This is a genomic window from Marivirga aurantiaca (assembly GCF_016679925.1).
GTDB lineage: Bacteria > Bacteroidota > Bacteroidia > Cytophagales > Cyclobacteriaceae > Marivirga > Marivirga aurantiaca.
Genome location: NZ_JAEQBW010000003.1, coordinates 346,030 through 403,700, shown reverse-complemented (window position 1 = coordinate 403,700; position 57,671 = coordinate 346,030). Strand labels below are relative to the sequence as shown.

Genomic DNA, 57,671 nt, shown 5'->3' with positions numbered 1-57,671 from the left:
GCTTCCAAAAATATTCAATTTGTACCGGATACCAGCCCTAAAGCCAACATCTCCCATATAATCATCTTTTTCAAATGAATAGATTGACAACCAGGGGCTTTTGATACTTTCCCCACCTAACTGTTGAAGCCCCAATGATGGAGTAAGCATCAACTGAAAATTCGATGGCAAATCAACCAAAAAGTTCAGCATAAATTGATTGATAGTGACAGCTTCACCTGAGAAATTCCGTATTGTTTGAATTTCCGGGTGCAATTCCCATCCTCTAAATTTTTTACCAAAGCCCATCCCAAAAGCATAGGCAAGCGAACTCTCCACTCTGGGATCGTAGTACATTGAAAAACTAGAATAAAATCTTCTCATTCCTAATTTAAAACTGGATTGCAGAGGATAAAACTCTGAAATACCAATATCAATAGCAGTATATCCTCCCTTTCTCACAATAGGAATTAAGGCAACAGATAAACTGTTTGAACTGGTGTCTGCCCAGTTAATCAAACCAATTTGTAAAGCGTTTTCGGCAGAAGATGCTTTGTTGAATAAACCAAATTGTATGCCTGTCATTTTTTTCCCCACACTATTAAGCATCCCGAGCTGTATGCCCTGATGGTTTCCACCAGTAGTATTTAAGGCGCCAAATTGGCCACCATTGGAATTCATTAAAGTGGTATTTACAAAAGCAAATCGGAGGCCGTTACTTTGGCTGCCTGCATAATTGAGAAAACCAGCCTGTAAGCCACGAAAAGATTTTAAGGCGATGTTGGCTGCTCCAAACTGTAATCCGCTAAAATGTCCGGTATTGGTATTGACTACACCAGCCTGTACATGGCGCTGATCTCCATTGGCAGTATTAACCAATCCAATAAGAGGAAAACCAAAGTTAGGCGGGACTATGTTATGCACCACCGTATAATGTATGCGGTTACTGTCTCTCAATACCTGCGGTTCCTGAAGCTGTAAAGCCTGAACCTGATTGCTTAGACAAATAAAAAATATAAAAAAGCAAAGTGGATACTTGGGGAAATACATGTTAATTGACATCTCGATAAAATTTATGTGTTGTAAATATTATTTAGGTAAGGAATTGGTTTACATTAAATGTAGCTGGTGTTTTCAAGAAGTTTTCGGGCTGGATATAAAAAACTTGTCCAATAGGAACCATGTAACAAAGGAAGTAACGGCTATTCCTATTTTGTAATTCATAGGAACCGTATTCAGCACATTTGAGAAAGTGATAGTGTTCACTAAAAAATGTAGGAATACAGCAGGATAAATAGATTGCTTTTTCTCTACTACTGTGCCAAGTGCAAAACTTGCCAGAATAAAAATTACCAGGTACTGAATTTCCTGAATCATGTTAAATGTTCCGGATGAAAGAAAAGACAGATGCCATAGATACCAAATCACACCAATGATTAAATAGCGTAATGATTTGTTCAGCTTACTCAATTCTTTGTGAAAATAACTTCTCCAGGCCATTTCCTCTATGAAACAATAACCCATGATGGAAGCAGCAACTATCAGCCCATCCATATGTGAATTACCACCTCTACTATTTTCAACTCCTATAAAAGCATATAATACAATCGGTACTGCTAACAGTAAAACATCCTTTAGCTGGGGCTTATCCCAATATTGAGAAATTGATTGCTTAAAAAATAACCATACGGCAAGAAAAGCCAGTATAATACCCGAACCTTCCAATAGCGACCGAATAGCTATTTCTATACTCCACGGTAAGCTCAGTAGTTGATTGATTTCCAGGATATCGAACCTGAATAGATTGGAGATCAGAACAGCAATCAGATAAAAGAGTAATATTGGAATATACTTCATAGCTATATAATTTAGGTTTTTTCTTAGTAAGTTAGAAAGTTAAAAATAGACAATAGCGCTGTCTGTTACAGATTAAACTTACTCAAGTGTAAGGATTGAATGATCAAGTGACAGCTTTTATAACTGAAGCGTTTTGATGGCAGTTATGTGGATTAGTATTGAATGCCATCTACAATTTTCCTGACATTTAATAATGAGCTTTAAGAGAAAAGATGAAGAATAAGGTTCATAAAGCTTGACCTTATTCTTCATCGGAAGATTTTTCATCATTGATAAATATCATCAGTTCGCAGCTCACAATAATAATATCTTTCCAATATGTTACCCCTTCTCCAATCACAAAAGTAGGTTTTTCAGTTTTTACAATTATCTCTGTAATGATTGTCTCCCCTACCGGCACCAGAGAATAAACCTTAAGTTTCTTAATCATTGCAACATATCCTACCTGAGGAGCCAGTCCTCTGGATATATTCTGAAATCCTGCTTTGACAGCAAAAGTTTGAGCAATGTTTTCAACCAGCCCTCCTTCATTGAGTTCTTGTCGGTCCAACATCAAATTGTTTTCAGAAATTTTGAAAGAGGATACAGCTTTATTTTGTTCAACTGAAAGCATTTCATCAATCATCACAAAAGGTTCTGCGTGCGGCAAATAATTATATATTTCCCTTTTAGAAATAATAGGCACTTATCAAATGGGTTAAGTTAGAAAAAATTAAAAGGAAAAGCTGATTAAATAATCATGCTTTTTTAATGAGGATAAATCAGAAAGGAGATCAGGATTATCCATTGACAATCTATCGAAATTATTGGGACACTTGCTGTTTTCTGTAATAAGTAAATGCATCAGGATGGACTACGCGTCTGATAGTAGCCTCTTTTTGATAAGGATATACTCCATCTTTCAGGATCAAGAACATGTTTTGGCGGTACCACCATTCTACCTCTTCATTATCCCAAAACAAAGGCCTTATTAAGTCATGAAACCCAAATCCTTTCTTCTCAAATTTCTCCTGCCAATAGTCCGCCCATTGCTCATTAATGTGGTTAAGCCCACCTTGCAACGGAATTGCTGCAGAAAATAAAATGGCATCCCCCAGTTCAGTCAAACTTGTCACAAAATCATCAGCGGCCTCTTCGGAAAGATGTTCGGCAACTTCCAGGCACACCACCAAATCAAATTTCTCTTCAAGCTCTATCGGTTTTTCCAGATCCATCAAATGGATAAGTTTTTGATCCACCAAAAGATCACGCATTCGCAAGTGTTCTCCTTCTATACCTTGAATATTTTCTACTCCAAGGTGGTTAAAGACCTGCAACCAGGATCCCAGCCCACAACCAACATCAATAACACTTTCAGGCTTTACTAATTCCATAACCTTTGGGGCTATGATTTCAGCTGCCCTTGTATTGTGCATGATTTGTGTGTGGTGATATTTCTCAAACATTTTCTTGAACTCTGGCCTGTTTTGGTATTGTTCAATGATGCGAAGTGTATTTTCAGTTATCATATTTTTAAATTTTATTGTAGCCTCCATTTACTTCCAATCGGGTGCCATTCACCCACTCTCCATTTTCACTTATAAGGAAAGAAACTACTTTGGCAATATCATTCGGCTGACCAATGCGGTTAAGCGCAGTTTTTCTACCTATAAATTTTTTTGCCATTTCGTTGGAAAATTCCTTTACCATAGCTGTTTCAGTTGGCCCCGGTGCAATAGCATTTACGGTTACACCTATTTTGCCGTATTCAGCAGTTAAAGCAAGGGTCAAATTGTCAATTACTGATTTGCTTAGCCCATATAGCAAACTTTTTGAATCCGCTTGAACTGAGGCTCCTGATGAAATATTGATGATCCTTCCTCCACTGTTTATTCTGCTAAATGCTTGTTTCATCAACAAAAGGACAGATTTAGCATTCACATTAAAGATGAAATCAAATTCGTCTGCTGTTACACTGTGAATATCTCCCTCTTTAAAAACACCTGCATTATTTACCAGGATGTCAAAATGGGTATCTTCCTTATTGATCTCTTTGGTGATGGGGTCAATCTTTTCCTCAAAAAAGTTTTCAGCTTCTTCCGGCTTTGAAAAATCTGCCTGAACAAGGTAGGCGATCCCACCGGCTGCCTGTATGTTGTGCAGGGTGTCTGTGGCCTGATCCTTATCTTTGCAATACTGGATGATCACCAGAGTCCCCTCTGAAGCAAGTTGCAAAGCAATGGATTTCCCTATGCCTTTACTCCCTCCGGTGACAATGGCAATTTTAGGTTTTGAATTCACTGCTTGTCAGTTTAAATTGTTGATTATTTATCATTTCCAATGGTTGGGTAATAAATAATGAATACCTTAATTCATTGTCTTTGACATCAATTATCTTATCCGCAGAGGCATGCCATAATAGCTGAAAGTCTTCTGTTTCAATTATTTTCATCCAATGAGGATCATTTACATTTCCGAATACCTTATCAAGCTTAAGGCAATTTTTAATTGCCCCTTTTTCAGTTATGCCAATTTTCCTGTTGTAGTAAGGATTGTATTGTTGCGATTCACAAAAGAAGGAGAGGTTCACGATGTACTTATTTTCATAAGGCCCGGAATTGCTATTTTCTGTTAATATCTCCGCCATGGAGCTGCTTATCCATTTTACCCTCTTTTGTTCGGTTAGTGGTTTATCCACCAAACCGTACAGCATTACATTCTCAATCTTAGCACTGGCATTTACCAGGTCATCTATCAACTTTGTGGTTAAAGGGAAACCAATATCCAGATGAAGTTCTACTGTTCGGAAGCATTTATGATTAAGATTACCTAAATCTTTAATGAATTTGTGAAATTTAGATGAATCACTTAAATCCGCTCTAATTTCAATATGGCGGCAAAGTAATTCATTTAATTGTTCCATTAATAAAGGGAAATTATAATATGTGGTACTCCACTCAAGCTGCACATTTTGAATATGGGCCGGGCAATACCAGTTAAGATCCAACTCCTGAACACGCTCTTTATGTTCGCCCCATCTGCCCCATTTCTTTACCTTAATATAATAGAAGAATTTGTTAAGCAATTCACTATTATCACTTCCGTATTCTAATTCAATGGATTTTGAAGAGTGGTGCTTAAGGTCTTGCATGATTTCAAAAAGTACCAAAGGAATCTTATGGCAAACTTCATGTTTGAAATCATAAATAGCAGCCGCATCCTTCCCCTCTACAGTAACAATATGAGGGAACTGAGTGAAATAATTTTCCATAATCAAACCCAAATAAAAGATCGTTTAACAAGTCTTCCGATCCTTTTAGTAGTAACAAAAAGGAACATTGCATTCAGAGCCAGGGAGAATAATGCTTTGGCGATACTTGAAATAAGTTCGAAAGAGCTTTCCGGCTTAGGATTGGTGAAAAAATCTTTCACCAGGAAGTAATTCTTATAGGTTAGCAAACACAAAGCGGTAATTAAAACGGCAAAAAGAAGATAGGTAAGCAAAGAGTATAGTGCCAATGGAATCTCTTTTAGCGAGAAAAAGTTAAAGATTTTCCCTGCCTTTAATCTGTTAAACAAAACCATGGGGTACTTGCTTGCTTTTTCACTTAGGTTATTAATACCAAATAAATCACTGTAAATCCAATACCCATCGTTTCTGAAAAATGGATTAATAGAAATCATTAACATCACATTGTTAATAATAAAGACAGATTTCACGAGTACCACTAATTCAATGCTCTTGGGCATCAAAAAGAAAATGATAATCAGTATCACATTGACAAAAAGCTGAATATAAATACCTCCCATATTAATGAGGGCACGGGTTTTCTTAGGTAAGCTCCAGATAGCGGTTAGATTTGTAAAAAGAACCGGAAATACTAAATAGAACCCAAAACCTATTTCTTCAGAATCAATATTATGGCGTCTGGCGGCTATAGCATGTCCAAATTCATGTAACATGCCTATTACTATAATTAATACATAATAGACGATTAGATAGGCAGGATAATCTCCAATAGAGAAATAAGACTCCATTAAACCCTGACTATAAAGGTAATAGATAAAATATAAGCTGGTAAGTGAGAATAAAGTGAAAAGCGTAAGAAAGATGGATTTCTTAAAAAGAAAGGTGAAAAATGGGGTGATTTTTTTTATCAAATCTTTACCGATCAATTTTACCCTTCCATAAATATAAGAATTGGTATCCTTTTCTTTGGGAGCATCTACTTTCTCAAAAGTATCTGATATAATTTTTTCCAGCTCTTCCTCTTCAATACGCACCTCATGCTCATGATAAATTGTATCCAAAATATCCCTTAGAGGCTTATGACTCTGTAAGTGAAAAATTATTTTGTATAATATTTCACCTATATTATAATGCCGTGAATGATATTTTAATATATGGTTTTTGGAATCAATTTTCGTCAGCTGAATTTGTTCTAAAATTTGAGTATGGCTGGTAATCGACATAACGTCTTTCATAATTAATGGCTTTTTCTGATATCCTGAAACTTAATGTTTTTGCGTTTTAGCGGGATGCGTTGACGCTTCATAATATTTTCCAAATGTTCAACAATAACAAGTGGGGAAACCCTGATTTTCGACTTGATATAGGTTCTTATTTCGTCAATATTCAGGTCTGAAGGTTCTCTCATACCTGTCAGATATATTGTTAGTAAGTCAAGCCCGTATTCATTTGAGCTTAATTCAATAAAATAATCTTTAATAGTATCAAGGCTGTGGATGGCATCAATGACTGAAGCAGGGTAAATCTTGGTGCCTTTATACTTAATCATCTGGTTTTTTCTACCTAGTATTGGGCCTATCCTTGGACTTGTTCTTCCGCAGGAGCACCTATCATAATATACCCGGCACAAATCCCCTGTTTTATATCGTAACAAAGGCATTCCCTCCACGCCAAAAGTAGTAACAACCAATTCACCAATCTGGCCCGGCTCAACCTGCCTGTTTAATTCATCTACAGACTCAATATGAACCAGGTCTGTGGGAGCATGCCCTCCTTGCTGCGCACTACATTCTGTAAATGCAGTTGCTATTTCAGAAGCTCCATAGGAGGAAAATAAATCAACTCCCCAGTTTTTAACGATTTTCTTACCTAAATTATTAAATGAAAAATCATCATTCCTGATAGACTCCCCAATAGCAATAATTTTCTTAACACTACTTTTATTTAAATCTATATTTCTTTCTTGTGCATATTCAATAAGCCTCACCACATAACTCGGAACAGCTATTAATACAGTAGGCTTCAACCTCAGAAGATCATTTAGTTGGGAAGCTATGGGAGCAATACCTGTTCTGATCATGCTGGCTCCAATCTTTTTAACTCCAAGAAAGTATGCTACTCCTGCCATGAATCGTTGATCCATAGTGACCATAATCTGAATTTTATCCAGAGAGGAAACACCGGCACAAGTCAAGGCCATATATTCATTTACAGCCAGTCTTTCCAAATCGCTATCTGTCAATATAATGTCTACAGGTTCACCTGTGGTCCCTGACGTATTGACTATATCAACTACTTTTTCTTCAGGAACGCAGTAAAAACTTTCCCCAAGACAGAAATCATCTTTCTCTGTAAAAGGCAATTCCCTAATGTCACTTATCTCCCGGATTTGGTTCAAACCAATCCCTTTCTCCTCAAATATTTTTTTATAAAATGGGGAAAAGCTGTTCAGATAAACAAAGAGCTCCTGAAGCTTTCCCGTTTGTAAATTTTGATGAGGCTTTGAAACAAGTACCGGGTGATCGCTATATGTAAAGTAGTTTTTCATGTGTATATGCTTGTTTCTAATTGTCACCCCGATTAGTCGGGGCAGGCTATGGAATTCCCATAAATCTATTCATCCCTTGGTTGGTATATTAGGGATTATAGATTTATGCTCATTTCATAAGAATGCTTATTTATACTTCCGAGAAGCACTGCAAATAAGGTGCTGTCGGACTTAGCTTCTATTTTCACTTTATTTGTCTCGCTGTTTGAGACTATTTCCACCTCAAAGCTATCGTACAGAATTGGATTCAATACATTGACAAACTTCATTGTATCGCAGTTAAGCCGGCAGCTTTTAAATGCTTCAGAGCAATTCAATATTTTTCTGAAAAGAACCAGTAAACAGACCCCCGGAATAATAGGATTACCCGGAAAATGTCCCTCAAAAATAGGATGAGGTTTGTTAATGTGGATATTGACAGAATAACCTTTGCAGTTTTCTTGCCATCCGGACATCAGGAACAAGTCATTGTTTACCGCTGGAATCTCCCGTGCATTTTCATTGACTATCATGATTTTCGAATGAAATATTTATTAGGTGCTGAAAAACCTATAATCAGGCTTTTTTAACTTTAAGCAGGGTGGTGCTTAGTCCCAGGTCATTCCATTCATTTTCTATTTTCAATCCAGCCTTTTCGATGCACCTAAAAAACACTTTGCTATCATACATTTGGCTATTGCCATTGGCTATAGCTGTAAAATAAAGTGAAAGTTGTTGCAGACTGAAAGAAGCTACTTCCAAACGTTGCTTATCCCAAAATTCTTCTAAAATGTAAATAGTAGAATCCTCGCTCATGCCACTGGCTATTTTTTTAAGGATGGCCGTATTTTCCTCTTCTGAGAAACAGTCTAAAAACTGACTCATCCATATCACATCAAAACCACCTGGGATCACTGAACTTTCATCCAGCACATTCATTGCATGAAATGAAACGCGATCGCTTAGCCCTTCTCTTTTAATGTTTTCTTTGGCCATACCTATTTGGCCCGGCAGATCAACTATAGTAATGTTAACATCCGGATCCAGCGCGGCCAGTTTAATGGCGAATTTTCCTGTATTGCCACCTATATCCATTACTTTCTTAGGTTTCTCCTGTAAAATAATAGGAAGTGCAACCGGAAATGCATCATCGGAAAAGTAATGATCAAAATTAAACCAGCTTGTTTTTATCTGCTCAGGCAATTCTGAAAGTCCATCATAGATAGTATTCCATTCACCTAACTGTTTCAGACCTTCCGGTTTGCCATTTTGAATGCTTTCATCCAAATAAAACATCGATTTATAGCACACATCGTGCACAAAATCCATATTGATTTTTATGGCTTCCTGGTTAAGAATGAAAACCCCTGTTTTTCCAATCAGGTACCTATCATCATTCATGTAAATAAGTCCAGTGCCCAGGCTTGCTTCCAGCAGAACCCTTACACCATATAAAGACATGTTTTTTCCTTCCACGATTTCTTCAAGAGTAAGTCCCGTTTTCTTGCTATCACGGATTTCCGCCAAGATACCGGAGTCCACCATTATTCGGGTGACCTGGAAAACAATGGGGGCAAATGAAATGAGGTAAGCTTTACTTCTGGCGTCTACCGCCTTGATGTTATCATTGTTGTAAAAGTTCATACTTGTATAGGTTTTAAAGATTTATGGATAATTTCTTCGATATGATTTACAGTCGTTTTAATTCCTGTAGTATTTGATAAAAGTTGTTGCATGTCTCTGCATCTTGCCTGAATGTTCTGGTCTTCCAGCACTTCAGCTATAGTTTCCCGGATAAGCTCTTTATTGATATATTTGATATTGAGTACTTTACCTAAATGATGATATTTAATACGCTCTGCTGTACCTGGCTGATCAAAAGAGATAGGAACCGCTATTAAAGGAACTCCATTGCCCAGAGCATCAAGCACTGTATTTAGGCCTGCATGGGTTATGCATAGACTGGCATGCGATAATACTTCAAATTGAGGGGCATAAGGCACAATAATGGGATCGCCTGAAATTTGCTGTAACTCTTTATGATCCTCTAAAGGTGCCCCTAAGGCAAAAACCAATTGGACATCCAGATCTTTACAGGCATTTCCTATTTCAAGAAAAATTTCCGGTTTTAGATTAATAATGGTCCCCAGGGAAACATAAACCAAAGGTTTGCCATTTCTTTTCTCGTAAGGAAAGTCACAACTCTTTGTCATAACTCCTCTAAAAGGACCTGTGTAAAGAAAATTTTCTGCCAGTTGTTTCCTTGGAAAATCAAATTCTTTAATCATTTGACTTATTTGAGCCAAATCAGAGGTAGGAAAAACCTCAGATTCACTTTCAAAAAGAGGTAAATTCCATCGCTCTCTATAGTAATTAATAAGGTCAGTCAGCGGCTGAAAGTTTTCCTTGATCTTTTTCATGGCAATTGTATTCCGGGTCCTTCCTCCCTCACTGGCATTATAGCCCCAGGGTGTAAATACCGGGGGTAAATCCGGCTCCCAACTCATGTTGCAACCAATGGCCAATGTAACATAAGGAATACCCAAATGATCAGCTACCGACCCACCGGCACCATCGCTTTGATCAACCAATAAGAAATCAATCTTTTCTTTAACAATGGCTGTTGGAAGTGATATCAACATCAACTTAAGAAGTTTGATATAATCTTCCTGCCAGTACCTCATAGCTTCGGTCCCGCTTAAATCTGCCAATCTTTTCTGCAAACTTTTCACGGATCCGCGGGGCATAAGTCCTTTAGCTATTACATGAAAGTTGATTCCTTCGGACAATACTTTCTCCATGACATCTTCAATATTGAAAAATGTAACGTTATGCCCGTTGTTCATAAGCTCCTTCCCTATTAAAAGAAAAGGGTTTATATGCCCGGGTACCGGGGCTGTAATTATTCCAATATTTGCCATAATTTCACTATTTTATTAATTCAATGAGTACATAGCTAAGGTAGGTTTGGTCAAACTGATTGATGACCAAAATATGACTGACTTCAGGATCAATACTTACCGGAGTTTCTTCCCTGCTGGTCCCCAACCACATTCCGAAGCTGGTACTCGTAGGAAATTCACCACAATAATCTTTGTAGTAAATCAGCTGATTAATATCTTCTAATTGCTCCATAATAGGAGCGAAAAATTCTTTTGTTTCTTCATCCTCAGACTCACAGCCTAACAAAATACCTAAATTTGAAAGAGAGATATTTTCTTTGCTTAATGAGGCTTTAATTTCATTCTTGAGCATATCACTATCATTCTTCAGAAAAGACTTATGTGCTAAGATCTTACCCAATGAACCTGCATTACTCTGCGATGACAGATGAAAGAATGCTCCTCCCTCCCCTAGTTTGGGAATCTTAGTTTCAGGAGCAGTTAATGATTTGGAAATAGTATGACTATGAACCAGGTTATATTTTTGCTCAGATAAAATATCCACACCTCCAATGAGTACCTGATGATCAGGAGATTCATTCAGCAACAACATGCTATCTGTCAGAACATTTTCAAAAGCCGCTCCTTTGTTAATATGTGTGATGGTATAGCCATTACACTTCAAAGCTATTGCAATATGGCTGGTTAATGTCGAATGCAGGGATTGAATAAATAAAGAGGGAGATTTTGGTTTTTCCATCACAATGCTTTCCAGGAATTGATCCGATGAGTCTGCACCTCCAAAACCAGTTCCCAGCACTATCGCATCAAAATTAATATCACCGGAAGAGCGGTTACAGTTAAGTGCCCCAAATAGTCCGATTTTATTAATCTTGTTCATTCTTCTAATTTGATTTTCATTATAGAAGCTGGAAAAGTCCATACCCATTACCTGAAATGCCTGCGCATCGCTGGACCATTCGGTGTTGACAAGAAAAGCCTGTTGAATATACATTTTGAGCTTATTTAGAGTATAATAAAGATGAACAGTAACCGCCCATACCTGCTGCATTGGTTAATACATGATTGATTTCCTTGTCTTCGGGTGCGGAAACAGGCATCATCTGGTGTTCCGGCATTGTTTCCTCAAAATTGACATTTGGAATTAAAAAGCTATTGTTCATAGCCAGTATGGACAATATAGACTCAATCACTCCTGCCGCAGCCAATGTATGTCCTGTCATTGATTTCGTAGAACTAAATGAAAGTGGGTGATTATTAAATATTTTTTTGATTGCTATGCCTTCTGTAAGGTCGTTATTAGGTGTGGCTGTGCCGTGGGCATTCAGATAGCCAATATCTTCAGGGTTACAATTGGTCATTTCCATGGCCTTTTGCATTGCCAATTGAATTCCTTGCCCCTCAGGAGAGGAAGAAGAAATATGATGGAAATCATTTGTAAGGCCATATCCTGAAAGCTGACATAGTGCTTTTGATTGCCTTTTTTTAATTGCTGATTCTGACTCAAGACATATAAATCCTGCTCCTTCTCCCAGATTTATTCCTTTTCTATTTCTATCAAATGGTTTACATACTCCATCCGTCAGTAGGCAGAGCGAGTTAAATCCGTGGATGGTTGAATAACTTAATGCATCCGAGCCGCCAACAATAACCTGATCAAGCATCCCTCCTTTAATTAATCTTGCCCCATATGCAATGGCATGGGCAGAGGAAGAACATGCTGTGTTAATTGTTGAAATATTTTGTGTGATACCTAGTGCACTGCTAATAGCCATGGCATTGTAGGTAATGTCATTAGACTTAAAGAAATTAGGTGTGCTAGTTCCTGAAAGGTAATTTTTGTAATGTTTTTCTGTTAAGGATGCTCCTCCAACAGTTGTAGAGAATACAAGCCCAACTCTATTGTTCTTGTCAACCTCAATATTTGATTGTTTTAAAGCTTCCCGGGCCGCTATAATACCCAATGATAGGGTGCGATTGGAAAGTCCTTCATTAAATTCCGAGTTCTCTACTAATTCCTCAGTTGAAAATGGAACTTCTCCAAAGTGCTTTTCTGACCAAATACCTTCCTGATCGGATGACTTTGTTATGAAAGAACGATTCATCTTTAAAGATTTAATAGTCGCATCTTTCCCAACTCCCAATGCCGAAATAATACCCATGCCAGTTACATACACTTTCATTTTATGCTCATTTTAGTTTTAAAAAGAAAACTAAGGGCACCCAAAAAGTAGGTGCCCGTAGTAAAATTATTCAGCAACCTGAACTTCAACAGATCCGAAGTCACAAAGTAAGCTAGCAGCAGCTTCTTCAGACAACTGAAGTTGAACCATTTCTAGTCTTTCTTCTAATTCTACCATTGCTAGACCTTCTTGTAATTTTTCTGTGTTTCTTAAATTATTCATTGTATTAAAATTTATTTTTTTTGCCTACTCTGGTTTAGGTTTTCAGCTTTCCCTAACTAATTTAAATTGCATCGATGACTTTAAATTAATGTTTATGATCAAATCCTTTTACTAAGGTTTGATACTAATTTCTTATGAATCTTCAATTGATTTTTTCTATACATATTCTCCCCGGAGGCTTAGGATTTCTTCTGTTAACAGAAGGTCTACCTCCAGCGGATAGGCTATTGCCAAGGCATACTCATCTTCCATTATTATTCCCTGGCATTGAAACCTTGGGAAATGAACAAATTTGAAAAAGACTATGCCATCTTTAATTTGAATCGACTTTACCGTATAGATGGAAACATCTACTGTAAAACCAAGCCTGATTGCTTTGGATAAGGCCTCTTTGGTTGCCCATAAAAGTGTTTCCAAAGCGGGTTGATAAAATTTATCATGAGCCTGTATCAAGCTTCTTTCCCCATCAGTAAAATAACATTTGTAATCCCTGGGCTTAATTTTTTCAATATCCAGCCCAATGGGGATACATGCATTTGTTACTATTACACCGGTTATCGATGATGAATGGGAAACTGATGCCTGATAAGATGATTCACTTTCATGAATCAGCAACGGGTCTCCAAAAAAACCTTTCTCTACTCTAATTCCCTGTGCTTTGGGGGAAATCTGCTTCAACCCATAAGCTAAAAGTGCTTTGCTTTCTTGCATTTCATTGTAAGAAATACAGAGGATTGCAGAAAAGGAACTTCTATTGTGCCCGATTGAGATAGGGAAAGATTTCCTGGCTTGCATGCCCGTTTTTTAGCTTACCGCACTTACCTGGTTCTTTTCAATAAACTCTGCCAGTGTCCTAATTGACACAAAGTGATCAGAAAGATCTTCAGGGTTATTTACCAGGATTCCATAATGTTGTTCGAGAAGAACTACAATTTCCAATGCATCGATTGAGTCCAAACCCAGTCCCTCATTGAAAATAGGAGAATCGTTGTCGATACTTTCGGGAGTAAGACCCACTAAATTGATTTGGTCAATAATTTGTTGTTTCAGATTGTTAAGTAAATTTTCCATTTTTTTGTGATTTTTAGTGAAAGTATAATTGATTTATTTGCTCGCCTAATTGATGATTATTGAATGAATCAGGTGTTAAAAAGAAAAAGAAATTATTGATATTGTCAGGATTCACTTCGGCCCATCCGATCAAACAGCCTTCCAGCACACCGGTTTCAAATAAAAACCTTACCTCATCCAAAATGGGTTCGAGATCGAATTCTTCACTTATGAAGAAAAAATTTTCTCCCAGAAGTTTTTGTTTGATGCATATTTCCCCAATCAAAATATTGGGCAGTGTATATGTAAATAAAGAAGGTTTTGGTTGGTATATTTTTTCTCTAGTACAATAGTATTCCTTTGAATAGGGAAAGTCCGAAACAAGGCTTGATGAATTGTTTTGCACTATTAGCCCAAGTTTATCCGGATCATAATCCACTTCATAATTTTTAGGAAGGGAGAGCAATGCACTCAATACACCTGATTGACAGAGTTCATTCATCTTATAATACTTAGGATATTCCACCTTCATCTTTTCATAAAGACTTTGAAGAAAATTCGTATCAGCAGATGTAGTGCCATCCCAATTGAACTCCGGGTATTGGCTCGACTTTATCATTCCTGATTTTATTACTGAGTAATTGAATGTTTCCATTTTTTATGCCTCTGCTTTTTGAAATCGTATGACCGCATTGCAACCGCCAAAACCGGCTCCCATTTTAATAAATGATCTTAATTCTCGTTCCTCAGGCCGCCTGACCATGTTAAGATAGTCGTCTGTGCCAAGTTTGTTGAGTCCCAATGATGGGATTAATAGATTCTGCAACATTCCCTGAATGCAGATTATGCTTTCTACTATTCCACAGGCTCCTAAAGTATGTCCAAAATACCGTTTCAGGCTATGAATTGGAGTATTCTGGAGACCTGAGCGGGTGATTGCCCGCGCTTCCATGGCATCATTAAACTTTGTTCCTGTGCCATGGGCCGAAATAAAGTCTGAGGTAGATGCTCCGTGTTTTGAAACCAATTTCCTAAGGATGGTATGCAAACCCTCTCCATTTCTATGTGGAGCTGAGATGTGTGTACCATCATTTGAAGTAAATCCATCAGACAAAATAATTTGTTCCGGATAACTGCTTAGAGAAGCATCCGCTGAAATGATGATTGTGCCGGCCCCTTCTCCCAGATTAATTCCATCCCTGTCATTATCAAAAGGCTTGCAATAAGAACTACTGAGCGCCTTAAGAGATCTAAATCCTGATAAGGTAAAAGCTGATACAATATCTGCTCCCGTAACAATCACATGTTTGTACTTCCCGCACATTATCATTCTCATTCCGTGGATTAACCCCAGCAGGCTTGATGTACAGGCATTGCTGATAACTATAGGCTTATGAGGTATTCCAAAATATGTGGAGAGCTTGCTGGCCAGCCTGAACAAATACATTTCGTTTGATTGTTGTGAAAATGTTTTTTCCGGTTCCAGCAAGTCAATATTTCCTTTAGTAGTACATATTATGAAGCCTGTATCTTCAGTATCTAACTTCCTTGGCAGCTTAGCAATTGAATTTTTAATCGATTGCTTAGCCATTGCCTCCAGTCGGGAAGAACCCTCGTAAGACAAACTCGGATCATCCGAAAATTGAGAAACATAGGTTGTTTCAGGGAAATCAAATCGCTGCCCTTCCTTAATCGATGAAACACCATCTTTAACCTCCTTAAAAACTTGTTGGGTATCGCTTCCCAAGGGAATATACAGACCGTCCGAAACAGTAAATACCTGGTGCATTTTCATACGTTCTGATTTTCTTTCCATGCTTTAAAGAATGGTGGATCAATAATCTGGAGCTTATCATTCAAGTCTAAAAACACTTGTTCTGAGTATCCAGTACACATTAATTCCTGTTCCTGATTTTGTATTGTATAGTCAAAACACAATTTGGCTGCCTTGCTATATTTATAAAAGATGTTCACCGTCAGCAAATCACCATAACGAATGGCTTTTTTGTATTTTAGGTCTACTGTAATAATAGGCATCACATAACCTAAATCCCTCACCGAGAGGTAATCAAAGCCGAATTTTCTTCCAAACTCTTCCCTGACATCCTCAAAATACTTTAGATAGTTTCCGTGCCATACAATAGACAGTGAGTCAACTTCACTAAACCTTATTGGAACATCCAGGCTAACTTTTAGATTGTTTTTCATTGGTTAAGGAAAAATTAAATGTTAAGTCAGAAATGGGTTTGTAAAGGGTCTCTTTTTGAAATAAAGTCGCAAAATGTAGCGCACTTGTAGAAAACCGATCTGAACTCCTGAACTCCTTAATATCTTTTAAAGGGATTGCCTGAATAAATTTATACCCCAGAGGCAATTTTTCCATATCAAAATAAGCTGTCAAATCTGTATCTTCTTCCTGTTTCATGCTATTTTCATTTGACTACTCCTATCGTTTTGGACCAGCCAGTTGGCTATTTCCCGTTCGATGTAGTAATTACATTTTTTTGATTCGAAGAGATACTGTCCTACCGGATTAACTTCGAGGAAAAAAAACTCATCTCTTTCACATTTTGCCAGATCAATACAGCCGCTATTTAAATTAGCTAACCGCATAAATTCATTTACCATTTCAGCAACAGATTCCGGCAAAGTATAAGGACTATGAACCAATTTACTTTCATCCTGAGTCCGTCTATCATCACTGCTTTCTTCTTCTGAAGATTCTATTTTTGTGGCAAATAATTTACCGGCTAAAAAGAATACCCTTATTTCATAATCTATCTTAAGCTTATCCTGAATTAAGGACGGAAAAAAGAAATCCGGTAATTCATCCAGTATGTTGGCTTCTATCGTTTTTGCAAATTGGATAAAGGTTAAGTTGCCCGCTTGTAGCAAACGCCTTGCTCCTTCCGATATAGGCTTTGTAATTGAGCTTTTTTTTCGGAAATTCACTGTTTCTTTAATTACTTGCTTACTGTTAGTAACAGAGGTAGCAGGGACCCGAAAACCAGCCTGCTGAGCAAGGTTAAGATTCAATAATTTATTAGTGTAAAACCTTTCTGGAGGTGGTAGCCAAAGCTTGTCCTTTAATATGTGGCAGATATAGTCGAAAATGGTAGACAACTCTGCCTGGAGATTCAGTGAAAGGCTGTCTTTTAAATCCGCATGTTTAGCTTCTTTATAGCCTATCTTCCTATCATCTTTGAACCTTCGATACCAAACTACATTTACCTCTTTACCAAGGTCAATGCCTTTGTAATATATCTTAGAATTATTTACGTCAATATGAAATGATTCTTCCCGGAAAAACAGGCTATCCAGCGTTACCTTGATAAAGTTGGCTTTGTGAAATAAAAGCCAGTCAATTACCGGATCAGTACCTTGTTCAAAATTTTCATATCCAAGAATTAAAATCATATTCTTTTAATTGCAATTGGTTTTAATCAGAATGTCTGTCAGGTTAGCTCCCCACCTTGGGTCTATACCATCTTTAGAATTTTGCACTGCAAAAACATTTTTAGATTTTTCCAAATGAGCGCATGAAGTCTCTTTATCTCCCCCAAAAAATTCCGGAGTATAGTAGTAATACTGTGAATAAATCAAATGCGCCCTTGGATTCTTAGGATTAATAGCAAGTGCTTCATTCAAAAATTCTTTCGTCATGGTACTATATTTTGGTCCGCGGGTCATGGGATCCAAACTGGTTTTCATAAAGGCAATCCGCCCCATTATGGCAAGAATTTCCGAGTTACTTGTATAATCCTCTACCTCTTTACACAAACTCATTGCCTTGTCCAAATACTCATCAATTTTGTCCGGATCTTGAGAAAACGTGGAGAGTCTAATGTTGCAATAAGCAGCATAATACTTAGGTAACCATTCTTCCTTTTCCATTTCTGAAACTCTGTAGAAGCCATTCAGTAAGTCAACAAACATGGGTTGTTTATTAGCGGTATCTAAACCTTTGACTAAAGAGTTCATTTCAGTGTTGAATTTACTTTCTTGAGCGACACCCACCACAGGGAGTAATACGATTAATAAAATGATTAATTTTTTCATGGTTATGTTGTTTTGTTAATTGATAAAAATTTAGTTTCTATGACTGAAGGATCCATCACCGCCATCTACAATAAAGGTTTCACCTGTTATATAGGAAGCTTTGGGAGAACTCAGGAAATAGACAAGTGATGCAACTTCTTCAGGCTCTCCAAATCTTTTTACACTGATGTCATGCGTATAATTTTCTTCTTTTATTTGTTCTGTCATCTCGGTTCGAATAAAGCCTGGCACCACTACATTGGCTGTTATTCCTTTTTTGGCCACTTCCCTGGAAAGAGACTTTGAAGCACCTATGAGTGCAGCTTTAGAGGCTGCATAATTCCCCTGGCCCTCTTTGCCTTTAATTCCGGACATTGATGAAATGGTTACTATCCTTCCATATTTATTTAAAAGCATATTTTTCAAAACTTTTCTGGTTACATAGAAGAATCCATTCAGATTGGTGCTAATCACATCTTCCCACTCTTCATCACTCATGAAAATCATGAGCTTGTCCTTTCTTATTCCTGCATTATTTACAAGTATTTCAATAAAGTTTTCAGTGTTGCTTTCAATCCACCCTCCCAAAATATCATTCACTTCATTTTTATTGGAGATGTCAAACCTTAAGGCTACAGCCTCCTGGCCTTTCTCTCTTATTAGTTGGGCTACTTCTTCTGCTTCTTTCGCACTTTTGTTGTAATTGACGATAACATTATATCCTTCATCTGCCAATTCAAGTGCGATGGCTTTGCCAATCCCTTTAGATGCTCCTGTTACCAGGGCAAATCTCTTCTTCTTGTTCATAGTTGATTTCATTTTTAAATTCAGTATCAACCAACTCTCTATTGAGGTTCAATAAATACTCATTTACAATTTTCAAATGATCGCTTAATATTTGGTCTTCTGTAAAAACAGGAACTAAGCTTCTGATTTTTCTAAATATGGCATTTGATTTAGCCGACAGCTCATTTCGAATTTTCAAATAACTAATGCCTTGGGTGATAGCTAATGCGAGCACCGATACTACCTGATAGGTGTTTTCGATGACTTTCTTAGCGAGTAGTGCTGAGTTAAAACCCATACTTACTACATCCTGATTATCGTTATTAGATGGGATGTTGTGCAAGTACATCGGAAATGATAAGGTAAGATTCTCCGCTGTTGTAGAAGTAGCAACAAACTGGCTTCCCTGCATTCCTAAATTGAGCCCAAGTGTTCCCAGGTTTAGGAAAGGCGGCAATATCTGGTTTAACTTATCATTCATTAAGAAATTCAGTTGACGTTCACTAAGAACAGATAGCTTGGCTACAGCAATTTTAAGCTTGTCCATTTCAAAAGAAATGTAGTCACCATGGAAGTTACCTCCATGGAACACCTCATTCTGAGCATCATCCACTATAGGATTATCACTCACCGAGTTGATTTCATTATGGATAATTTCTTCTGCTTTTTCAATTGTTTCGTGAATGGGGCCTAAAATCTGGGGCACACATCGTATGGAATAATATTCCTGCACCTTGGTTTTAATATGTCGGGTGCCATTTTCTCCATGAAAAGCTTCAGTAGCCCTTTTTCTAATTAAGCTACTTCCTTCAAGATGGCTCCTTAGTTTGAAAGCGATATCATTCTGACCTTTATGGGGTTTTACTTTATTTAAACTTTCCGAATAATGATCATCAAATGACTCCACCATTTCCATGATCATAGCAGAAGAAGACAAGCTCCAGTTGAGAAGATTTTTGGCGTTCAATAAGTTAATTACACCAAGTCCTGTCATAGCAGAAGTTCCATTCAGAATAGCCAGCCCTTCTCTTGACTGAATTTGTATTGGGTTTAGGTTGTGCATAGTCATTACATCAATAATAGGATAGTCTTTGCCTTTATATCGGCATTTACCCTCACCTATTAAGCCTAAAGCCAAATGTGCAAGTTGTATCAAATCCCCGCTTGCACCTACTCCTCCATGGTCGTAGATGTGGGGATATATTTCAAGATTGATCAGTTCGGCTAAAAGCTGCACTGTCTCTGGTGAGATGCCAGAGTATCCCTGCGATAAAGATATGAGCCTGGCGAGCATTACGCTTCTGCTGGTTTGTTCATCAAGAACAGACCCCATACCTGTACTGTGGCTCCTTATTAAATTATATTGAAGGTCAACTTGCTCATTTTCATTTATTTTGAATTGTGCCATTGGACCCAATCCTGTATTAATTCCATAAATGACTTTCCCTTTGCTAAAAGATTTCAAGAATGAGAAGTTTTCGGTCATTCTGTTTATTGTGCTTTCGGCAATAAGAATAGGATCTTTAGTGAATATTACTTTATAAAAATCTTCGCTATTGTATTTCTTACCAGTTGAAATGATCATAATAATTTTATTTTGAGGATACAAAAACTCTTTTCTTCAATATTTTAGATAGAACATCTATCGGTAAAAGCTGCCTTAGGCGGCTTATATTGCTTTTCTCGTATTCCAGAGACTTTAAAACATTATAGGTGAGAGATGAAATTTTGAATCTGTCCATAGAGCTTTTCTGAATGACATAACAACTTGTTTCATCTTGATAAAATCCAAAGTCATCTTCATTAAAATGAAGAACGGAATTGACGGTCAATAACTTTTTAGGTTTGAACTTCTGTCTGAAGTAATTCCAATATTTTAAGTAAGGGTGCTCCTCTGCAGGGGCAAGTATTAAGTGCAAAACATCCCAAACTTCCCATTGTGCCGGATCCTTTTTAACAAAGGTTTCCAATTCTGAATAAATCCGGGAGACACAATTTTCAATTGCTTCTTCCTTCGGCAAATCCTTTTCCAGTCTGATCTGTGAGGAGAAAAATACATTTACGCTTTTGTCTTCTTCTCTTTTAGCTACTATCGGAATAATTGGAGTGTTCATTTTATAGGCTAATTCCAACACCCCGGTTCTCGTAAATATCTTTTCATTCAGGAAACTGATCTTTCTTAGCTTTTCAGTGTCATTAACTTTAGTTGTGCCGTTTCCTCCATCAATAAATACCAATATATTCTTTCCGCTTTTTAATGCCTGTAGCATTTGTAAAAGGACTTGAAAACCACTGGATTTAATAGTATCTGATTTCTGGGAGAAGTCTTTTGTCTTTACATCTCTTTTAAACTGCACTAAATCTTCAATCATATTCTCCTCTACAGCTACAGTTACAAATTCAATCCCCTTTTTCTTCAACATGAATGGAATTAAATTATAAGCACCGTAATGGAACCCGCAAAAAATAAATGGGCCTTGATTAGCGTCATTCGAAAAAGTAATGTCTCCGGATGCCTGTATATTTTCAAGGAGAATGTTAAATTCAGTCTTTTGATCTATTTCTCTCCATTTTTGATATAAAACAGTATCTTTATAAAATTCAACATCAGATGAATGATCTATGGATGAGAGAACTTTCTGTTTATTGATAGATGTAAAAAGAAATGCTTTTCTTTCTTTTTCAGAAATTATACTTTCGTCTATCCTGCTTTTAAGGGTCGATAAAGTATCCAGATATTCTTGTTTAGTTACTATCATTGCTGTCGAGATATAGCTTCGCTGAGGTCAGCCCCATCGCTGTCTTTTTAAACAATTTATATTTTCTCTCTTATCAGGAGCGGAAACCAAACTATGAAGTAAGGAAACAACTACTGATTAAAACCTTTAATTAAACTCACTGCCTGCTTATGCTTCGTGGACTGTTGATACAATCAAAAATCCCATCTTCATAACTGTAAAGAATTAATGATCAAAACTGATCCAATCGTTTCATTCTTTGTTAAATACAGCTTCGCTATCGTAAACCACATTCGGTCTATCTGCTAATTTTTATTATTACTCCTTATCAATTTCGTACTTGAAGTATGATTGATAATTTGTATGATTCAAATCTGGTGCTTTTTTATTTCCTATGAAATTTATTTATTCATACATACTGATTTCATATACATTCTATCAGATTGTCTATACAATCGGAAATTGCTAAATGATAAATATGGAGGAAAGTGCTTATCTCCGGAAGATGGAAATAAGAAAAGACGTGCTTTAAAGGGCAGGTTTTCAGCCATTTCCAAGGAGAGGATTGGGAAATAAATGAATTGAAACTACAGGTTCTCGCTTAGCTTCTATCGTAAAACTATTATATGAATTTCATCTTTTTCATTATGTAAAAGATATACCACAGCTGATACCGACTCCAGGTTGGAATCCAATGATCCTGAATTCGATTTTAAAAATTGAAGTAAAACTACATTAGGAGGTCATCTCGGATCTCATTAATATTTAGCATGAGATACCGGATAAATTAAGACTTTTTTGAAAATATAAGTCTTAATTTTCCGGCATAGCCTGCCCCGCTTTGCGGGGACGGCATTCTATAGCAATCGAAACTCAGGTTAATAAGTAATTATGGGAAAATGAGTGACCTACCCCCATGAACAGGCCAAATCATTTGATTGACTATAAGTTTAAAAACATTCTCACAGTACTTCTATCTTATTCCTGTGCTGTTCGATCTTTTCTTCTTTCTCCAGTTTTTTAAGAATGCGGGAAATTACCACCCTGGAGGTATTCAATTCATCGGCTATTTGCTGATGGGTTTTATGGATCTCAAAAGAACCTGAAGCTTGTTTCTTGTCCAGCAGGTAATTGTACAGTCGCTCATCCAGGTTCATAAACACCAGGCTGTCCACCGTATGTAACAACTCATCGAAACGTGCCTGGTAGGATCGGAAAACAAATCTTCGGAAAGAGGGATATTGTTGAATCCATGAGTCCAGGTAAGCTGTTGGGATCATCCACATAGAAGAATCCTCTTCTGCTACTACATGAAAAGTACTTTGTTGACCTTCCAGGCAACAAGTAATTGACATGGCACAAGTTTCCCCGGCTTCCAGATAATAAAGAAAAACCTCATTTCCTTTTTCATCATGGCGCATTACCCGCAAAAGCCCAGTGATAACGAAGGGCATTTCACTGGCTTCCTGGCTTGGTGAAATCACAGTTCTGCCGGCTTTTACATTCTTCATTCTACCCAGGCTGAGCATCTCTTTTCTTAAAGGCTCTTCGAGTATTGTTCTTTCTAAAATATTATTGATTGCTTCCAATTTGTCTTTATTATATAATCCCTGAATTATACGCTATCCCATGGGTTTGGATTAGCTACTTAATATAGGAAGAATTTAACCACTTTTTTCATATGAAATTATTTTAAATTATATACATTTATTTATAATTCCAACAGAACCTAATCAAATGAAAAAAACAATTCTATTCTTTACTTTATTATTTGTAACAAACATAAGCCTTCTTGCTCAAGAGGTGCAATTCTACAAAAATGAAACAGGAGATCAACACCTTTGTGGCCCTTTCCCTATTGATTACCTAAAGCAGGATACTACTTATGCAGGATGGTTTGCTGAAAATTATGATCAATTAACTATTGAAAAGAAAAACTACAACTGGGTAAAAGATTTAGAAGGTAAGGAAGTAGATATTTACCTGGGCACCTGGTGTGGGGACAGTAAAAAATGGGTGCCTCAATTTGTCAAGTTGTGGGATGAACTAGGACTAAAAAGGGAACAACTTAACTTTGTTGCTCTTTACGATACTGATTCATTATATAAGCAAGGCCCCAATGGAGAAGAAAAAGGTTTAAAAATCCACCGGGTACCCACTTTTATCTTTAAAGATAACGATAAGGAATTTGCCAGGATTGTGGAGTATCCTAATACTGATTTAGTGACCGACCTGGCACAAATAGCTCTGGGTTATCCTTCAGCCCCCAGTTATCGTGGAGCAAACCATTTGCTTGATTTATTTGAAGAAATGACGGTATCAGACATTTACAAAGAGGTCAATAAACATTACCTGGATGTTTATTATAAAATAGGTAAATACAATGAGCTTAACACACTGGGCAATGTATTAAAATACTCCGGCAGGAAGGAGGAAGCACTTTTGGTATTTACCTTTAACAGTTACTACTATAGAGGGAATTCGATAGTACACAAAAGTTTAGCTGAAGCTTCTGTTGAATCAGGAAATTATGCACAAGCTATTCTATCTTATGAACAACTAATAAAACTTGAGCCTGAGAATGAAGAAGCTCCAAAAGAAATTGAGAGACTCAAAAAGTTAGTGGAAACGAGTAAAAAAGAGGATTAAAGAAGATTTCTAATGATAATTCCTTCAAAAAAAGAATTGAAAAAAATTGACTTAAATAACTACAATAGAAAAGAACATTATGAATTCTTTAAAGATTTTCATGAGCCTTTTTTTGGAGTAGCTGTTGAAATAGACTGTACTGAAGCATATCAATATTGCCGATTAAATCACCTGTCATTCTATCAATTTTATACCTATCAAATTTTAAAAGCTGTAAATGAGGTGAAAGAGCTCCGCTATAGAATAATTGATCATGAAATTTATGATGTAGGGAAATTACACGTCTCTGCCACAGTATTAAGAACCGACAAAACCTTTGGTTTTTCAAGAATCCTTTATGAAGATGATTTTGGCTCCTTCTCCCGGGGCATGAAAGAGGAGATTGAAAAAGTGAAAAATACAGAAGGCCTTAATTTATATGCGGATCAATATGATGTAATCCATTTTTCTGCTACTCCCTGGCTTAGGTTTAGCTCACTTTCCCACTCTCGCCATTTTAAAACGGGAGACTCTATTCCGAAAGTGGCTGTTGGAAAAACGCTGGAGGAAAATGGCAGAATAACATTCCCTGTCTCCATTCATGTGAACCATGCTTTGGTAGATGGATATCACCTTAGCCTGGTATTTGAAAAATTAGAACAACTTTTAAATACACCAGCTCATTAAAATTTACCCTTTATAGAAATTTCTTAATCAGGTTGACGAGGATAGTAAGCAAAAGACTAGCTAGAATCATAGTCGTAATAGGGAAATAAAACCTGAAGTTTTCCTTTTCTATCCTGATATCTCCCGGCAAACGGCCGATCCAGTGTAGTTTATCATGGAAAAAATAAATTAATATCCCGATAAAGATTACCCCCACTCCTATTAAAATTATCCACTTACCGGTATCGCTGTTCATGAGGTTTTTTTCATTATAACGTTTATGAACAAATTGGTTCTGTTGAAGAGTTGCCAATCGTTATTAATTAACCTGAGTTCGATTGCTATGGAATGCTGTCATAATGATAAAGTTGAATACTTTCCTTAAAACTCTATGAATAACTTCACTTGCTCATCCAGTAATTGATTGTATAACTTATCAGTTACTATCTGTCCATTAAAGTTTTGTTCAATTCTGGCCAACTTCGGTTTCAAAGCCAATACATGCATCCCCAGATAATTAAAAATATCAGTCATATGACTTAAAGCCAATCCCCCGCCTTGCACTCCTGATGAAAGTCCAACCAGAGCGCACTTCTTATTCCTGAAGCTTGAGGGGTAATCCAGGCCGTCAATAAAGGCTTTCAACACACCGGGAAATGAGCCATTATACTCCGGGATGATAAAAACAAACTTGCTACTCCGCTTAATCTGTTCCCTGTAAGGATTAAATGCTTCATTCTTGCCCGCATTTTCATACAAGGCAGTTGCTATAAAATCTACGGGAAGTTCAGCCAAATCAATAATAGTTGATTCAACCTGATACTGAGTCAATAATTCTTTATATAAAATAGCTATTTCTGATGAAACTGAATTTTTCCTATTGGTACCTGCTACAATTGTAATCATCATCATATGAATATCTTAAAAACAAAAATAGGGACTTAAAGTCCCTATTCAATTATTAATCAATAAAACTATTATAAAGAAGAAAGGTTTACTGATAATTCGAAGTCATCATAAATCATTTTGTCTCCCAATCCATCAAAAAATGAGCCTGAACCGTAACGAACATTCCATTTTGTTCTGTCTAAAGCAAATGTGGCTTTTGCATTTACTTTATCACCATTTAAAGTAACATTCGCAGGGAAAGTAATTTTATTAGTAATTCCTTTAATAGTTAAGTCACCGGAAATAAAATGAGTAGCATCCTTTTGCTCGCTTTCATTCACTGAAGTAATCTTGAAAGTAGCTGTAGGATGTTTTTCCACGCTAAAGAAATCATCAGAACGCAAGTGGCCTTCTAATTTGCCTTTATATTCACCTTCCAAATCCAATACATTGATAGTAGTCATATCAATTGTGAATTCTCCTCCTTTAATTACTCCATTCTCAACCTCCAAAGCACCACCTTTTATGGCCACTGTACCATTGTGTTGACCTGTTACTTTTTTACCTACCCAGGCAATTTCACTTGTTTTAGTATCTACTTTCACTTCTTTTCCAACAAAAGTGAAGGCTGCTGCCACTACTAAGGCGGCCAATGCAATTGATAAAATTTTACTTTTCATTTGATTTAATGTTTTAGGTTTTAATAATTACATGTATCTACATGTATTTTCGTCTCTAACTTATTTTATTAGAAGAAGGTTTCGATTTTTCTTAAAATATTTTGATTATCTCTATACTTGCATCAATTTGGCTTAAAATTATTTTATGATCACAATAAAAGAAGTAGGGGAAGCTGTAGATTATCTGCAAAAGCAAACATTTTTCCAGCCTGAAGTAGGCATCATTTTAGGCACTGGGCTCGGTGCCCTGGTAGATGATATCGAGGTGGTAAAAACCATTTCATATAAAGACATCCCCCACTTTCCCGATTCCACAGTAGAAACACATTCAGGTAAGTTGATTTTTGGTAAATTAAGTGGCAAGAAAGTAGTAGCCATGCAAGGCAGGTTCCATTACTATGAAGGTTACTCAATGCAGCAAATCACTATGCCTGTGCGTGTCATGAAGCTTTTAGGTATAAAAATGCTGTTCATTTCTAATGCAGCAGGAGGACTTAACCATTCTTTAAAAATAAGTGATGTGATGGCCATTAATGACCACATCAATTTATTCCCCGAAAATCCTTTGCGCGGTATGAATATGGATGAATTGGGTGATCGCTTTCCTGATATGTATAATGCTTATGATGCTGACTTGCTCAAATTGGCTATGGTAGTAGCTGCAGAAAAAGGAATAGATCTTCGGGAAGGGGTGTATGCAGGTGTCCCGGGCCCTAACCTGGAAACTGCTGCAGAATACCGCTACCTGGAAATTATTGGTGCAGATGCGGTAGGGATGAGCACTATTCCTGAAAATATTGTAGCCCGACATATGAAATTACCTGTATTTGCAGTTTCGGTAATTACAGATTTATGCTACCCTGAACAATTAAAACCTGTTTCCATCCCGGAAATCATTAATGCTTCCATGGTAGCTCAACCTAAAATGACAGTTATTTTTAAAGGAATGCTGGAGAAAATGTAAATAACCCCCTATTAGGCATGCCATAAAAATTGATTTTGCAGTTCTCCAAAAGCCAGCCAACCCACCATCTCTGCCCTCGTTTTGTGTCCCCACAAACGAGCTGGATGCAGTTTGCCAATAATGCTGATTTCCTTCTAAAAAAGATGAAAAGCGGAAAGTGCTTGTGAAAATGCAATCGAGGCCAAGTTTTGTATGTGTGAGAAACACAACCGAACGCGGTTGCTGTGTTATAAAATACAATGCCCTTCTTTGAACAAAGATTATTTACCTCAATTTGATTATAAATTCAAACTATTTTTGCAATTGTTGAACAGGATAGCGACATAATGTCGCTCCTCTGGAGCTTTGGTTCGGCTGTAATTATTAGCTATTATGATCAGGCTCCTCTGGAGCTGTGGTGAATGCTTTACTACAATATGCCTTACATGTATAAATCTGAATTTCAGGCTTCTTTATTTTATTAATAATGTGTGGTAATTGGGCTGTGAAATTGTTTACACTTAGTCATAGCCAGTTTGGTGGATTTGCCCCAGAGGGGTAAAATACTAATAGAAAAACCAGCAGACATACCCATAGCTCCGATAGGAGTGAAATAAACTATGCTTTCTCTAAATTTTATTGAAGGCTCTTTTTGATTAGATAGTTTACTATTTTGCTCTTCGGAACGTGAGTAAATTTTCCGGAAAAAGATTATGCGAGTGTTGTCTTGAAAGTTATTATACAAGCAAGTCCTATTTAATTTTAGATACTGAGGCATTTAGCAAGAATCCACTAAAAATGGTATCATAGAAATGTTAACTTCTGAGGATACCTGAGAGTTGCAGGGACACATTTAAAAATGTCATTTTAGGACTGGCATTTCTTTCCAGATAATAGGAAGCTTTGTTCAGGATATCAGTCATTTGCGCCACTTTATCCAACGAAATGGTTTTACTAAATTTCTCCACAAAAGCTTTGTGCTCGGCAGGAATCCTCATCAGCTCATTGGCTTGCATTTTGGCCATCATTGCTTCACGGTAAATACTTTCTGCATGAATCAGCCACTGCTGTTGATTGACTTTGCTAAACTTATGAAAAGCATCTGATCGCTTTACCAAACCTGTATAATCTTTTGTGTAACACTCCCTCATCCACTGTTCAAATTCCGGTTGTGTATCATCTGACACATCATCTGACAATGCAACAGCCTTATGTAGATCTCCTTGTGAGGTATGCGCCAGTTGTTTGGCTATCCTTTCCTCGATTTGGTAACGCTCTATCAGTATTTGCTTAATTTCCTCATCTGAATAGGCCGGAATATGTACACTCTGTGTACGGGAAGTGATAGTCCCCAACAGTTTTCCCTGATTGTTTGAAACCAATAAAAAAACAGTTTTATCAGCTGGCTCCTCTATAATTTTCAACAAAGCATTTGCCGCTGAAGGATGTAAAAACTCCGGTAGCCAAATCAGCATCACTTTATACCTACCTTCAAATGCTTTTAATGACAAGCTTTTAATAATCTGACGGCTTTCCTCTCTGGAGATATTAAGCTGTTTATTGTCCACACCTAAATATGCCACCCAATCAGTCACGGAAGCAAAGGGATCTTTCAGCATAAAGCCTCTCCACGGCTTCAAAAAATTCTGACTGATTTTTGAATCCGGCCCTTTCACTTGTTCAGTTGCGGCAGTTGGAAAAGAGAAATGAAAATCCGGATGTATGAACTTGGCATTTTTCTGGCAAGCAGGACAAACACCGCAGGCATCTTCTTCTCCCCTGTTCTCACAATTAAGATAAGTAGCGTAAGCAATTGCCATGGGCAGATTGGCAGTTCCCGCATTCCCCAAAAACAATTGTGCATGGGCGATATGATTATCCTTTACACCTTTGACCAACTGTTTTTTTAATGAATGTAATCCGGGGATTTCTGCAAAAGTCATGTTTCTATGCTTTTATGAATTATCTGATTTTTTCTGTAATGCCACTTCCTTTTTCTGATTTTTCCTGTAAACAATGGTAGAAATATAAATACTCATTTCGTATAACAACATAAGAGGTAAAGAAATGAGCAACTGACTAATAGGATCCGGAGGCGTTACGAAAGCTCCAATTACTAAAATAACAACTATAGAGTGTTTTCTATATTTCCTTAAGAGTCCTGGATTGAGAATTCCTGCTTTTGTTAAAAAATAAATCACCATGGGCAATTGAAACATCAAACCACAAGCCAACACCAACATAGTAACAGTAGACACATAAGAGGTAATATCAAATTCATTGAGCACTGAAGGATCTACCTGATAATTGGCCAAAAAATTCACTGAAATAGGTGTGACAATATAATAGCCAAAAAGTACGCCTGACATAAAAAGCAAAGTCACAAAAAAAGTAGCTCCTCTGGTATATTGTTTTTCATTCTTATATAATGCAGGACTAATAAAACGCCACATTTCCCAGAAAAAATAAGGGAACGCCACTATAATACCTACTACAATGGAGGAGGTAATATGCATGGTAAACTGCCCTGTCATTTTCCTGCTCTGGATAATAAAAGGCAATTCCTCTATACAGAAAGCAGTAGAATTAGCTATTGTTTTTCCGAATTGACAAGCCATCTGATAAAACCAAAAATCAGCTCTGGAAGGCCCTAAAATCAGCGTTCCAAAAACAAATTCCTTAGAAGCAAAAGCTACTACCGACAAAACTACTATTGCCGCAAAAGAGCGTACAATATGCCAACGAAATGCTTCCAGATGATCCAGAAAACTCATCTCTGCTTGTGGTTGATCTGCAGGCATGTTTATGCTTTAAATAAAGGGAAGTTCGCCATCCATTCGTTAATTTCCTTCTTTACTGCACCAATCTTCTGCTCATTCTCAGGATTGGTAATTACGGTATCAATGTATTCCACAATTCTTTCCATATCCTGCTCAACCAACCCACGGGAAGTAATTGCAGCCGTTCCTATCCTCATACCCGATGTTACAAATGGAGATTTATCATCAAAAGGCACCATATTTTTATTGATAGTAATATCTGCCTGACCCAAAACTGCCTCTGTTTGTTTACCAGTAATTCCCTTTGAACGTAAATCAATTAACATCATGTGGTTATCTGTACCACCGGATATAATTTGGTAATTTCTATCCATAAAAGCTTTGGCCATTACTTCGGCATTTTTCTGCACCTGAAGAATGTAGTTGAAATATTCATCTGTAAGGCATTGCCCGAAAGCAACTGCTTTCGCAGCAATCACATGTTCCAAAGGCCCACCCTGAGTACCAGGAAATACACCTGAATCCAATAGTTGTGTCATCATGCGCAATTCACCTTTTGGGTTTTTAACACCAAATGGATTTTCAAAATCATCACGCATCATAATCAAGCCACCTCTTGGGCCTCTCAAGGTTTTGTGGGTAGTAGTAGTTACTATGTGGCAAAAATCCAGAGGATCATTGAGAATTCCGCGGGCAATTAATCCACTTGGGTGAGATATATCCGCTAACAATATAGCTCCTACTTCATCAGCTATTTCTCTGAGACGCTCGTAGTCCCAATCTCTGCTATAGGCAGAAGCACCGCAAATAATCATTTTTGGTTTTTCTTTCCTGGCAATTACCTCCACATTGTCCCAGTCAATCAAACCGGTTTCTTTCTCCACCCCGTAAAAACTAGGCTTATAAAATTTGCCGGAGAAATTCACAGGAGAGCCATGTGTTAAGTGTCCGCCATGAGAAAGGTCAAAACCTAATATTTTATCACCGGGTTGCAGACAAGCCAGCATTACAGCGGCATTGGCCTGAGCTCCGGAATGAGGTTGCACATTGGCCCAAGAAGCATCGAAAAGTTCCTTTACTCTATCAATGGCAAGATTCTCCACTTCATCCACTACCTCGCAGCCACCGTAATAACGCTTTCCGGGCAAGCCTTCAGCATATTTATTGGTAAGCACACTTCCCATAGCTTCCATTACTTCAGGAGAGGTGAAATTTTCTGAGGCAATTAACTCAATGCCTGTTTGCTGTCTTTTTTGTTCTTTTTGAATAAGGTCAAATAGGGCGGTATCTCTCTGCATAATATTTTTCAAATTTGACCTTAAAATTAGGTCAGAATCTCGGGATTTACAATGTTATCATCAGGAACGTTTTCCGTTCTTTTATTAATTGGATTATCAACTTAAGGAATTTATGCTGACATCAATAATAAATCCTATATACCTGCTTCTTTAGGATTTGATTTTTCCCGCAAACTCATCAGGCATTTCGGCTATTCTTCTATTATTGTAATCAAAAAAAATAATACCTGTTTTACCCAAAGATGCCAAACGCTTATCTTCTTTGGTGAAGCGGTAAACGAAGTCACAACCATATTTATTCAGGTTCATTGCACCAATGGCTATTTCAATTTTTTCATGGGCAAATATTTCAGCTTTGTAGGTAATAGCGGCATCAGTCTGGATCATCCCCAATCCATTAAAGTCCATTTCATTTTTATAACCCAAATGCTTTAGAAACTGCACTCTGGCATCATGCATAAAAGCAAAAATCCTGTCATTTCCTACGTGCCCTCCATAATTTAAATCCGTAATGCGGGTATGGATAATGGCTGTGAAAGAGTAAATAATAGGTTCATCAATTTTTATCCTGCTCATTTTTAAGATTCTCCAATTGTTTGGTTCTCATTTCGTGGGTAATTCTTTTGATATCTTTTGTGTTCATCACTAAAAGAATTTTATTCATCCCCTTTCCTAAAGGGGTGATCAATAAAGCCAGGGCTACATTGATTACAAAGCTATAAACAGGCGAATCCTCTACATAGCCCTCTAAATTATTCTCCAAAATAGTGGCAATAAATTCCAATATCAAAATTAAAGTAAGGAATGTGATTGTATCAGTCAAGTAGGTATTTCTGCTACTCCTGTTCATCTTTAGGGAGATTAATATCAAGGTACTGAAGAAGCCAATTTCCAGTGAATAAAACCACCAGGTCCTCCAATAGGGCGGAAGTACCTCAAAAGAAAAATCAAAAGTACTGATCTCTTCGGAAAATCCGCTCTTCGATCGTATTTGCAAAGTATATTCTCCTGAAGGCAAATAAGGAAAATCGATATCTCCCGCCTTGGACCAGGGAGACCAGTCATCCATTAATCCTTTTACATAATATTGGTAACTTATTCCTTCCGGAAACAGGTAGTCAATAGTACTTACACTAACTCGTAAAGAATTATTATCATATAACAATTCCAGATTCTCGAGATCGGAGATTTTATTGTCCTGTTCATAAACTGCATTAATAAAACTGGTAGGCGGCTCCCTCCATTCCCCTCTTCCTGTTTTTAATTCTAAAAGCCTATTTTCTACCACAAAATATATAGAAGAATCAGGAACCGGGTGAATATATTTCACATAGGGCAAAATCTTCATCCATTGCAAATCTGAAGCAGACTCTTCCTTGTTGAGGATATGCCATTGGTCTTTTTGGTTGGTTAACCATAATGACTGTTGCGTATCCTTAAGAAAATATTTTAGATTCTCCTCATAACCCTCCACTAAAACTATACTGTCTAATTTCTGATCTAACTTATAAAGTCCATCCAATTTCAGAATATTCAATTGACTTTCATCAAAATAAACTGACATCCGATCTGAAAAATCATTTTTAATAGGGTATGTTTTTTGTTCTGAGAGTGTATTGTTCAATACTCTAAAAGTGAAGATTTCATTCTCTCCCGATAATGCCATTTGATCATTTTGAATAGCTATATCATGTACTGACCTGGAAAAATGAAATTGACTATTGGTTGGCTTAGTACTTAAATCAATACTGTAGAGCCCAAAATCACCTGTAATCCACAGATTATTATTTCCCGACTCATAATAAGCTTTTTCTATAAAACGATGATCACTTAATTTCATAGAAGTAGTATCCTTGATGAGGAAAACCCCTGAAGTGGTAATGGCTATGATTCCATTTGGGGTATTAATTAAATCTGTCACTTTCCTGTTCACACGCTTTATGGGGATGTATTGAAACTGGAATGACTTAAGCTTAGATACATTTACTATTTTATTAACAGTTTCATATTTAAATTTGCTTTTATCTTTAGATGGTTCGCTGACCGTTTTAGTAGAATTCCCCTCGTCTCTTTTTACATTTATTTTCGACAATGAATCTCTCAGAAAAGCTTCCTTTTCTGCCAGTCTGTCTTTTAATTTCTTAAAACGATAGCCTTCCTTCCGGAATATTTTTTTATAATTATTGAGTGACTCCTCAATATATGCTTCATCCTCATCCATTGATTTGGACCCATCAAAAAGTCCACCTAAAAATGTTTCACTTTCCTCCTCCCCTTCATTATCCTCCTCATCAATAATTTCTATCCGAATACGCTCTTTCATTACCTTTTGAAATGTTTCGTAATCCTTTATTTGGGCTAAATAGAACAATCCTTCGTTTGTTCCTACAAATAGTGTATCCTTATGAATTAATACCGATTCCGGGATGCCTTTAAGGCCCGGATAATGTTGAAACTCTTTGATAGGGATGTCAAGAGAGGTACGGGAAATACCAGCATTATGAGCTAACCATATTCCATTTTGATCATCCATAGTGACAGCATTCACTTCATCAGAAGGCAAGCCATTAAAATATTGGATAGTGTGTAAGATTTTTTTACTCTCAATATCCACAATAACTGCTCCTCCATTAAGAGTAGCAATCACTATTTTATTCCCTAATATTTTACCTGAAACAGGATAATTCTCTTTAAGATATTCATTCAGTTCATTGGAGAAAACATTGAACTCCTTGCCATTAAAAGCAAAAAAATCGCCATTATCATAAGCAAAAAAGACTAGCGAATCCGTTTGGCATGAAAACACAAAATCCGTCTCTTCAGGCGCATATAAATTGAGATCAAGCCAATTATTATTAAAATATTCCAGCAGGAAATTTCCCTCAAAGGCATATAGTTTATCCTGATAGGTGAAAATATCATTAAAGCCTAATTTGCTTTCAAATACAGTATCAGGCTGAAAAGAGGAGGAAGATAAAACCAATATTTTCCCTCCTGCCAGATAGTAAAAATTATCATGATGTTTTACCATGTCCTGACCCAACAAATACTGAGGTGGAGTATATATAGACTCTATTTTGTTTTGAAAGTCCATGTCCTGCTGAACCTTCGAGATACCCTCTCTGGTTAAAAGGTATAGATTATTATCTATTGGTAAAAATTTTAACGGACTACTTCCAATAGGTATTTTCTCCCAGCTTCTGCCGTCAAACTGTAATAAGCCTCTTCTGTGCGCCAATAGCAATCTACCCTGATCATCAATAGCCATATCATTGAATACGTAATCTTGCTTTGGCAAAGGAACGGAGAAATGCCTTAGAGAAAGGTGTCCCTCCTGCGCCCAACCTAAGCTTAGATTGATGAACATGAAAATAAGTGGTAAAAGAAAATTTTTCATCTGTAGTTAAATTGAGAAATCAAAGCTAAGCCTTTATATTCACAACTCGATATTACACAAGATTTGTGGTTTATGAGTTATTTTATTACAATTAAATACTATTCCAATCGGTTTACACTTACTTTTAACTTCATTAATTCTTTCATTAAGAAATAAGTAAAGCAGGAACATCTCCAAAAGTATAGTTTATTCATGGATTATCAATTATTTAAATACAAAATTTATCATAACTGATAAATTTTAATATTTTTCAAATATATAATATTATTTATTACATAAATTTCTTCTAAAACAAGAGGGTGACTGCCCCTTTTAGAACTCCGCACACTTTCTTTGCCCTTTTAGGCTTTTAAAATCTTAACATCCTTGAAAACAGAGCGATAAGACCCCTAACGTAACCTTACAGCTACTAAAGAGTTAGTAGGGGCTTAACCAAACATTTTTTAATGTATGAGAAGAACTATTTTATTTTTCGCAGTTTTATGTGTGTTCAGTTTGAAGGCAACTGCTCAGGAAAGCCAATCAGGTATCAGGGGTGCTCTTAACTTATCAAATTTGTATGTTGATGATGTAGATGATGAAAACATGAAACCTGGGTTTGCGGTTGGTTTCTATTTCCGAAAGAATATTGCAGATGTCGTAAGCATCCAGCCTGAAATTAATTACAGTTTAAAGGGCTCCCAAATTAATTATAATAGTTTTCTTGGGAACGGTAAGTACAGGTTTAATTTATCGTATATAGAAATTCCTGTATTGGCCAATTTTCATGTAGGTGAAAGCTTGTACTTCTCAGCCGGCCCATATGTTGCCGCATTGATTGCGGCAAAAGTGAAAGATGTGGATGGTGATGGCACTGTCAATTCTGTAAGGGAACTGGACAGGGATGATTTCAACACATTTGATTACGGTGTTGCGGCAGGAGTTGGGTTTGATTTTTCCGGAGGTACTGCCGGAGTCAGATACAATTATGGATTAAATGAGGTAGCTCCCAACAATGATGGACTAGAGAACGGGAAAAATTCCGTTTTACAATTTTTCGTAGGTTTTGCTTTCTAATTAAGTTTAAAAACCATTAATAAATCAGGAAAATGGCTGGCTTTTATACCAGCCATTTTTTATGCCTTTTTCGATATATAAAACATTCAATTGAAGAAGGCATAACAGCTTGTAACACCACCTGTTTAAAACACAAAAAAATGTAACATTTGATGTTTAAAGACAACCCTGTGGCTTTATACAAGTTGAAAAGAAAAGAACCAAACTTTTTATTATTATGAAAAAAACACTTTTTTTATTAGGCATTTTAATTCCTTTAAGTTTTACCGGATTCTCTCAAATTGGAGGAACTACAGTAGGAACTCCTGACAGTAGAGTTGGTATTAAGGGGGCTCTCAACCTATCCAATTGGTATAATGAGGAGCTTGATGACAAAAACGTTAAAGTAGGCTTTACAGCAGGTTTATTTTATCGTGGATATGTTTCCGATGTATTTAGTATTCAGCCGGAAATTAACTACACGCAAAAAGGCTCGACATTTACATATGATAACTTTTTTGCTGATGGTGAAGTAAGGGGATATTTAGATTATGTGGAAGTTCCTGTTATATTTAACTTTCACCTAACCGAGAATTTTCATTTAGGTGCAGGCCCATACATTGCCACGCTAGTATCTGCAAGAGCAAAGGCCGTTGATGATGATGGTCCATTTGATGGTGAGGAAGAGTTTGATCGGGATAATTTCACCACTTTTGATTATGGACTTTCAGCTGATGCAGGGCTTGATTTTGTTAATCTAACAGTAGGTGCGAGATATAATCTGGGATTAGCTGACATAGACTGGGAAACTGGTTTTGGAGATACTAACCTCGGTAAAAATTCTCTTTTCCAGATTTACTTAGGATTTATGTTTTAAGCTGAAATACACATTCAACAAACATCTTGAAAGGTTGGCTTCAAAAAAGTCAGCCTTTTTTATTTCCACTTGGAATTGATCCTCACATCTAATTCAGCTTTTCCAAAGTTGGTATTGACTAAATCAGCAACGGTTTTGAGTATTTTGCACCTTTAAAATGTTCAAACTTTGGGAAAGTTTTGTTTCTAATATACTAAAACCCTTTTGCATCTAGATAACTAGCTCAAGATAAGACCACTGCACAAAAACATCTTTTGGGGTTCGATTCCACAACCGCGAGGGCTTGATTAAAAAGTACTACCCGCACCTGACATCTGCATTTTTTCAGCAAATCTAGTTAAAGTCAAATTCATCTTCAGCAGCCTGTGGAACTGTTTTTTCTTTAATCACATCCACTTCCACATTGTCCTTCTCAAATAATGCATCTTCCCGCTCCTTTATTTGCCTTGCAATCTCTTTATCATATTCTGTCACTTTGAATTCAGTACGCCTGTTGGTTTCATGTTCTTCCTCAGTGCTTGCCTCCGGGATAATAAGTTGGCTTTCACCATAGCCTCTGGCTGTGATTCTAGAGGGGGCCACTCCCTGACTGATAATATAAGCAACAGCTGATTGAGCTCTCCTTTTAGATAATTCCTGATTGTAGGCGGCTTCACCCCTTGCATCTGTATGCGAACTCAATTCAATTTTAATGGGAGGATTGTCCTTTAGAATAGTCACCAGCTTATCCAACTCTAATGCAGCATCAGCTCTTATATTGGCTGAGTCAAAATCGTAATAAATGTTCTTTAACTCAAAAGCTTTATCCAATATGATCTCCTCTAATAAAATAGTTGTTTCAAATATTTTATTGGTAATAAGTTGAGTCAAGGTACTTTTATCAACTGATTTACCCACTGTGGAAAAACGCTTTCTGGTGGTGAAATAATCCTCTTTCTCGGCAATGATGAAGTAATCCTCTTCTTCAGAAACACGGAAGCTGAATTTACCATCCTGCCCTGTAAGCACTTCCCCTACCAGGACACTATCCTCTGAAAAAAACCTTACATTGGCTCCGGGCAGAATTACTTCTTCCTCCTTTGTATTATGGGTAGTAGTAGTTCCTTCCAAATAATAATTAACAATTTTCAGGTTAGGGTCTTCATTTTTAAAAGTATAAATATCATCTCTACCTTTTCCCCCCGGCCTGTCGGAAGAGAAAAATCCTCTATCCGGTGCATACATGAACAAAGCAAAATCATCTTTATTGGAATTCATAGGATTCCCCATATGGGTTACATATATTTTACCTCCCTTTCTTTCGGCATAAAACAAATCCAACTTACCCAAACCAGGATGGCCATTGGATGAGAAAAACAGTCGTCCATCCTGAGAGGTGGCAGGAAACATTTCGTCTTCAGGGGTATTGATTTGAGAACCAAGGTTTCTGACATTGCCCCATCCCCCTCTGCTATTTACTGTAGCAGAATAAAGATCATTTCCACCATAGCCTCCTTCCCTGTTGGAAGAAAAATACAAGGTGCGGCCATCAGCACTAAAGGCAGGGGTTGAATTCCAGGCATCAGGGTCATTGATCGCCATTAACTGGGGTTCAGACCAATTACCATTTCTATAATTCGTAATATATAAGTTTACATCGTTTGCACCTTTTCTCTTCCCCGTATTCCCACGTGCAAACACCATTGTCCGTCCATTGGGGGAAATGGTTACAGAACCTTCATTGGCATCTGGCCAATTAATGATGGGAGGAAGTTTGGTAATTGAAGTAGTATCAATTATCGCTCCTTTGGATTTTACTTTATAGATATTGGAAAAACTCTCTCCTGTGGCTTTATAAGTTCGCCCATCCTCTCTTGTAGATGTGAAATATAATTCCCCATCGTAGTAAAATGGAGAATATTCGGAAGCGGGAGTATTTATTTCATTTAACAGATTGACAGAATAATAAGATTCATCTTTAATGATTTCATCAACAGAAGATAAATTCTGAAGCTCAAGCTCTACCAGGGATTTGACATCGGGATCAGTGGCCACCAAAATAAACTCTTCCAACACTTGCTGTGCTTTGTCATAATTGGCATTGGCCTTTAATGATAAAGCATAATTATAGTGGATCATTTCATTTTCATAACCCAAATCAATGGCTTTTTTATAATAAGGAGCAGCTACTTCAAGCCTGTTGGACAATCGGTAGGATTCCGCTAAATAAAAAGTTGCGTTAGCCGTTTCGTCTTCTTTTTTTATGGCTTGTTCATAATAATTAATGGCCAAATCATACTCTCCCTTTCGAAATTTCTTTTCTGCTTTCTTATAAACAGAACATGAAGTGAAAAATAAACTAAGACATAATATATATATGGTGTATTTAATCATTAGATGTCATATAAAAAAGGTTCAGTATTAATAACGTTCTATCATAAGAAAAAATACCTGATCAGTTAAAAAAACGATTCATCCAACTATTTTTTGCGGGAACAACCCATTCATTGTTAAAGGAATCAATATCCCCCACCAAATTATTGAAGACCAAACTGTTTTCATTAATATGGCCTTGAGCAATTTTGTCCTTTATATTGCCGATAGGTGTTAAATCTATTTGTTCATCTATAAGGAGGGCCACTTTGCTTTTATCCAATAAATTAACGGACAATTTCTTTTCCAGAAACTGTATAAAATGCACAGACTTATCAATGGAGCATCCGCTGGCCATCGTTTGGGATTCATCAACTGATATAATAATAAACTGAGAGTGCTTTACAGTTATTGAAGCTTTTAAAGCTTGGTTATGGGCTGTCCACTCCTCAGAGAAGTTTCTTCCCTCCTGTTCTATTATTTCACACTCTTTCTCTGAAAATTTTCTATCGGCCTGATAAATCCAGACCCTGGCTTTCTCATGAAGTTCATTAAAGGGTACGTACATAAATTATGTTTTTTTGCTAAACGGAAGCTCAATATAATAAGTTCATGACAATTAGTAGTCATAATCATCAGAATCATAGGCTTAAAAACTCCTTTTAAGACCTTTTGGAATAAATCTACCTATCTGATCAAGCTATTACTGACTTAGGCTGACAATTTTTAATTTGCTTCAAAACAACAATCTCAATTTTTAATTAAGATGTCTGCTTCTTGCAACAAAATAAAAATGATATATTTTTCTTTTTTAGCTTTTTCATCTGTTGGAAAAATTGTGTGATTTCCAAGAACAAATTATCTCATTTAATGAATCATATATTACATCAAAAAAAAATGAAAAAAAATTTAAAGATATTTTTGGAACCTCCAAAATACATAAACATTGATTTATTGTTTCTAAACCTACAATTTACCATGCAAATTGCATAATTGTAAGATTTTATTCCATGATAAACTATTTTCATAGTATTTTATATTGTTAGAATAATTTAGTAATTAGCGTGTTGAAAAATTAGATAAAGACTACAAAACTTTATTTAATACAATCTTTTGTAACCAAAAACTTAAATTATGAAACAAAAATTACTAGCAATTGTCCTTCTACTAAGTTGGGCAACGTTTTCAGCCAAAGCTCAGGAGAGGAACTGTCATACGATGGATGTCTTCGAGAAGCAAGTTCAGAAAAACCCGTCATTACTTGATAAGATGAATGCTATTGAGGCCAGAACTCAAAGCTTTTTAGAGAAATCTGAAGCTTATCGAAGCGCAGTTGATGGAGTTGTTACTATACCTGTTGTAGTACATGTAATTTATAGCAACTCAAATGAAAATATCAGCCAGGCACAAATTCAATCTCAAATTGATGTATTGAATGAAGATTACAGAAAATTGAATAGTGATGCCAATTTGGTTCCTAGCGAATTTGCTTCTGTAGCTGCTGATATTGAAGTGGAATTTGTAATGGCTACTACTGATCCAAGTGGTAACCCTACAAGTGGTATCACAAGAAAATCATCTTCTCGTACCTCATGGGGAACAAATGATGATATGAAGAAAACTTCTCAAGGCGGTGTAGCTGCATGGGATGCTTCAAGATACCTCAACATGTGGGTATGTAACATTGGTGGAGGCATATTAGGTTATGCTCAATTCCCTGGAGGAAGCTTATCTACTGATGGTGTTGTAATGAGCCCTCAATATTTTGGTAGTTCAGATAAAGGAACAGGATTTTTCCTTTCTGCTCCATTTGATAAAGGAAGAACTGCTACTCACGAAGTGGGTCACTGGTTAAATTTACGTCACATCTGGGGTGATGGTAACTGTAACGCTGATGATTATGTAAGTGATACTCCTGTTGCAGGTAATCCAAATTATGGTTGCCCTAACTATCCTACTAACAGCTGTTCAGCTGCTGGAAATGACATGACAATGAACTACATGGACTATGTAGATGATGCTTGTATGTATATGTTTTCTGCCGGACAAAAAAGCAGAATGCTTGCACTGTTTGATACAGGTGGATTCCGTGAAGGCTTTGTTTCAGATGGCGGTGGCGGAGATCCTGATCCGGTAGATCCAAGCTATTGTGCAACTAAAGGAAACAGTGTAGCTGATGAGTGGATTGCTAACGTTACTGTTGCAGGCCTTAACAAGAGCACTGGTGCTAATGGTGGATATGCTGATTTCACTTCTACTACTGTTGATTTAGCAGCAGGTTCATCCAACAGTGTAAGCTTAAGCCCTGGTTTTTCAGGTACTGCTTATAATGAATATTGGAGAATATGGATCGATCTTAACCAAGATGGCGATTTTGATGATTCAGGTGAATTAGTATTTGATGCCGGATCGTTAAGCAACACCACAGTAAGTGGTACATTAAGTGTACCTAGTAGCGCTACGGAAGGAACAACAAGAATGAGAGTAAGCATGAAATATAATGGTGCCTCAACTCCTTGTGAAACTTTCAGCTATGGTGAAGTAGAAGATTACACTGTAAATATTACAGGAGCTTCTGCACCAACTTGTAATGCACCTTCAAGTTTATCAACATCTTCAGTTACCACCACTACATTTACTTTAAATTGGGGAGCTGTTACAGGCGCTCAGTCATATAATGTTCAGTTAAGAACTGCTGGATCTACTTCATGGAGCGATTTCAGCCCAAGCAGTAATTCACAGAGCTTAACAGGAGCTACTGCAGGAACTACTTATGAGTGGAGAGTAAGAACAGTTTGTTCAGGAAGCACAAGCAATTATTCTGCTATTTCCAGCTTTACAACTGCTCAAGCGTCTGTTGACTATTGCGCATCTAAAGGTAACAGCGTAGCTGATGAGTGGATTGCAAGAGTTCAATTCGGAAGCATCAACAATACAACAGGTGCTAATGGTGGATATGCTGACTTTACCAACCTAAGCACTACAGTTAACAGAGGTTCCAGTTATACTATCACCATTGATCCACAGTGGTCAGGTACCAAGTATAATGAAGCATATAATGTATGGATCGATTGGAATCAGGATGGAGACTTCAATGATGCAGGTGAAGCAGTTTACAGCAGAACCAGAACGAAAGTAAGCTCAGTAAGTGGCAGTGTAAGCGTTCCAACTACTGCACTTTCAGGTCCTACTAGAATGCGTGTAACTATGAAGTATAATGCTAATGCAACATCATGCGAGACTTTCTCTTATGGTGAAGTGGAAGATTATACCATTAATGTTTCAGCAAGTTCAAGAACTGCCGAAACTTTTGCAGTAAATGACGTAACTGTATTCCCTAACCCTGCCAGATCACAAACTGTTATCAGGTTCAATACTGAAACTGAAATGAATGTGAAAATATCATTATATGATGCAGTGGGAAGACAAATTAACTCAAGAACATTGCAAAATGTTATAGGTACACATGATGAAACAATAGAAGTTTCAGATTTGGAAGCTGGTATCTACCATGTTTTTGTAGAAGCTAATGGCAAAAAAGAAAGCTATAAATTAGTGAAGCAATAAAAGCTAATAAACCAAATTTTAGAAGCCGGTATTTCTCACGAAATACCGGTTTTTTTGTGCCTCAACAATAATTAGGCTCCTCATGAAAAATGAATTCTACCTATAAACTGGATCTCTTTGCTTTTATTAGTGTTTATGAAAATTTAAATCAAAGTACAAAACCTCAAAAAAACAGGAATTTCATTTAATAGTGAAAGTTAATCTTAATTTCAAGTATTTTTAAACCAGATTTTATTCTTTATCTTTTTGCTTGAACAAAAAGAAACAAAAAATCCCCGCTGTGGCGGGACAGGCAAGACAAAAAGATGCTTCCACGCTACAGTTCCACGCGCTCCCCGCCTTTTTGTCCTCCCACGCGCTTTCTCGAGCAAGTTTTATTTGGTTTTCTGACATAGCAGAATTTATCAAGGGTTCTCTAATTACATCTGATTTTTATTAGAATTTATAAAGCAATCAAAATTGAATTATTGCTATAAGTAATAAGTTTAATACTCCCTTCTTTACAACTCATTTATATTGCTTATGTTATATTTTCTACAGAAACCTAACCCCTATCGGTTCTTTCCCCGTTAGAGAAAATAAGACGAGAATAAAATAAGAACACACCTATTTTATATGATTAACTAGCTTCATCTATTTTTCTATAAAGGAGAAGTAAGCTAAATGCCTGAAAGGAAGTTGAATTACTTTCAGATTGACTAGCAACAAAAATAGAATAATCATATTTTAAACCAAAATCATATCAAAAATGAAAAGTATAACTTTTAACCTACTATTTATAGGATTTCTCGTGTGTTTATTTTCCTGTGAGGAAGAAGAAATAATAACTGAAACCCCGGATGATATAGTCCCTACTGTTATTAAAGATGAAGTACTGCAGGAAATTGAAAGGATGTTTCCTGAGAAGGAAAATTTCAGAGCAGGGCACCCTGAGTTATTTGAGGTAAGTGCTGAAAAGAATATATTGCTTTCAAAGGAATCGGAAATTTATTTAACCTTTGTTTCAGAAGGTGCCGGTTTTAAAAATTCCCTGGGATTTTATACCTATCAGAAAGGAAACGAACCATCCGATCCATCCGCCCTTGATTTGCAAATACTTTTCCCTAATGTAAGTGATGATATCCTCAACCAGGGTGATATGTTACAATTAGGAAAAGGGACATTTCCAGCAGGTACTGTGGTCGGATTCTTTTTAATAAAAAAAGGATGGTCCGGAGAAGTGAATTATGACAACGAGACTTTCTATACCGATATTGACTTCAACACAGAAACTCAGCAACATGTATTGTTCAAGCTTGAGGAATTTGATGAAATCATCCTGGCTTTTGAAGACAAAATGCCTTCTGAAAATAGCGACCTTGACTACAATGATATTATATTCACCATATCCGACAACAGGGATCAAAACATTACAGATAGTTTTGACTTAAGAAAAGTAGTGGAATATTGAAAATACACCATGCTGAAAAGGCTTGTTTAGTGGAAGTTATCACTTCCTCCTAAACAAGCTGGCAATGGTTTTCCCAATTTCATCCAGCTTTTCAATAGGCTCTAAAATGGAAGGGTTTTTGAAATCAATAGTAGAATTATTTTCAACAGCAGACTGAACAGGGTAAACCAGGATAAAACTATTGTCCTGGAAATATTTGTTTAAATAAGTCGGGATTTCATCCATATGCTTATTATATGAAACCTGATGTTCTCTGCTAAGCACTATGATCATATTATCGTCCTTGTTTACATCCCGGGATAATATCAGAAAATCCTTCCAGTCTGTAAAAGTGGTGAAATTGCAATCCACCGGATGTTTGGTCTGGATTTCCCGGATATAATTTAAGGTTTCATCATTGGCATAAAAAATTAACTTTGCTCCTGTGTTGCGCGCTATATTCCATACTTTAACCAACCAAAAGGGAAAACCTATTTCCTTCTCAGCCTTTTCAGGTACAATGATGAAATGCCTTTTAATGGTAGAGAGGGGTTGTGAAGATTTGTAAATTAAAGTAGTGGTGTTACAACGTGAAAGAAGCCCTTCAGTAAGATCACCAAGGAAAGTGTCGGAAATACCTCTTTTAGCATGCAGGCCTAATACTAAATCAGTAATTCCCTGTTCTTTCACTACACTTGATATTCCATTGGCAATATTAAGATCATATCTTAATAATTCATTCAAATGATTATCGGTTGCAGATGCCGTAACCGATGCTTTGTACAACACTTCTCTTGCCTTTTTGTCAGCTGCCTCGTCAGTTGTATTGTTATCGATAATCTTGAGTGCATACAGGCCGGATTTGTTCTTTTGGGATTTTATGGTAACACTTAAATTGATTAGTTCATCTGTTGTTTCAATATTACTAATTGGAATTAAGATACGTTCAGGATTATCATTGTCATCCGACTCCCCTTCTTCTGTTGATTCTGATAAAGCAATGTTCTTAGCTCCTTTTTGCGCTACAAAAGAAGCGATAGTACATGTAATCAGAATCATTAGAATAGTTCCGTTTAACACACTTTCATTTAATAACCTAATTGGCTCCCCTGCTTCATTTTGTCCTAAAATAATATTATATCCCACTAATACAGCGGCCAATGTAGCTGCTGCCTGGGCATTGCTTAGTCCAAAAATCAGCCTCCGCTCATCCACAGAAAATTGAAATGTTTTCTGTGTGATCCATGCGGCAATAAATTTGGCAATAGTGGCTACAACCGTCATAACAGCAGCTACTTTGATGGTATCTAAATCAGAAAAGAAAGCCTTGTAATCGATCAGCATACCCACTCCTATCAGGAAAAACGGGATGAAAATGGCATTCCCCACAAATTCCACCCTGTTCATTAGTGGAGAGGTACGAGGGATTAACCGGTTTAAAGAAAGCCCTGCCAGGAAAGCACCAATAATAGCTTCAATCCCAGCCAACTCAGCCAGTACAGCACCCAAAAATACCATCACCAGTACGAAAATGTACTGGGAAACATTATCATCAAATCGTTTAAAAAACCAACGGGCTATGATGGGGAAGATGAAAATAATTATTGCTCCCGACACAAGTACAGAAACAGAAAGTTGAATCCAGAATTCCGGACCTACTGTTCCGGAAGACATTCCTACAATGGCAGCCAATACCAATAAAGCCATAGTATCGGTGATCATTGTACCCCCCACTGTAATGTTTACAGCCCTGTTTTTGGCAACTCCCAATTTACTGATTAAAGGATAGGTAATGAGGGTATGTGAAGCAAACATACTAGCCAAAAGAACCGCAGTAGGAACTGAAAAACCTAATAAATATATTCCTGCAGGTATACCTAAAAGCATAGGGATAAAAAAAGTATACAAACCAAAAATAATACTCTTTTTACTGTTTTTCTTGAAATCAGCCAGGTCAATTTCCAGCCCGGCCAGGAACATAATATAAAGCAAACCCGCGGTACCGGACAGTATGATACTACTATCACGATCCATTAAATGAAATCCGTTAGGCCCTATGACAGCTCCTGCTATAATTAATCCCAATAAATGAGGAATTTTAATTTTATTAAGCAAAATAGGTGCGAACAGGATGATCACCAATATCAAAAGGAATTTTAGTACCGGATTTGTTAGAGGCAATGAAGTCTCCATTATGTTTAATAGAATCATCCTTGATTGTTATTTAGAGTTGAACGTGCTTTACTAAATCCCGAATAAAATTACTTACTGATTAAACAAAAATAATCATTCCATTGACATAAGCTCTCCTAAAAGAAACAATTACTGCTGTTATTATATGGATTCTAAAAATAAATTACACCAATGTTCGTCATTTGATTCTTATTTTCAATTATTTACAAATGACTCTCGTGTGATTGCCTAATAGGCTCTATTTAAGATAATGATTAACAACAGACAGAAACACAGAAACAGGAAAAGCCGGGAATTATTATGTATGGAGAAACTAAAATTAAAAGAGAGATGTACTTAAAGAGCAAAGAGGGCAATCCTTTATTTAATTGATAAAGGATGTAGGTTCAAAACTTTGGTTTCTCTTCAGATTCTGTCTGTATCTTAATAAAAAAGCTCTGTCAATTTCGGACCGACAGAGCTAATAAAATTATTTCAGACATCCTGCTCATCGGCAGCTAACCTGACAAGCATTCCATCCATATTATCTTTTAATCGTAGCTGGCAGGCCAGACGACTATTAAATTCCGCATTGGGCAAAGTATCAATCATATCCAATTCATCATCACCGGACTCAGAAAGGTTTTCAAAACCTTCCTCTACTTTTACATGGCAAGTAGCACAAAGAGCCATTCCGCCACAGGTAGCCAGTACAGGGTATTCATTGGCTTTCAATAATTCCATCAGGCTCAGATTCATATCTGTAGGTGCCTGAATCTCTTTTATTTCTCCAGAATAATCCTGAACCTTTATTGTAATCATATCCATGCTTTTAGAAAGATTCAATGCCATTAACAGTAGTATACTTGAAGCTTAAATGTTTGTCAGGGTAAATGTGTTTAAAAGCACTTTGAGCCATTAAAGCACCCTCATGGAAACCGCACAAAATCAACTTCAATTTACCGGGGTAGGTATTGATATCACCAATAGCATAAATACCGGGTATATTGGTGGAGTAATCTGTAGTATTCACCTCAATCTGGTTTTTATGGATACTTAATCCCCAGTCGGCAATAGGCCCTAATTTAGGACTTAAACCAAATAAAGGTATCAAATAATCAGCTTCCAACTCCAATTCAGATTTATCGGCTCCCTGTACTTTTACAGCATTTAATTTACCATTTCCGGAAACAGACGTTAAGTTGCTCTTCAGTAGCAAATTGATTTTTCCTTCTTTGGCCAAATCAAATACTTTTTCAGCCGAATCAGGTGCACCACGGAAAGTTTCGTTCCTGTGAATTAGGGTGATTTTCTTTGCTATTTTAGAAAGTTCAATAGTCCAATCCAAAGCAGAATCTCCTCCACCCGCTAGAATCACGTTTTTATCTCTGAAAGTTTCAGGATCTTTCACCATGTAGTGAACCCCCTTTCCTTCAAATTTTGCTATATCAACAATAGGTGGTTTCCTAGGTTCAAAACAACCCAATCCACCTGCAATTACCACCACTTTACAATCTATTTCAGTACCGTCAGAAGTCTTCAGTTGAAAACCTGTAGCGGTTTTTTCCAGTGTATCCAGTCTTTCACCCAAAGTAAAGGTGGGATTGAAAGGTTTTATTTGCTCCATTAGATTATCCACCAGTTCCTGTGCTTTCACTTCCGGAAAACCTGGAATATCATAAATGGGTTTTTTAGGATATATTTCTGAGAGCTGCCCTCCTACTTGAGGCAAAGCATCTACCACATGGCATCTCAGCTTTAACAATCCGGCTTCAAATACTGAAAATAGTCCAACGGGACCAGCTCCGATAATGCAAATATCTGTTTGTATCATTTTAATAGGTGTCAGATGATATAACTACATTGAAGTAACAAAGTTCGTATAAATATAGTTGTTTTACTAACTAAATTGAAAATATCTATTTAATTTTCAATTTGTGTTTTATGCCCTCCAAGTTAACCTAACTTGTGAAAACTTGACTGATGCAATTCTGCTTCATCGAACTACGGTATCCATTCATACCAAGAACTTACCAAAGATCCATTCCTTTTTCGTCATCTACTGAGTAAGACAATCAAAAGCCAGAAACTCACCATTGAAGACCGATATATTTAGAGCAGTCTCTACTAAATGATTTGCTCGGTATTACCATTACTAAAGACGATAAAATTTAAAATTCTTCTTATTATTTTTATATAAAGCTAAATATGAGGGCGATAAAAAAATTAATCTTTAGAAAGAAGTCCTTTATTGAGTATAAAATAAATAAGCTTGATCTAAATCAGGATATTAAAAAGCAATAAGTGGTAACCTAAGTAATCCTAGAGTGACCACTCAATTTAAGCTACTCATACACTTCAAGAATATGTTCAGGAATGAAATGACTTATAAATTTTTATTATTGATAAAATTGATAAACTCTATTGAATCTTATTAAAATTAGATAGATTTCAAGCTGTTCGAATACGGACGTTTTTAAATCAAATTGGACACTTTACCACCTAAAAGGTATCCTTAGCACTCTATTTTCCTTTTCTTTTCAATTGGCACATTTATGGTTTATTAATATTAAGCAATTTGCTCAAGTGGTAAAAAACAGACTAATAGTAATTAATTGGAAATATAAATCCATATGATCATGCAAGAAGAAGTAATGAATAAAATGTACAGTATAGCCCATGACATCAAGGCCCCATTAAGGTCCATAAAGGGGTTAATTCAATTATCACGCTTAGTAAATGAGGAAGAAAGGTTTGCGTTGATTGATAAAATGAATCAATCGGTAGGGGCATTAGAAAGTTACATACAAAATATGCTTGATAAAGCTATGAAACAGCATCAAGTGATAGAGAATCAAAAGATAAATCTAAAATTCTTGATAGAAGAATGTATAGATATGCTGCAATGGATGGAAATTGAGAATAAACCTCAATTCATTATTGAAGTATTACAGTATACAGATTTAGTACAAGATGAGAATGAGATTAAGAGGATATTGCATAACCTATTATCAAATGCCATTAAGTATCGTCATAAAGACCGTAAACTTATAGTAACTGTCAAGGCAATGGTATTATCGTCTAAACTGATAATAGATATCGGTGATAATGGTCAAGGTATGGATCCCGAAATGTTAAATTCTATATTTGATAAGTTTCATAAAATAAATATCGGTACTGACGGTCACGGCCTAGGTCTAAACATTGTAAAAGATGCCTTATACAAAATAGGTGGTCATTTGAAAGTAAATTCTAACTATGGAAAAGGAAGCCATTTTTCCTTACACTTACCTAACAGAACAGACAAAAGAAAGCTTGCTAAGCAAACAGTCTTATGCGAAGATTACTAATCAATTTCTTCATTAAATCTTATAGGCTAAGGAATATTCGTCCAGCTTGGCAATCCCACATTATTAATGATCGGGTAACTCCTTAAAAAAAACGAACTACCCTTTCAGATACATTAAATAAAAAACAATAGCTTCTACTGGGACAATTTCTACTTTTGGTTTGACATTAAACCCAATCTATTATAAGAATAAAGTTCAAACAAAGTTATATTTTCATCTACGCTTAGAAAAACATCTGAATTCTCATCACTTTAAAACATCGGTTCTTTGATTTAAATGCATTCAAATCAGGAGACTATATTCATACTGATTTAGAAAGGTGTCCGATATCGGATGCTTTTGTTCAAAAAAGAACGAGAATGATTTCAAAATCAGCCAAATTGATACGATTTAAGCTATTTACTTGATTGGCACAGCTTTGGTAAAGTCAAATTCAAGTAAAATTTATTTTGCATTTTTATGCTTAAAAAGATAATAAAAAGTATTGGAGTTTGAATTGAAGCAGGGAGAACTTGAAAGACCCAATAACTATAAAAACTATATCAAATTTGAAAGATAAAATTTTTGTGTAGATATCAGAAATCAAATTTTAACGCTCATGTGGAAAAGTTATATAAAATCAGCCTTAAGGAACTTTGCAAAAAATAAGCTCACCTTTTTTATAAATCTTTTTGGATTAGCCCTGGGTTTGAGCGTAGCAATTCTCATTAGTCTGTGGGTTCAAGATGAGCTGTCAATGGACAAAATATTTGAAGATAATGATCGAATATATCGCATAATAGGTCATCAATCCTATGGAGACAACATCATGACATTTGCCAATACACCTGGCATTTTGGCAAGAGAATTAAAGAATTATTATCCAGAAGTTGAATATGCTATTGCTCATACTTGGAGTGAAGAAAAGTTGATGACTGTTAAAGATAAAAACCTGAAGTATTCAGGGATTTATGCCGAATCAGATTTCCTAAAGGTGGTTAGTCATGAATTATTACATGGAGATGCCCCTATGGCTCTAGCAAATAGAGAAAATATAGTGATTACTGAGCAAATCGCAATGGCTCTTTTTAATCGAACAGATGTTGTAGGAGAAAGTATATTAATAGATAGTAAAACCACCTACATAGTGGGTGGAGTTTTGAAAAATATTTCATCAAAAAGCAGTCATAAATTTGACTTCATTATTAATATGGAGCGCTTTTTTGATGAAAACGCATGGGTGCATGAATGGGGAAATAATGGGCCCTATACCTTAGTCAAATTAAAAAAAGGCACTGATGGTGATACCTTTTCTGAGAAAATAAAAGGATTTATCAAAGAACGGCAGGAAGGCTCTATTGTAGATTTATTTGCAGTGCCTTATGCACAAAATTATTTATACGGGAAGTATGAAAATGGACAATTAGTTGGTGGCCGCATAGAATATGTACGCATGTTTAGCTTGATTGGCTTATTTGTACTTATCATCGCTTGTATCAATTTCATGAACTTAGCAACTGCACGTTCGCAAAAGCGTGCAAAAGAAGTTGGGGTAAGAAAAGTAGTGGGTGCAGGTAGAAATGCTCTTATTGGCCAGTTTATTAGTGAATCTATGCTTCTTACTTTTATTGCTGCCATATTCTCAATATTGTTTGTAGAATTAGTTATGCCATCATTTAATTCACTTACAGGAAAAGAGTTATTTATCGATTATTCACAACCTTCCTTTTTCCTAATGTTGTTCTCTATTGTATTATTCACAGGGCTACTAGCAGGTAGTTATCCCGCTTTTTATCTATCAGCAATTAAAGTAGTAAGTATCTTTAAAAGCAATCATAAAACTTCAAGTCAGGTTAATTTTACAAGAAAAGCATTAGTCCTTTTTCAATTCGTTACTGCCACAATTTTGATTTTAGGCACCTTAGTTATCTATAAGCAAATCGATTTTATGCTATCCAAAGATTTGGGGTATGATAAGGAACAACTCATAAGTTTTAGACTGCAAGGAGATTTAAAGTCAGAGCGCTTCGAACATTTTCGAAATGAACTTTTACAAAAACCTGAAATTCTTCATGTAAGTCGGGCAGCTAATTACTTAACAAGTAAAAATAGTAATACTGGTGAAGTAAACTGGGAAGGGCGTGATCCTGATGCTTCTGTACTTTTTGAGATTATAAGAGTAGACCATGACTTTATACCTTCTTTAGGATTAAAAGTGATAAAGGGCCGTGCCTTCTCTAGAGAACATGCTACAGACACTTTGTTAAAGGTTATCATAAATAAAACAGCTTATGAAACCATTCAAAATGAAAATGGCTCAATCAGCAGTTTAGAAATTTGGGGCGGTGATTGGGAAATAATAGGTGTTGTAGATGATTTTAATTTCGAAAGTTTACACAGCCAGGTAGGTCCTGCTATTATAATGTTACAGCCACAAAATACCTATGCAGGCTTTATCAAATTAAGCCCGGATGATGTAGCTGGAAGCTTAGAGTATATCAGTTCGAAAGCTAAAGAAGTGAACCCGAACTATCCTTTTGATTACACATTTATGGATGATAAGCTAAATAAATTATATAAGCAGGACGAACGATTAAGGGATTTGGCACTCTATTTTGCCATTCTAACTATTCTAATTTCCTGCTTGGGATTATTTGCCTTATCAGCTCATATTGCAGAACAAAAAACAAAAGAAATTGGAATTAGAAAGGTTCTAGGAGCATCAACAATGAACATTCTGCAAATCATAAACAGAGAGTTTGTAATTATTGTTAGTTTTTCCATTGCGATAGGTAGTATAATCGGATACTGGGCTATCAATGAATTTATATTGGGGGGGTTTGCTTTCCGCATCAGTCTAGAGTGGTGGCACATCTTACTGGCAGCATTTGTTATTATAATGGCGGCTTACATTACAGTCAGTTTTCAAGCATTTAAGGCCACTCGTATCAATCCTGTGGATACATTGAAGAGTGAATAAACTAAATGCAGTACTTGTTTCCTTACCAGGAATATTTACTGCAAATGGACAAAAAAGTGATAGCCTTTTAACAGCTGCCTTTAAAGCAAATACCTATTAACTTAAGCTAAATGAGGTTGGTAAGTTTAGTGGGAGTGGATTGTTTATTATACAAGAAGTAGTGGTTAATTCCGATACATAAGGAATTTGAGCAATTTGCCAGAGATTTGGGAATAATTGAAGACTTATTTGTTATTGATTATATGACAAAATAAAAATTAATTAAACGAGTATTTGGAATGAAGAATCTAAAACTTGAATAAATCAATGACTACTAAAGAACACTACGACAATCATCTTGGGGAAATTTATTCATGGATGATGGGAGATTTTAGGTCACGGGCAGATAATTTTAAAAAATTGCTTAGAGAAAACCTAATTGCACCTAACTCTAATAAGACTGCAATTGATCTAGGTGCCGGACATGGGATTCAGAGTATTCCACTTGCTGAGATAGGATTTAATGTTATGGCAGTAGACTTTAATCAAAATCTATTGGAAGAGCTTAATTCGAACGCTAAAAACTTAAATATTACAACAATTAATGATGATATCAGGAATCTTAAAAATTTCAGTAAGAGTCCAGAGCTGATTGTTTGTGGTGGCGACACCCTATCGCATCTGGAAAGCAAACGGGAGGTTGAAACTTTCATCTATGATATCTCAAGTGTTTTGGAAAAGGATGGAAAAATCATTTTGTCGTTTAGAGACTATTCTAATCCGCTATTTGGAACAGACAGGTTTATACCGGTTAGAAGTGATGAAAATAGAATAATGACCTGTTTTCTTGAGTACGATAATGACCACATTAATGTAACTGACATACTACAAGAAAAAACCAATGAAGGTTGGAAACAAAAGATTAGTTCGTATAGAAAAGTCAGGTTAGTGACTTCTGATATTATTAATCTTTTAACATTCAACGCTTTCAAAATTATTTATAATCAAATTAACAATCGTCTTACAACTATAATAGCAACTAAACCTTAAGTAATATATACCTATTACCGCTGTTTGAATAAGAAAATGTTGCGATTTAGAATTATGAAATCGACACAACATAAAAAATTAAAAAAGAAATGAAAATACTATCAATATCAATTATAATTTGGCTTGCAGCATTAAGTTGTTTTGCGCAAGAAAACACCAAAAACCACTCAGTATCCTTAAATTTAGGGATTACTACACTTACTCGTCAGGACTTAACTTTTTCACCTTTAATCCATAAAGATTTTTCACTTTTGAACCTTGGAATAGATTACGATAGGCAAGCAAAAGTATTTCAAAGAGTAAGCTTTCGTTATGGTAATTTTAATCCTATGTCAACTGATCCATATGATTTTTCAGTTCATGGGGAAACTAAAACTGCTTATCCACATAGCTTCAATCTTATAGATATCGATTATCTTATTGGGAAGAAAATAAAAGAATCAGAAAAGTCAATTTTGACAGTTGGTGGGCTTTTACTAATGGATATTCAGGCCTTGAATTATGTGTATGGAAGAATTGGAAACTTTGGATATTATTCTGCTACCAGTTTGGGCATGTTTGGTAAGTATCAGTTTACAATCAATGACAATAGTAATTTAACCACTTCTTTAAAATTACCACTTGTTGCCTGGCTTGCCCGCTCTCCCTATTATGTGAATGATGATGAATTCATCGAAAACACCAGCTCACATTCGGGATTCAAAACATTTATGGCTTTTATGGGCGATGGCAATTTAACCACCTTAAATAAGTGGCAATCATTTGATTTGGATATAAAATACATGTATTCATTAAATGAGAAATGGCAATTAGGTGCAGCCTACTTATTTGAATTCATTCATTCTAGTCAAGCCCGAAACCTTCTTTCTTATCGCAATTCTATAAATCTCTCAGCAAATTTAAAATTTTAAATAATGAAACCGTTATATATAATACTAATTGCCTCCATATTAATTTTGCCAAATCTGGCATGTGAGAGAACATTTATTGAACCACAGGACAACAATCCTGAAGCAGTTTTTGAAAATTTATGGACCACCTTTCATGAAGGATATGCTCCCTTTGAAGAAAGAAATGTCGATTGGGATGAAATGTATGATCTATATCGTCCTATGGTAAATTCCAGTACAACAGATGCTGAATTGTTTAATATTATTTCTCAAATGCTGGGTACATTGGATGATGGGCATGTAAGCCTAACCGCTCCCAATAGAGATATATTTTTTTCCAATGAAATAAGAGATCAGCTTATTGACGATGAATTATTCAGTATCCCAGTGGTGAAAACTTACCTTGAATCAGGATATAAAGAAGGTGAGGAAAACAGCTATTTCTATGGTAAAATTAAAAATGAAAATATAGCCTACATATTTTTTGATTTCGTAGGCGAAAACTTTTATAAACTGAACGATTTCCTTAATGAATATAGTGATGTAGACGGCTATATCATTGACCTACGCCATAATAAAGGTGGTGATTTTACCTATAGTTTTTCGGAAATGGGCAGATTAACCAATCAATCAACTTTTGTATTTAAGAGCAAAACTAAGAATGGCCCAGGACCAAATGACTATACAGACTGGCATGAATGGTATATTCATCCTAAAGGGGATTATGTAAATAAACAAATTATAGTGCTGACGGACAGGTATACAATTAGTGCTGGCGAACGCGCTGTAATGGCTTTTAAAACGCTTCCAAATGTTACTTTAGTTGGCGACACTACAAATGGTGCACACGGTACAATGATAGGAAGGGAATTATCCAATGGTTGGTTTTATTCCCTTGTTCCTCAGAAAGTAGAATTGTTTGATGGCAATTCTTATGAAGGCATCGGTTTAGCACCAGATATTTATAGCAAAAACTCATTATCTGATCTATCTAACGGTTTTGACGAGACATTACAAACCGCAATTGATGAGTTGAATTAATCAGGGAAAATAATTTATTCAAGTGAGTTACATATTAGAAACCGATAGATTAGGCCTTAGATATTTCAATATTAAAGATGCCCAAATAAAAGGATACGGAAAGAAGAAACATCTTTTTTTTTGCAAAAAAGTCAATTGAATAGAGGGTAGAAGTAAATTCTAAAAGAAAAAAAGAAAGGTTAGTGGTGACCATCTTTAATCTAAAAAGAGATTACCAACTATAATCTAAACACACAAGACGAAATCCTTCACTAACTGAAAAATAAATATCCTATTTCTAAAAAAATGAATTAATAATTTGCACAAACGAAAATAATATTTAACTTTGAATTACAAAGTACTTTTAACTTTAATAAATGAAAACGATGAGAAGAAAAAAAGTGATTAGGCTTTAACATAATCTAAAAAAATTTCTCCTTTCACTTTGAAAAACAAAGTGCTTTCAATTAAGATCCGTAAAAAATGAAACAACAACACAACACTCAAGAAGCATTAAAAATTAGTAAAGAGCCTGTAGCGCTGAAAATTATCAGTAGTTTATTGGGACTCATTGCTTTAAGCATCGGTCTCATCAACATCTTTTGGGGCAATGATGGCGGATTTGGAATTTTCATTATATTACTTTCATCCATCTACTTCATTCCTTTAAATACTATTTCAAAGAAATTATTTAGTTTCTCTATACCCCGATTTGGTCTCCTTAAAATCCTTTTAACTCTTTTTATTTTATGGGCTGCCTTAGGAGTGGGTGAGCTATCTAACAAAATCGGCATGATGTTAAATTAATTTCAAACCCATAAAAACAGATCAATAACTTAAAATCAACAATTATGACTACTCAAAACAAAAGGCTTATGGGAATTGTGCTCGCTGTAGTACTTATCCTATCCATACCACTAATAGCTATGCAGTTTACAGATGAAGTAGACTGGAAACTGTTTGATTTTGTAATCATGGGATTCCTGTTATTCGGTACTGGTCTCCTGTGTGAGCTTGTAATAAGAAAGGTTAAGCATACGGACTACCGGCTAGGTATCATTGCTGTTATTCTGATAGCACTCTTCCTCATTTGGGCAGAACTGGCAGTCGGCATTTTTGGTACTCCCTTTGCCGAAAGTTAAGCTAGAAACCATCCAAAGCAGAAAGTAAAAGCATTAAAAAAATTAATAATTATTCACATTTTAAATATCACAATTATGAATAACGACTCAAATTTCATGTATGCCAATCCTATTGTTGGAAATATTAGCGGTTGGGTATTTGGCCTGGCTGTTTTGACAGTTGGTTTACTAAATATGTTCCTAATCCACCTGGTTCCGGGAATTGTTTACCTTCTTCTTTCTTTGAGCTATTTTCCTCCAGCTAATGTATTTCTTAGAAAAAAATTCGGTTTTTCAATTCCACTGGCAGTAAAATTCATTTTGGCCATAATTATTATCATGTTCACATTAGGAGTTAGCGACCTTGGAGATATGATCGATTGAGAGGGTCAACAGTTTCTTCAATTTAATGAGAAACCAGCACAGGAAGGTATAACAGCATGCTTTTTTTTGAACTATAGAGTTAAAATTATTGGTTAACTAAGCATGAAATATTTTGTAGATAAGCAATCAGTGGTGCGACAGATCTGGGGGAATGGTGACACCATACTTTTCATATTCGCAGGTGCTTCCGCGGAGTTTGCACTCAACAAAGCTGTAGACTGGCTATACTTTACAGGCAAACTTCCTGCCGATCCTCTGGGAAGGTTATTCTCAACTGTTTCCTATGCCCGGGCCATCATTTTTTCAGAGAAACAATCCGCCATACGAGCTATTGATAGCATGACGGCCATACATGCCGATGTAGAAGCAAAGCGAGGCTCAAGCATTCCTGACTGGGCCTACCGGGATGTGCTCTTCATGCTTATCGACTACTCTATCAGGGCTTTTGAAGTACTGGAACGTAAGTTAAGCAGAGTCGAAAAGCAGGAAATTCTTGAGGTTTTTAATAGGGTTGGTAACCGAATGGGGTTGAAAGGTTTGCCTGAAGTCTTTGAAGAATGGGAAAAGATGCGACAAGCCCACCTGAACCAGCACCTTCAACACAGTCATTATACAGACGACCTCTTCAACCAGTATCGCAAACATTTGGGGGTAATACGTTATAAAATCCTACTGGAAGCACAAACATTAGTAG

General features: G+C 36.3%; 55 protein-coding genes (2 of these 55 only partly in view). 16 read left to right on the top strand and 39 right to left on the bottom strand.

Going from position 1 to position 57,671, the window contains the following annotated elements; translation table 11 throughout:
• From JKA74_RS09745 to JKA74_RS09620, 26 genes are all read right to left on the bottom strand, one after another.
• On the bottom strand, positions 1–1,041 hold the 5' portion of the coding sequence (locus tag JKA74_RS09745; RefSeq protein WP_201430991.1) for an LA_2272 family surface repeat-containing protein. 6 nt of this gene lie to the left of the window's left edge; 1,041 of the gene's 1,047 nt are visible here — the first part of the coding sequence; it begins with the start codon at positions 1,039–1,041; its stop codon lies off the left edge, out of view.
• Between the two features lie 72 nt (positions 1,042–1,113).
• On the bottom strand, positions 1,114–1,836 hold the full coding sequence (locus JKA74_RS09740) for a CPBP family intramembrane glutamic endopeptidase (RefSeq protein ID WP_201430990.1): 723 nt from the start codon (positions 1,834–1,836) through the stop codon (positions 1,114–1,116).
• Between the two features lie 241 nt (positions 1,837–2,077).
• A complete protein-coding gene (locus JKA74_RS09735; protein WP_201430989.1) occupies positions 2,078–2,485 on the bottom strand; it encodes a hypothetical protein in 408 nt (135 codons plus the stop codon).
• 154 nt (positions 2,486–2,639) lie between these two features.
• On the bottom strand, positions 2,640–3,344 hold the full coding sequence (locus tag JKA74_RS09730; protein WP_201430988.1) for a class I SAM-dependent methyltransferase: 705 nt from the start codon (positions 3,342–3,344) through the stop codon (positions 2,640–2,642).
• 4 nt (positions 3,345–3,348) lie between these two features.
• The gene (locus JKA74_RS09725) at positions 3,349–4,116 is read right to left on the bottom strand and encodes an SDR family NAD(P)-dependent oxidoreductase (protein ID WP_201430987.1); all 768 of its coding nucleotides are present in this window, start codon (positions 4,114–4,116) and stop codon (positions 3,349–3,351) included.
• Positions 4,100–5,086 carry a hypothetical protein gene (locus tag JKA74_RS09720; RefSeq protein ID WP_201430986.1) on the bottom strand — a complete coding sequence of 329 codons (987 nt, stop codon included), beginning with the start codon at positions 5,084–5,086 and terminating at the stop codon, positions 4,100–4,102. The genes JKA74_RS09725 and JKA74_RS09720 overlap by 17 nt, the downstream gene beginning before the upstream one ends.
• Before the next feature lie 2 nt (positions 5,087–5,088).
• A complete protein-coding gene (locus tag JKA74_RS09715) occupies positions 5,089–6,300 on the bottom strand; it encodes a site-2 protease family protein (RefSeq protein WP_201430985.1) in 1,212 nt (403 codons plus the stop codon).
• A gap of 2 nt (positions 6,301–6,302) precedes the next feature.
• Positions 6,303–7,613 carry a phenylacetate--CoA ligase family protein gene (locus JKA74_RS09710; RefSeq protein ID WP_201430984.1) on the bottom strand — a complete coding sequence of 437 codons (1,311 nt, stop codon included), beginning with the start codon at positions 7,611–7,613 and terminating at the stop codon, positions 6,303–6,305.
• Between the two features lie 95 nt (positions 7,614–7,708).
• Positions 7,709–8,125: a hypothetical protein gene (locus tag JKA74_RS09705; protein WP_201430983.1), complete on the bottom strand. Its 417-nt coding sequence runs from the start codon at positions 8,123–8,125 to the stop codon at positions 7,709–7,711.
• 43 nt (positions 8,126–8,168) lie between these two features.
• Positions 8,169–9,236, bottom strand: a complete 1,068-nt coding sequence (locus tag JKA74_RS09700; protein WP_201430982.1) for a class I SAM-dependent methyltransferase — start codon at positions 9,234–9,236, stop codon at positions 8,169–8,171.
• On the bottom strand, positions 9,233–10,513 hold the full coding sequence (locus JKA74_RS09695; RefSeq protein ID WP_201430981.1) for a glycosyltransferase: 1,281 nt from the start codon (positions 10,511–10,513) through the stop codon (positions 9,233–9,235). The genes JKA74_RS09700 and JKA74_RS09695 overlap by 4 nt, the downstream gene beginning before the upstream one ends.
• A 7-nt stretch (positions 10,514–10,520) precedes the next feature.
• Positions 10,521–11,489: a beta-ketoacyl synthase chain length factor gene (locus JKA74_RS09690; protein ID WP_201430980.1), complete on the bottom strand. Its 969-nt coding sequence runs from the start codon at positions 11,487–11,489 to the stop codon at positions 10,521–10,523.
• A 7-nt stretch (positions 11,490–11,496) separates the two neighbouring features.
• On the bottom strand, positions 11,497–12,678 hold the full coding sequence (locus JKA74_RS09685) for a beta-ketoacyl-[acyl-carrier-protein] synthase family protein (protein WP_201430979.1): 1,182 nt from the start codon (positions 12,676–12,678) through the stop codon (positions 11,497–11,499).
• Positions 12,679–12,744: 66 nt separating this feature from the next.
• Positions 12,745–12,900 carry a hypothetical protein gene (locus tag JKA74_RS09680; RefSeq protein WP_201430978.1) on the bottom strand — a complete coding sequence of 52 codons (156 nt, stop codon included), beginning with the start codon at positions 12,898–12,900 and terminating at the stop codon, positions 12,745–12,747.
• Positions 12,901–13,056: 156 nt separating this feature from the next.
• Positions 13,057–13,695 (bottom strand): 4'-phosphopantetheinyl transferase family protein, encoded by a 639-nt coding sequence (locus JKA74_RS09675; RefSeq protein ID WP_201430977.1) that lies wholly within the window; start codon positions 13,693–13,695, stop codon positions 13,057–13,059.
• 9 nt (positions 13,696–13,704) lie between these two features.
• The gene (locus JKA74_RS09670) at positions 13,705–14,004 is read right to left on the bottom strand and encodes a phosphopantetheine-binding protein (protein WP_317193586.1); all 300 of its coding nucleotides are present in this window, start codon (positions 14,002–14,004) and stop codon (positions 13,705–13,707) included.
• A complete protein-coding gene (locus JKA74_RS09665) occupies positions 13,985–14,605 on the bottom strand; it encodes a hypothetical protein (RefSeq protein ID WP_201430975.1) in 621 nt (206 codons plus the stop codon). The genes JKA74_RS09670 and JKA74_RS09665 overlap by 20 nt, the downstream gene beginning before the upstream one ends.
• A gap of 3 nt (positions 14,606–14,608) precedes the next feature.
• On the bottom strand, positions 14,609–15,766 hold the full coding sequence (locus JKA74_RS09660; RefSeq protein ID WP_201430974.1) for a beta-ketoacyl synthase N-terminal-like domain-containing protein: 1,158 nt from the start codon (positions 15,764–15,766) through the stop codon (positions 14,609–14,611).
• Positions 15,742–16,158 (bottom strand): acyl-CoA thioesterase, encoded by a 417-nt coding sequence (locus JKA74_RS09655; protein ID WP_201430973.1) that lies wholly within the window; start codon positions 16,156–16,158, stop codon positions 15,742–15,744. The genes JKA74_RS09660 and JKA74_RS09655 overlap by 25 nt, the downstream gene beginning before the upstream one ends.
• Positions 16,136–16,375, bottom strand: a complete 240-nt coding sequence (locus JKA74_RS09650) for a hypothetical protein (protein ID WP_201430972.1) — start codon at positions 16,373–16,375, stop codon at positions 16,136–16,138. Before JKA74_RS09650 ends, JKA74_RS09655 begins: the two co-directional genes overlap by 23 nt.
• A complete protein-coding gene (locus tag JKA74_RS09645) occupies positions 16,372–17,367 on the bottom strand; it encodes an ATP-grasp domain-containing protein (RefSeq protein ID WP_201430971.1) in 996 nt (331 codons plus the stop codon). Before JKA74_RS09645 ends, JKA74_RS09650 begins: the two co-directional genes overlap by 4 nt.
• 6 nt (positions 17,368–17,373) lie before the next feature.
• Entirely contained in the window at positions 17,374–18,009 is a 636-nt protein-coding gene (locus tag JKA74_RS09640) for a tetratricopeptide repeat protein (RefSeq protein WP_201430970.1), read from the bottom strand.
• 30 nt (positions 18,010–18,039) lie between these two features.
• Positions 18,040–18,795: a 3-oxoacyl-ACP reductase FabG gene (gene fabG / locus JKA74_RS09635; RefSeq protein ID WP_201430969.1), complete on the bottom strand. Its 756-nt coding sequence runs from the start codon at positions 18,793–18,795 to the stop codon at positions 18,040–18,042.
• The gene (locus JKA74_RS09630; RefSeq protein ID WP_201430968.1) at positions 18,752–20,359 is read right to left on the bottom strand and encodes an HAL/PAL/TAL family ammonia-lyase; all 1,608 of its coding nucleotides are present in this window, start codon (positions 20,357–20,359) and stop codon (positions 18,752–18,754) included. The genes fabG and JKA74_RS09630 overlap by 44 nt, the downstream gene beginning before the upstream one ends.
• 7 nt (positions 20,360–20,366) lie before the next feature.
• Positions 20,367–21,533 (bottom strand): LpxL/LpxP family acyltransferase, encoded by a 1,167-nt coding sequence (locus tag JKA74_RS09625; protein ID WP_201430967.1) that lies wholly within the window; start codon positions 21,531–21,533, stop codon positions 20,367–20,369.
• A gap of 941 nt (positions 21,534–22,474) precedes the next feature.
• Positions 22,475–23,101, bottom strand: coding sequence for a Crp/Fnr family transcriptional regulator (locus tag JKA74_RS09620; protein ID WP_236587657.1), 627 nt, complete (start codon positions 23,099–23,101; stop codon positions 22,475–22,477).
• Positions 23,102–23,249: 148 nt separating this feature from the next.
• On the opposite strand from JKA74_RS09620, the gene JKA74_RS09615 reads away from it, so the two are divergent.
• Both JKA74_RS09615 and JKA74_RS09610 read left to right on the top strand, forming a co-directional pair.
• Positions 23,250–24,161 carry a thioredoxin domain-containing protein gene (locus JKA74_RS09615; protein ID WP_201430966.1) on the top strand — a complete coding sequence of 304 codons (912 nt, stop codon included), beginning with the start codon at positions 23,250–23,252 and terminating at the stop codon, positions 24,159–24,161.
• Between the two features lie 12 nt (positions 24,162–24,173).
• On the top strand, positions 24,174–24,827 hold the full coding sequence (locus JKA74_RS09610; protein WP_201430965.1) for a chloramphenicol acetyltransferase: 654 nt from the start codon (positions 24,174–24,176) through the stop codon (positions 24,825–24,827).
• Between the two features lie 10 nt (positions 24,828–24,837).
• Here the strand turns inward: JKA74_RS09610 and JKA74_RS09605 are convergent, their stop codons facing one another.
• The 3 genes from JKA74_RS09605 to JKA74_RS09595 form a co-directional block, all read right to left on the bottom strand.
• Complete coding sequence (locus JKA74_RS09605) at positions 24,838–25,119, bottom strand: DUF2905 domain-containing protein (protein ID WP_317193581.1); 282 nt, start codon at positions 25,117–25,119, stop codon at positions 24,838–24,840.
• Positions 25,120–25,187: 68 nt separating this feature from the next.
• Positions 25,188–25,712, bottom strand: a complete 525-nt coding sequence (locus JKA74_RS09600) for an NADPH-dependent FMN reductase (RefSeq protein ID WP_201431103.1) — start codon at positions 25,710–25,712, stop codon at positions 25,188–25,190.
• A 71-nt stretch (positions 25,713–25,783) separates the two neighbouring features.
• Positions 25,784–26,374 (bottom strand): YceI family protein, encoded by a 591-nt coding sequence (locus JKA74_RS09595; protein WP_201430964.1) that lies wholly within the window; start codon positions 26,372–26,374, stop codon positions 25,784–25,786.
• 145 nt (positions 26,375–26,519) lie between these two features.
• On the opposite strand from JKA74_RS09595, the gene JKA74_RS09590 reads away from it, so the two are divergent.
• The gene (locus JKA74_RS09590) at positions 26,520–27,338 is read left to right on the top strand and encodes a purine-nucleoside phosphorylase (protein WP_201430963.1); all 819 of its coding nucleotides are present in this window, start codon (positions 26,520–26,522) and stop codon (positions 27,336–27,338) included.
• 794 nt (positions 27,339–28,132) lie between these two features.
• On the opposite strand, the gene JKA74_RS09585 is transcribed toward JKA74_RS09590, so the two are convergent.
• The 5 genes from JKA74_RS09585 to JKA74_RS09565 all read right to left on the bottom strand — a co-directional run bounded on the left by JKA74_RS09585 (position 28,133) and on the right by JKA74_RS09565 (position 34,792).
• Positions 28,133–29,260 (bottom strand): DNA polymerase III subunit, encoded by a 1,128-nt coding sequence (locus JKA74_RS09585; RefSeq protein ID WP_201430962.1) that lies wholly within the window; start codon positions 29,258–29,260, stop codon positions 28,133–28,135.
• A 12-nt stretch (positions 29,261–29,272) separates the two neighbouring features.
• The gene (gene tatC / locus JKA74_RS09580) at positions 29,273–30,118 is read right to left on the bottom strand and encodes a twin-arginine translocase subunit TatC (RefSeq protein WP_201430961.1); all 846 of its coding nucleotides are present in this window, start codon (positions 30,116–30,118) and stop codon (positions 29,273–29,275) included.
• 2 nt (positions 30,119–30,120) lie between these two features.
• A complete protein-coding gene (locus tag JKA74_RS09575; RefSeq protein ID WP_201430960.1) occupies positions 30,121–31,395 on the bottom strand; it encodes a serine hydroxymethyltransferase in 1,275 nt (424 codons plus the stop codon).
• 150 nt (positions 31,396–31,545) lie between these two features.
• Positions 31,546–31,971, bottom strand: a complete 426-nt coding sequence (locus JKA74_RS09570) for a thioesterase family protein (protein ID WP_201430959.1) — start codon at positions 31,969–31,971, stop codon at positions 31,546–31,548.
• Positions 31,952–34,792 (bottom strand): triple tyrosine motif-containing protein, encoded by a 2,841-nt coding sequence (locus tag JKA74_RS09565; protein WP_201430958.1) that lies wholly within the window; start codon positions 34,790–34,792, stop codon positions 31,952–31,954. Before JKA74_RS09565 ends, JKA74_RS09570 begins: the two co-directional genes overlap by 20 nt.
• Before the next feature lie 450 nt (positions 34,793–35,242).
• On the opposite strand from JKA74_RS09565, the gene JKA74_RS09560 reads away from it, so the two are divergent.
• Both JKA74_RS09560 and JKA74_RS09555 read left to right on the top strand, forming a co-directional pair.
• A complete protein-coding gene (locus JKA74_RS09560; RefSeq protein WP_201430957.1) occupies positions 35,243–35,848 on the top strand; it encodes a porin family protein in 606 nt (201 codons plus the stop codon).
• A 217-nt stretch (positions 35,849–36,065) separates the two neighbouring features.
• Positions 36,066–36,704 carry a porin family protein gene (locus JKA74_RS09555; RefSeq protein ID WP_201430956.1) on the top strand — a complete coding sequence of 213 codons (639 nt, stop codon included), beginning with the start codon at positions 36,066–36,068 and terminating at the stop codon, positions 36,702–36,704.
• A 333-nt stretch (positions 36,705–37,037) separates the two neighbouring features.
• Here the strand turns inward: JKA74_RS09555 and JKA74_RS09550 are convergent, their stop codons facing one another.
• On the bottom strand, positions 37,038–39,077 hold the full coding sequence (locus tag JKA74_RS09550) for an OmpA family protein (protein WP_201430955.1): 2,040 nt from the start codon (positions 39,075–39,077) through the stop codon (positions 37,038–37,040).
• 61 nt (positions 39,078–39,138) lie between these two features.
• The gene (locus tag JKA74_RS09545; protein WP_201430954.1) at positions 39,139–39,624 is read right to left on the bottom strand and encodes a hypothetical protein; all 486 of its coding nucleotides are present in this window, start codon (positions 39,622–39,624) and stop codon (positions 39,139–39,141) included.
• Positions 39,625–40,190: 566 nt separating this feature from the next.
• Between JKA74_RS09545 and JKA74_RS09540 the strand changes: the two genes are divergently transcribed.
• Both JKA74_RS09540 and JKA74_RS09535 read left to right on the top strand, forming a co-directional pair.
• Complete coding sequence (locus tag JKA74_RS09540) at positions 40,191–42,623, top strand: GEVED domain-containing protein (protein ID WP_201430953.1); 2,433 nt, start codon at positions 40,191–40,193, stop codon at positions 42,621–42,623.
• Positions 42,624–43,371: 748 nt separating this feature from the next.
• Positions 43,372–44,073: a DUF4114 domain-containing protein gene (locus JKA74_RS09535; protein ID WP_201430952.1), complete on the top strand. Its 702-nt coding sequence runs from the start codon at positions 43,372–43,374 to the stop codon at positions 44,071–44,073.
• Positions 44,074–44,112: 39 nt separating this feature from the next.
• Here the strand turns inward: JKA74_RS09535 and JKA74_RS09530 are convergent, their stop codons facing one another.
• The 3 genes from JKA74_RS09530 to JKA74_RS09520 all read right to left on the bottom strand — a co-directional run bounded on the left by JKA74_RS09530 (position 44,113) and on the right by JKA74_RS09520 (position 48,058).
• The gene (locus tag JKA74_RS09530) at positions 44,113–46,245 is read right to left on the bottom strand and encodes a cation:proton antiporter (protein ID WP_236587655.1); all 2,133 of its coding nucleotides are present in this window, start codon (positions 46,243–46,245) and stop codon (positions 44,113–44,115) included.
• Between the two features lie 474 nt (positions 46,246–46,719).
• Positions 46,720–47,046 carry a 2Fe-2S iron-sulfur cluster-binding protein gene (locus JKA74_RS09525; protein ID WP_201430950.1) on the bottom strand — a complete coding sequence of 109 codons (327 nt, stop codon included), beginning with the start codon at positions 47,044–47,046 and terminating at the stop codon, positions 46,720–46,722.
• 10 nt (positions 47,047–47,056) lie between these two features.
• Positions 47,057–48,058, bottom strand: a complete 1,002-nt coding sequence (locus JKA74_RS09520) for an NAD(P)/FAD-dependent oxidoreductase (RefSeq protein WP_201430949.1) — start codon at positions 48,056–48,058, stop codon at positions 47,057–47,059.
• 805 nt (positions 48,059–48,863) lie between these two features.
• On the opposite strand from JKA74_RS09520, the gene JKA74_RS09515 reads away from it, so the two are divergent.
• From JKA74_RS09515 to JKA74_RS09475, 9 genes are all read left to right on the top strand, one after another.
• A complete protein-coding gene (locus JKA74_RS09515; RefSeq protein WP_201430948.1) occupies positions 48,864–49,574 on the top strand; it encodes a sensor histidine kinase in 711 nt (236 codons plus the stop codon).
• A 598-nt stretch (positions 49,575–50,172) separates the two neighbouring features.
• Positions 50,173–52,533, top strand: coding sequence for an ABC transporter permease (locus JKA74_RS09510; RefSeq protein WP_201430947.1), 2,361 nt, complete (start codon positions 50,173–50,175; stop codon positions 52,531–52,533).
• Positions 52,534–52,839: 306 nt separating this feature from the next.
• Positions 52,840–53,562: a class I SAM-dependent methyltransferase gene (locus JKA74_RS09505; protein ID WP_201430946.1), complete on the top strand. Its 723-nt coding sequence runs from the start codon at positions 52,840–52,842 to the stop codon at positions 53,560–53,562.
• Between the two features lie 89 nt (positions 53,563–53,651).
• Positions 53,652–54,473, top strand: a complete 822-nt coding sequence (locus tag JKA74_RS09500) for a hypothetical protein (protein ID WP_201430945.1) — start codon at positions 53,652–53,654, stop codon at positions 54,471–54,473.
• 3 nt (positions 54,474–54,476) lie between these two features.
• Positions 54,477–55,493 carry a S41 family peptidase gene (locus JKA74_RS09495; RefSeq protein ID WP_201430944.1) on the top strand — a complete coding sequence of 339 codons (1,017 nt, stop codon included), beginning with the start codon at positions 54,477–54,479 and terminating at the stop codon, positions 55,491–55,493.
• Positions 55,494–55,955: 462 nt separating this feature from the next.
• The gene (locus JKA74_RS09490) at positions 55,956–56,279 is read left to right on the top strand and encodes a hypothetical protein (protein WP_201430943.1); all 324 of its coding nucleotides are present in this window, start codon (positions 55,956–55,958) and stop codon (positions 56,277–56,279) included.
• A gap of 44 nt (positions 56,280–56,323) precedes the next feature.
• Positions 56,324–56,614, top strand: coding sequence for a hypothetical protein (locus JKA74_RS09485; protein WP_201430942.1), 291 nt, complete (start codon positions 56,324–56,326; stop codon positions 56,612–56,614).
• A 75-nt stretch (positions 56,615–56,689) separates the two neighbouring features.
• A complete protein-coding gene (locus JKA74_RS09480; protein ID WP_236587653.1) occupies positions 56,690–56,977 on the top strand; it encodes a hypothetical protein in 288 nt (95 codons plus the stop codon).
• 102 nt (positions 56,978–57,079) lie between these two features.
• On the top strand, positions 57,080–57,671 hold the 5' portion of the coding sequence (locus JKA74_RS09475) for an oxygenase MpaB family protein (protein ID WP_201430941.1). 167 nt of this gene lie beyond the right edge of the window; the window shows 592 of its 759 coding nt (coding positions 1–592); it begins with the start codon at positions 57,080–57,082; the stop codon falls past the right edge of the window.

Bases quoted from the DNA above. Each gene is read 5' to 3' on its own strand.
- JKA74_RS09540 (WP_201430953.1), top strand. From the start codon at position 40,191: ATGAAACAAAAATTACTAGCAATTGTCCTTCTACTAAGTTGGGCAACG.
- JKA74_RS09625 (WP_201430967.1), bottom strand. From the start codon at position 21,533: ATGATAGTAACTAAACAAGAATATCTGGATACTTTATCGACCCTTAAA.
- JKA74_RS09705 (WP_201430983.1), bottom strand. From the start codon at position 8,125: ATGATAGTCAATGAAAATGCACGGGAGATTCCAGCGGTAAACAATGAC.
- JKA74_RS09485 (WP_201430942.1), top strand. From the start codon at position 56,324: ATGACTACTCAAAACAAAAGGCTTATGGGAATTGTGCTCGCTGTAGTA.
- JKA74_RS09535 (WP_201430952.1), top strand. From the start codon at position 43,372: ATGAAAAGTATAACTTTTAACCTACTATTTATAGGATTTCTCGTGTGT.
- JKA74_RS09500 (WP_201430945.1), top strand. From the start codon at position 53,652: ATGAAAATACTATCAATATCAATTATAATTTGGCTTGCAGCATTAAGT.
- JKA74_RS09690 (WP_201430980.1), bottom strand. From the start codon at position 11,489: ATGTATATTCAACAGGCTTTTCTTGTCAACACCGAATGGTCCAGCGAT.
- JKA74_RS09595 (WP_201430964.1), bottom strand. From the start codon at position 26,374: ATGAAAAGTAAAATTTTATCAATTGCATTGGCCGCCTTAGTAGTGGCA.
- JKA74_RS09715 (WP_201430985.1), bottom strand. From the start codon at position 6,300: ATGAAAGACGTTATGTCGATTACCAGCCATACTCAAATTTTAGAACAA.
- JKA74_RS09510 (WP_201430947.1), top strand. From the start codon at position 50,173: ATGTGGAAAAGTTATATAAAATCAGCCTTAAGGAACTTTGCAAAAAAT.
- JKA74_RS09515 (WP_201430948.1), top strand. From the start codon at position 48,864: ATGCAAGAAGAAGTAATGAATAAAATGTACAGTATAGCCCATGACATC.
- JKA74_RS09650 (WP_201430972.1), bottom strand. From the start codon at position 16,375: ATGAAACAGGAAGAAGATACAGATTTGACAGCTTATTTTGATATGGAA.
- JKA74_RS09575 (WP_201430960.1), bottom strand. From the start codon at position 31,395: ATGCAGAGAGATACCGCCCTATTTGACCTTATTCAAAAAGAACAAAAA.
- JKA74_RS09490 (WP_201430943.1), top strand. From the start codon at position 55,956: ATGAAACAACAACACAACACTCAAGAAGCATTAAAAATTAGTAAAGAG.
- JKA74_RS09645 (WP_201430971.1), bottom strand. From the start codon at position 17,367: ATGATTTTAATTCTTGGATATGAAAATTTTGAACAAGGTACTGATCCG.
- JKA74_RS09665 (WP_201430975.1), bottom strand. From the start codon at position 14,605: ATGGAAACATTCAATTACTCAGTAATAAAATCAGGAATGATAAAGTCG.
- JKA74_RS09505 (WP_201430946.1), top strand. From the start codon at position 52,840: ATGACTACTAAAGAACACTACGACAATCATCTTGGGGAAATTTATTCA.
- JKA74_RS09530 (WP_236587655.1), bottom strand. From the start codon at position 46,245: ATGGAGACTTCATTGCCTCTAACAAATCCGGTACTAAAATTCCTTTTG.
- JKA74_RS09495 (WP_201430944.1), top strand. From the start codon at position 54,477: ATGAAACCGTTATATATAATACTAATTGCCTCCATATTAATTTTGCCA.
- JKA74_RS09615 (WP_201430966.1), top strand. From the start codon at position 23,250: ATGAAAAAAACAATTCTATTCTTTACTTTATTATTTGTAACAAACATA.
- JKA74_RS09740 (WP_201430990.1), bottom strand. From the start codon at position 1,836: ATGAAGTATATTCCAATATTACTCTTTTATCTGATTGCTGTTCTGATC.
- tatC (WP_201430961.1), bottom strand. From the start codon at position 30,118: ATGCCTGCAGATCAACCACAAGCAGAGATGAGTTTTCTGGATCATCTG.
- JKA74_RS09565 (WP_201430958.1), bottom strand. From the start codon at position 34,792: ATGAAAAATTTTCTTTTACCACTTATTTTCATGTTCATCAATCTAAGC.
- JKA74_RS09555 (WP_201430956.1), top strand. From the start codon at position 36,066: ATGAAAAAAACACTTTTTTTATTAGGCATTTTAATTCCTTTAAGTTTT.
- JKA74_RS09570 (WP_201430959.1), bottom strand. From the start codon at position 31,971: ATGAGCAGGATAAAAATTGATGAACCTATTATTTACTCTTTCACAGCC.
- JKA74_RS09720 (WP_201430986.1), bottom strand. From the start codon at position 5,086: ATGGAAAATTATTTCACTCAGTTCCCTCATATTGTTACTGTAGAGGGG.
- JKA74_RS09520 (WP_201430949.1), bottom strand. From the start codon at position 48,058: ATGATACAAACAGATATTTGCATTATCGGAGCTGGTCCCGTTGGACTA.
- JKA74_RS09480 (WP_236587653.1), top strand. From the start codon at position 56,690: ATGAATAACGACTCAAATTTCATGTATGCCAATCCTATTGTTGGAAAT.
- JKA74_RS09680 (WP_201430978.1), bottom strand. From the start codon at position 12,900: ATGAATAATTTAAGAAACACAGAAAAATTACAAGAAGGTCTAGCAATG.
- JKA74_RS09560 (WP_201430957.1), top strand. From the start codon at position 35,243: ATGAGAAGAACTATTTTATTTTTCGCAGTTTTATGTGTGTTCAGTTTG.
- JKA74_RS09700 (WP_201430982.1), bottom strand. From the start codon at position 9,236: ATGAACTTTTACAACAATGATAACATCAAGGCGGTAGACGCCAGAAGT.
- JKA74_RS09600 (WP_201431103.1), bottom strand. From the start codon at position 25,712: ATGATTACAATTGTAGCAGGTACCAATAGGAAAAATTCAGTTTCATCA.
- fabG (WP_201430969.1), bottom strand. From the start codon at position 18,795: ATGAACAAGAAGAAGAGATTTGCCCTGGTAACAGGAGCATCTAAAGGG.
- JKA74_RS09525 (WP_201430950.1), bottom strand. From the start codon at position 47,046: ATGATTACAATAAAGGTTCAGGATTATTCTGGAGAAATAAAAGAGATT.
- JKA74_RS09640 (WP_201430970.1), bottom strand. From the start codon at position 18,009: ATGAAAAAATTAATCATTTTATTAATCGTATTACTCCCTGTGGTGGGT.
- JKA74_RS09660 (WP_201430974.1), bottom strand. From the start codon at position 15,766: ATGGAAAGAAAATCAGAACGTATGAAAATGCACCAGGTATTTACTGTT.
- JKA74_RS09685 (WP_201430979.1), bottom strand. From the start codon at position 12,678: ATGAAAGTGTATGTAACTGGCATGGGTATTATTTCGGCATTGGGAGTT.
- JKA74_RS09730 (WP_201430988.1), bottom strand. From the start codon at position 3,344: ATGATAACTGAAAATACACTTCGCATCATTGAACAATACCAAAACAGG.
- JKA74_RS09655 (WP_201430973.1), bottom strand. From the start codon at position 16,158: ATGAAAAACAATCTAAAAGTTAGCCTGGATGTTCCAATAAGGTTTAGT.
- JKA74_RS09590 (WP_201430963.1), top strand. From the start codon at position 26,520: ATGATCACAATAAAAGAAGTAGGGGAAGCTGTAGATTATCTGCAAAAG.
- JKA74_RS09710 (WP_201430984.1), bottom strand. From the start codon at position 7,613: ATGAAAAACTACTTTACATATAGCGATCACCCGGTACTTGTTTCAAAG.
- JKA74_RS09550 (WP_201430955.1), bottom strand. From the start codon at position 39,077: ATGATTAAATACACCATATATATATTATGTCTTAGTTTATTTTTCACT.
- JKA74_RS09585 (WP_201430962.1), bottom strand. From the start codon at position 29,260: ATGACTTTTGCAGAAATCCCCGGATTACATTCATTAAAAAAACAGTTG.
- JKA74_RS09630 (WP_201430968.1), bottom strand. From the start codon at position 20,359: ATGATCATTTCAACTGGTAAGAAATACAATAGCGAAGATTTTTATAAA.
- JKA74_RS09675 (WP_201430977.1), bottom strand. From the start codon at position 13,695: ATGCAAGCCAGGAAATCTTTCCCTATCTCAATCGGGCACAATAGAAGT.
- JKA74_RS09610 (WP_201430965.1), top strand. From the start codon at position 24,174: ATGATAATTCCTTCAAAAAAAGAATTGAAAAAAATTGACTTAAATAAC.
- JKA74_RS09545 (WP_201430954.1), bottom strand. From the start codon at position 39,624: ATGTACGTACCCTTTAATGAACTTCATGAGAAAGCCAGGGTCTGGATT.
- JKA74_RS09695 (WP_201430981.1), bottom strand. From the start codon at position 10,513: ATGGCAAATATTGGAATAATTACAGCCCCGGTACCCGGGCATATAAAC.